Raw genomic sequence first — 57,671 nt, 5'->3', positions numbered from 1 at the left:
TCGCGCTGGCGCGATGGGGTTGCAGCACCACCTGTTCGTTGCCGAACAGCGTCTCTGGAACGCGCGGCTCATCGACGAACACGTCCAGCGCTGCGCCCGCGATCTCTCCGGCCGCCAGTGCCGCGACCAGATCGACCTCGTTGACCAGCTTGCCCCGGGCGACGTTGATCAGATAGCCACCCTTGCCCAGCGCGTGCAGCACATCGGCATTGATGATGGCTTCGGCCTTGTCGGCAGCCGCGGCGAGAATCAGTGCATCGCTTTGGCTGGCCAACTGCTTCAGGTCGGCGACGAAATTGTGGTCCACATCGCTCATCGGTTGCAGGTCGGTGTAGCTGATCGGGCAGCCGAATGCTGCGGCACGAACCGCGACGGCACGACCGACCCGGCCCATGCCGACAATGCCGATGCGCATCCCGGACACCTGACGCGCCAACGGCAAAGGGGCCAATGGCGTCGGACTATGCGGCCATTGGCCCGAACGCACATAACGGTCACTGGTACACAGGCCACGGCACACGGCGATCAACAGGCCGATGGCCAGGTCAGCCACGTCTTCGGTCAACGCACCGATGGTCGCCGTCACGCGAATTCTGCGATCCCTGGCGTAAGCCAGGTCCACGGCATCGGTCCCTACACCGTTGACGGCCACCACCTCCAGTTTCGGCAACTGCGCCATCAGGGCCTGGGTGATCCCGGTGTGACCGCCGGTGATCACACCCCGAATGTTGTTGCCATGCTCTTTGATATAGGCCGCTTTGTCAGCCTGTTCGAAATAGCGCCTGATGGTGAACAATTCGCCCAGGCGGGTGTTTATTTCCGGAATCAGGATCGGGCTGAGCTGCAAGACTTCTGGTTTCATGTGAACCTCGTGGAGCGCAATAAAAAAGCCGGTCAACCGCGACCGGCAAACGGCATGGCAGTGGCCATGACGGTCATGTTCAGGACATTTGCCGACAACGGCAGGGCGGCGATGTAGCGCACGGCATCGGCGACGTGCTGGACGTCCACCATGGGCTCTACGGCGATGCTGCCGTTGGCCTGGCGCACGCCTTTGGTCATGCGCACCGACATCTCGGTCAGGGCGTTGCCAATGTCGATCTGGCTACAGGCAATGTTGAATTCGCGGCCATCCAGGGCCAGGGATTTGGTGAGCCCCAGCACCGCGTGTTTGCTGGCGGTGTAGGCGCTGCTGAAGGGGCGCGGAGTGTGAGCCGAGATCGAGCCGTTGTTGATGATGCGCCCACCCATGGGCTGCTGCCGGCGCATCAGCCCAAAAGCACCGCGGGCGCAGAGGAAAACGCCGTTGAGGTTGGTGTCGATCACGTTTCGCCACTGCTCGAAGGTGAGCTCATCCAGCGGAACGGCGGGGGCATTGACCCCGGCGTTGTTGAACACCACGTCCAGGCGTCCGTACTTCACGGTGATTTCGGCAAACAGCGCATCGACGCTGGCCGGGTCGCGCACATCAGTGGGGACCGCCAAGGCCTCGTGTCCTTCGACGGCGGCCAGTTCCGCCAGTTCCAGCAATGGCTCCGGCCGGCGTCCCGCGAGCACCACGGTGAAGCCGTCGGCCATCAGGCCAAGGGCCACGGCGCGGCCTATTCCGCTGCCGGCACCGGTTACCAGGGCGACTTTCAAAGGATGGGTCATCTTGTTGTTTCCTTTTTTTATTCACTGGGGCGTGTGGTGTGTCAGTGTCAGGGGCGATTGCCGACGCGCATTTCGATCTGACCGATGCCGTCGATACCGGCATTGATGACGTCGCCGGGTTGCAGCACATCGACGCCGGCCGGGCTGCCGGTCATGATCAGGTCGCCGGCACGCAAAGCGACGAAGTGGGAGATGCGGCTGATGACCTCGCTGACAGACCAGATCTGGCTGTCGAGGCTGTCGCGCTGGCGTTCCTCACCGTTGACGTTCAGCCACAGCTCACCCTGTGGATGGCCGGCGCGTGACACCGGCACGATGGCGGTGATGGGGGCCGCGCCGTCGAACACCTTGGCGCCTTCCCACGGCATGCCGTTGCTCTTGGCCGCGATCTGGACATCGCGACGTGTCAGGTCAAGGCCGGCGCCATAACCCCAGACGTAGGCCAGGGCCTGGTCCTCGGGGATATTCGCGCCGCCTTCGCCGATGGCCACCACCAGTTCAATTTCGTGGGCAAACTCTTCGGTCATGGGCGGGTAGGCGATTTCACCCTGTGCATCCACTACGTTGCTCGCTGGCTTCATGAAAAACACCGGAGGCAGGCGGGACTGGCCTTGCGTGCCCGGCCAGGTGTAATTGCGGCCGACGCAAAATACCCGGCCGACGGGGAAGCGCTGCTGGCTGCCGGCGACCGGCAAGGTCACAGGCAGATCGGGGGTAAAAACGTATTCGGTCATGTTCATCCTGGTACGGGTCCTGTAGGAAGCATCAGCGTACGGCGGCAGTCCTGGCTAAAGTTGGACGAATGCCGCCTCGTATTGGAGAAAAAAGCTTTTCTTGAATCAGCGGGCCTTGAGTTCGATGCGATACAGCCGGCCCAGAAGCAACGAGTAGGACAAGGTGCCCATCAGTGCTACACCCCCGATGAACCAGAAGGCCCAAGCGAAAGAGCCCGTCGTCTGGACAATGGCGCCAATCACGATCGGGGTGACGATCCCGCCAATGTTGGCGGCCAGGCTGGTCACCCCTCCCGTCAGGCCGATCAGTTCCTTGGGCGCGACTTCCGATACGGCTGCCCAGGATGAGGAGGCGATTCCCTGGGCGAAAAAGGCGATCGTCAGGATGGCAATGCAGATGACGTTCGAGTCGGTGAAATTCACCAGGACGATCGACATGCCCAGCATCGAACCGACCACCAGCGGCAATTTGCGCGCGAAGGACATAGAGTAGCCGCGGCGTATCAACAGGTCGGAGACGATCCCGGCAAGCAGAATGCCCACTGTGGCGCCAATGAACGGCAGCACGGCGAAGATCCCGGCCTTGATGGTGGTCAGTTGCCGTTCTTCGATCAGGTAGGTCGGGAACCAGGTGAGGAAGAAGTACAGCGCCGAGGTGCTGGCGAACTTGCCGATGCAGATCGCCCAGATTTGCCGGTAGCCGAACAGCTCGGCGATTTGGCGCCAGTTGAACCGGGTGCGCTCCTGGCTGCTCTTGACCAGGCCGCCACCGGATTCGATGTATTTCAGTTCTTCCTTGCTGACTTTCTTGCAGCTCAGTGGGTCGCGGTACAGGAACAACCAGATCACCCCGAACACGATGCCGAGCAATCCAGTGCTGTAGAACACATGGCGCCAGTCGAAGGTGGTTGCCAACCAGAGCAATGCGCCGGTGAACAGGGCGGTGCCGAGGTATTGGCCGCACACGTAAATGCTGCTGGCCATTCCGCGTTCGCGCGCCGGGAACCACACCGTCACCGCCCGGCTATTGGCCGGAAATGCCGGCGCTTCCATTGCACCGACGGCCAGGCGCAAGCCGAACAACGAGGCAAAACCCGTGGCAAAACCCTGGAGCACGGTGACTGTGGACCAACTGATCAGCGACACCCCATAGGTCAGCCGCGAGCCGAAGCGGTCGGCAATGAATCCGGCGGGCACCAGTGCGAGTGCGTAGGTCCAGGCGAACGCGGAAAAAATCAGGCCCATTTCGATCTTGTCCAGGCCCAGGTCCTTGGCCATGAACGGCGCCGCAATCGAGATGTTCACCCGGTCGATGTAGTTGATGATGGTTGCAATCAGCAGCAGCGACAGCATGAACCAGCGTCGACGGGTTGGCAGGCGCTGGGTGGGGGCGGCGTCACTGACGCCGGCCGTCGCCGTGGAGGTGGTGGAGTTGGACATGGATAGGCCTCGTTATTGTTAGAAGAATCGAGATTTCTGCGCGCAGCCGGGCCCAATACCCCAAGGTGGAGCAGTGCAATGCCTGGATGAGCTAAGCGGACAGCCGGGTGTCAGGTCTGCGGCGACACATTGCGCAGGGGGAAATCCGGGGAGGGGGCGGGTGGGTCAGTCAGGGAAAAAAGCAGGTTCATGAGGTGCGCACCAATTGATTGTTTTTGGAGGGGTCGGGCTGCATTGCCTGACACAGTGGTCGTACGACCTTCCAAAATCAACGGCGGCTTTAGATCGTTTTTTCTCTTGGAAACGCTGATCAATGCATCTGTCCAAGAACTTATTTTTGCGTGTTTTGTTTTTTAGTTTTTATAACTACATGTTTTTAAAGAATAAAAAATTGATTTTGTGATTTGTTTTTTTGGACAGGAAATTTTCCACACACCGATACAATTAATTCGTCGATACCCACGTCATCCTATGAGTTGTTGAAATAGGCCCGGTTTCACCGTCACAATCTCCCACGTCGCCGCGTCCCTTGCGGCGTGCCGACAAGCTGTCCAAATACCTGTCGAGGATGCCCAGGAGATGTCGTCACCGAGTCGAGTACCCACCTACGTCATGCAGCAGCGAAGTGAGTTGACGGACTTCTACATCCGCGACAAAAAGGGCCGGCGTGCCGAAACCAGCCCCCATCGCCACGAATACTTTCAGATTCAGATCAACCTGGGGGGCGACACCGTTCAGCACATCGGCAACGTCGAGCGCCCGTTCCCGCGCAACACGCTGGCGTTCATCCTGCCGCACCGCGTGCACGTGATTCCGCACCCTGCGGACAGCAATTTCATCGTGATCAATTTCTCCCAGACCTTCCTGTTGCCGCACTTGCAATGCGATCCGATGGATCTGGAAGAGGTGTCGATTCTGCTTGCGCCGGAGCTGTCGCCGTTCCGCTTCCAGGAGCATCTGGATTTCATTCTGGGTGATGAGGATTTCAGCAAAGTCTGCGCCTTGATCGAACAGATGCGCGTGCTCGATGAAAACCGTCAATTCGGCACCCGCGAAATGCTCAAGGGGTTGCTGCTGCAACTGGTGGGAAGTGTGTGCGCCTTGTATGCCGAGCCGCTCAAGCGGCTGGCCGAGGAGAATGCTGCCGAAGTCAGCCGGCGCGACGCGTTAAGCAGAATGTCCGAGTATTTGCGCAAGAACATTGCCGATCCGGACCTCAATCTGATCAAGGTGGCCGCCGCGACCTACCTTTCACCGACCTACCTGACGCACTGGTTGCGCAAGGAAGTCGGAAAGACCTTTACCGAGTTGGTGCTGGAGCGCAGGATGCATGCCGCTCGTAACTACCTGCTCAATGGCACGCGACCTGTGGGGGAGGTGGCGCGGCTGTGCGGATTTGCCGACGAAGCCTACTTTTCGCGGCGCTTTCGTCAGATCCATGGCCAGCCACCGGGGCAATTTCGACGCCAGCAACTCAATCCTGATACGCCGCAATCACCGTTGAACACGTGATGCGCGTGGCAAAAACGAAAAAACCCGCCATAAGGCGGGTTTTTTGATCTGGCTCCACGACCTGGACTCGAACCAGGGACCCAGTGATTAACAGTCACTTGCTCTACCAACTGAGCTATCGCGGAATGGCGTGTATGTTACTGATTCAAAAAGGGAAGTCAAGCGTCCGTTGGCAATTTGAGGCCGCCGGCGGGACAAACGGTGGTTTGGCAGCGATTGGCGGCCGGCTCAACCACCAAAGGTGATAGTGCCCATCATCAACTTGGCGTACAGCGCCGTGGCGGCCAGTTGCACCAGCCACAGGGCCAGGCCACCGAGGAATACGCCGGTGGCGACCTGCATCACCAGGCTTTTGGTGCGCTTGGCTTGGGGGCGGGGGATGAAGTCATCCAGATCGTCGCGATCATCGCGGTCGGCGCGCAGGTTGTCGTTTTTCATGGAGTCTCCGGGTTCTACACGAATCCCTGTAGGAGCGAGCTTGCTCGCGATTGCGATGTGTCAGTTATCAACAATGTTGAATTAAATACCGCGTCGCGAGCAAGCTCGCTCCTGCAGTTCCTATCTCGGACAAATAAAAAACGGGAAGCGCTCAGGCTTCCCGTTTTTTGTATCAGCGCGAGGTTCAGATCACCGCGACAATCGCCTTGGTGACGACATCGATGTTGCTCTGGTTCAGCGCAGCCACGCAGATGCGGCCGGTGTCCAGGGCGTAGATGCCGAATTCATTGCGCAGGCGGTGAACCTGTTCAACGGTAAGGCCCGAGTAGGAGAACATGCCACGCTGACGACCGACGAAGCTGAAGTCGCGTTGCGGGGCATTCTTGGCCAGCAGGTCAACCATCTGGTTGCGCATGCCTTTGATGCGCAGGCGCATCTCGGCCAGTTCGGCTTCCCACTGGGCGCGCAGTTCCGGGCTGTTCAGCACGGCGGCGACGATGCTCGCGCCATGGGTCGGCGGGTTGGAATAGTTGGTGCGGATCACGCGTTTGACCTGCGACAGCACGCGCGCGCTTTCTTCTTTCGATTCGCTGACGATCGACAGGGCGCCAACGCGCTCGCCGTACAACGAGAAGGATTTGGAGAACGAACTGGACACGAAGAAGGTCAGGCCCGATTCCGCGAACAGGCGCACGGCGGCCGCGTCTTCGTCGATGCCGTCGCCAAAGCCCTGATAGGCCATGTCGAGGAAAGGTACGTGACCTTTGGCCTTGACCACTTCCAGGACGTTTTTCCAGTCCGCCGGACTCAGGTCGACCCCCGTCGGGTTGTGGCAGCAGGCGTGCAGCACAACGATGGAACCGGATGGCAGAGCGTTCAGGTCTTCCAGCAGGCCAGCACGGTTGACGTCGTGGGTGGCCGCGTCGTAGTAGCGATAGTTCTGCACCGGGAAGCCAGCGGTTTCGAACAGCGCACGGTGGTTTTCCCAGCTTGGATCGCTGATCGCCACGACTGCGTTGGGCAGCAGTTGCTTGAGGAAGTCGGCACCGATTTTCAGGGCGCCGGTACCGCCTACGGCTTGGGTGGTGACAACGCGGCCAGCGGCGAGCAGTGGCGAGTCATTACCAAACAGCAGCTTTTGCACGGCCTGGTCATAGGCGGCAATACCGTCGATCGGCAGGTACCCACGAGAAGCGTGTTGAGCGACGCGAATCGTCTCGGCTTCGACAACGGCGCGCAGGAGTGGAATTCGCCCCTCCTCGTTGCAATAAACACCGACCCCCAGATTGACCTTGCTGGTACGGGTATCGGCATTGAATGCTTCGTTGAGGCCCAGGATTGGATCGCGTGGTGCCATTTCGACAGCGGAGAACAGGCTCATTTTTGCGGCGGCTCTGAATGGAGTGTGGAGGGACGTGTCGCGCTCCAGCCGAATGCACTAGAGCGGTGCACAAACGGGGAGCTAGTATAGAGGCCATCGGCGAGTGCTGGCGACAGCCCATTCGGCTTTTAACGTAAGTTTTTCCGATTATTTTTCGACCGTTAGTCGATTGGCCGCGTCAGAGTCTTTATGGGATGTAGGACGTTTGCCTTGAAAGAGCCGGCAATCGACTCCACATTGAGCCCAATCCAGTTTTTTCCTCGGGCGGCTTCGGTCGTTTGCGGTCTTTTTCGTTGCTGTCCGGTTTGCCCGGACCGGCGCGACCCAGGGGTATTTCATGTCTGAATTCCAGCTAGTCACCCGCTTCGAGCCCGCCGGCGACCAGCCGGAAGCCATTCGCCTGATGGTCGAGGGCATCGAGGCAGGTTTGGCGCACCAGACGCTGCTCGGCGTAACCGGTTCCGGCAAGACGTTCAGCATTGCCAACGTGATCGCCCAGGTGCAGCGCCCGACATTGGTCCTGGCGCCGAACAAGACCCTGGCCGCGCAGTTGTACGGCGAATTCAAGGCCTTTTTCCCCAACAACGCTGTCGAGTATTTCGTTTCCTACTACGACTACTACCAGCCCGAAGCCTATGTGCCGTCCTCGGACACCTTCATCGAGAAAGACGCCTCGATCAACGACCACATCGAGCAGATGCGCCTGTCCGCCACCAAGGCGTTGCTGGAGCGCAAGGACGCCATCATCGTCACCACCGTGTCCTGCATCTACGGTCTGGGCAGCCCGGAAACCTACCTGAAAATGGTGCTGCACGTGGATCGTGGCGACAAGCTCGATCAACGCGCCTTGTTGCGCCGTCTTGCCGACTTGCAATACACCCGCAACGACATGGATTTTGCCCAGTGCGACCTTCCGCGTGCGGGGTGATGTGATCGACATTCACCCGGCTGAATCGGATTTCGAAGCGATTCGCATCGAGTTGTTCGACGACGAGGTGGAGAACATTTCGGCGTTCGATCCGCTGACCGGCGAGGTCCTGCGCAAGCTTCCACGTTTCACCTTTTACCCGAAAAGCCACTACGTCACGCCCCGGGAAACCCTGCTCGATGCGGTCGAGGGCATCAAGGTCGAGTTGCAGGAGCGCCTGGAATACCTGCGTTCGAACAACAAGCTGGTGGAAGCCCAGCGCCTTGAGCAGCGCACGCGTTTCGACCTGGAGATGATCCTCGAACTGGGTTACTGCAACGGCATCGAAAACTACTCGCGCTACCTATCCGGACGGCCGGCCGGCGCTGCACCACCGACGCTCTACGACTATTTACCCGCCGACGCCTTGCTGGTGATCGACGAATCCCACGTCAGCGTGCCGCAGGTCGGCGCCATGTATAAGGGCGACCGCTCACGCAAGGAGACGCTGGTGGAGTACGGCTTTCGCCTGCCGTCGGCGCTGGACAACCGGCCAATGCGTTTCGACGAATGGGAAGGGGTGAGCCCGCAGACCATTTTCGTTTCGGCCACACCGGGCAATTACGAGGCAGAACACGCCGGACGCGTCATTGACATGGTGGTGCGCCCCACTGGCCTGGTGGACCCACAGATCGAGATCCGCCCGGCCCTGACCCAGGTCGACGACCTGCTCTCGGAAATCAACAAGCGTGTCGCTGTTGAAGAGCGTGTGCTGGTGACCACGCTGACCAAGCGCATGGCCGAGGACCTGACTGATTACCTGGCCGATCACGGTGTGCGCGTGCGCTACTTGCACTCGGACATCGACACGGTGGAGCGCGTTGAAATTATCCGTGACCTGCGCCTGGGTACCTTCGATGTGCTGGTAGGCATCAACCTGCTGCGCGAAGGTCTGGACATGCCCGAGGTGTCGCTGGTGGCGATCCTCGATGCGGACAAAGAGGGCTTTCTGCGCTCGGAGCGCTCGCTGATCCAGACCATTGGTCGAGCGGCGCGTAACCTCAATGGCCGGGCAATCCTGTATGCCGACCGGATCACCGGTTCCATGGAGCGTGCGATTGGCGAGACCGAGCGTCGGCGGGACAAGCAGATCGCTTTCAACCTGGCCAACGGCATCGTCCCCAAAGGGGTGATAAAAGACGTTGCCGACATCATGGAAGGCGCCACCGTGCCGGGTTCGCGCAGCAAGAAGCGCAAGGGCATGGCCAAGGCGGCCGAAGAGAGCGCCAAGTACGAAGCCGAGCTGCGTTCGCCGGGCGAGATCGCCAAGCGGATCAAGGCGCTGGAAGAGAAGATGTATCAGTTGGCTCGGGACCTTGAGTTCGAAGCAGCGGCGCAGATGCGCGATGAGATTGCCAAATTGCGCGAGCGCCTCATCACCGTCTGAGTTCCAAGTCGTTCCTGCTGGCCTCATCGCGGGCAAGCCCGCTCCTACAAGGATTTTGTGCGCACCACAGAGCCCTGTAGGAGCGAGCTTGCTCGCGATGAGGCCGGTAAAGGCACCTCAAAACTCAATGCGCCTCCCCAGCCTTGAGCCCCACCGGCAACTTCTTCGTCAACAACACCGCCACCATGCTGATTCCCAGCGCAATCCCCACAAAGTGAAACGCATCGTTGTAAGCCATGATCGACGCCTGCTGGTGGGCGATCTCACTTAGCTTGCCCAATGCTGCCGTTTCACTACCAAAGCGGTCGGTCAATGAAGCGAGCCGCTCGGCCACCTGCGGGTTGGTCGGCACGATCGCTTCACGCAGATAATCGAAGTAGGTCTTGGTCCGCGCATCCAGCAAGGTGGCGAGGAGGGCAATGCCGATGGCGCCTCCGAGGTTGCGCAGGATGTTGAACAGGCTCGACGCCGACCCCGCGTCCTGCGGCAGGATGTAGGCAGTGGCGATCAGCGAGATGGTCACCATGATCAGCGGCTGGCCAAGGGCGCGGATGATCTGGATCTGATTGAACTGCGGCCCGGCGAAGTCGGGGTTCAGCACGCCCGAGGAAAAACTCGCCAGTCCGAACAGGCCGAAACCCACGGTGCACAGCCATTTTGGCGACACGTATTTCATCAGTTTGGGCACCAGCGGGATCAGGAACAACTGCGGCACGCCCATCCACATGATCACCTCGCCGATCTGCAGGGCGTTGTAGTTCTGGATCTGCGCCAGGTACAGCGGTAGCAAATAGATCGATCCGTACAGCCCCACGCCCATGCCAACGCTGGAAATGCTCGACAATCCAAAGTTGCGATTGCCGAGGATGCCCAGATTGATCAGCGGATTGGGTTTGGAAAACTGTACGATCACAAAGGTGATCAGGCTGACCAGGGCGATGCTGCCGAGAGTGACGATCAGGGTCGATTCGAGCCAGTCCTTGCGATGACCCTCCTCGAGAAATACCTGCAAACAGCCAAGGCCGACGCCAAGGGTGACGATACCGGCGTAATCGGTACTTTTCAGTAATTCCCAATGTGCCTCTTTCTTCTCCAGTCCATACATCAGGCCGGCAATCATGATCAGCCCCGGGGGTATGTTGATATAGAAGATGTACTCCCAACCCCAGTTTTCCGTGAGCCAGCCACCGAGTGTCGGGCCGATGGAGGGGGCGAACGTGGCGGTCATGGCAAACATCGCCATGCCTTTGGCTCGGTGATGTTCAGGCAGTTTGATCAGCGTCAGGGTGAACGCCAGCGGGATCAGTGCACCGCCGGTGAAACCTTGCAGGGCGCGGAACACGATCATGCTCTCCAGGCTCCAGGCCAGGGAGCAAAGCAGCGAAGCGACGAGAAACCCCAGCGACACCCAAACGGCCAGGCGCCGTGCCGATAGCAACTGCACCAGCCACGCCGTCAGCGGAATCATGATGATTTCCGCCACCAGGTAAGACGTGGAAATCCACGAGCCTTCTTCCAGAGTCGCCGACAGCGCGCCCTGGATGTCCTTGAGCGACGAATTGGTGATCTGGATATCGAGCACTGCCATGAACGCGCCGAGCATCACGCTCATGACCGCAATCCAGTCCCGCCGAGTCGGTTCGCCGACCGGGCGGATCAGTTGATCACCGGCCATCGATCGGGGCGTCTTTGATATTCACTGTCGCGGTAACCGACATGCCCGGGCGGATCTTGCCGCGCAGCGGGTTATCGGCGGCGAAGGTCAGTTTTACCGGAATTCGTTGTACGACTTTGGTGAAGTTGCCCGTGGCATTATCCGGCGGCAACAGGCTGAACTGCGCGCCCGAGGCCGCGAACAGGCTGTCGACCCGTGCCTGGATGGGCGTGTCGCTGTAAGCATCGAAAGTCAGCTCGGCTTTCTGGCCAGGCTGCATGTGACCGATCTGGGTTTCCTTGAAGTTGGCTTGAATCCAGATGTCCTGGTCCGGGACGATTGACAATAAATAAGCGCCGGCCTGCACGAATTGGCCATTACGTGCAGCGCGCTGGCCGATCAGGCCACTGATCGGTGCGTGGATTTCGCTGCGCGTCAGGTTCAGTTCGGCCTGGGCCAGGTCGGTCCGGGCATTGGCGATCATGGCGTCGAGGCGCTTGATTTCGGCCGTCAGCGAATCGACCTGCTGGCGCTGGCTTTGCGCATCGGCCTGGGCCTTGCTCACCTGCGAGCGAGCGATGTGGTTGTCGGCGGAAAGGGTGGTGACCCGTTCTTCGGAGACATAACCCGGTTTACGCAGGGCCTGGGCGCGAGACAGGTCGATTTGCGAGCGGCCAAGGCTGGCCTGGCTGGACGCCACCTGCGCATCGCTGGCGGCGATCAGGCTGGCCTGCTGGGTCAGCTTGCTTTGCGCTTGCAGGCGTTCGGCCTGGCGCGTGGCGAGCGCGGCGTTGGCGCGGTCGACGGCGAGCTGGAAGTCATCGCTCTCGAGCTTGATCAGCAGTTGCCCTTTTTCGACGTGCTGGTTGTCCTGCACCAGCACCTGTTCGATGCGCGCACCCAATTGACTTGAGACACGGGTGATCTCGCCCTGGACATAGGCGTTGTCGGTGCTTTCATAAAAACGTCCCTTGAAAAACCAATGAGCAAAAAAGCCCCCGGCAATCAGCAGGACGATCAACAGGAAACTGAACAGGCGACGCTTGAGTTGGGCAGGCATGGGGCAAACTGTAGTCGAGTAATTGTAAGGAAATTTATCAGCAGGCGAATTTGGCATACAGCCAATAGTGGGTAAATGCCATCGGGTGATAATCGGTCATTCATCGAGGCCAAGACCCCTTGCAGACGCAAACTTGGCTTAAATGCCCTGCTCACTGGAGCCGGGCGGGCAACGCCTGTTAACATTCGCCCTTTGTTTCATCTTCATTTCGAGACTTGCCATGACCACCGTCCGCACGCGCATCGCGCCATCGCCTACCGGGGACCCCCACGTAGGTACCGCTTACATTGCTCTGTTCAACTACTGCTTTGCCAAGCAGCATGGCGGCGAGTTCATCCTGCGGATCGAGGACACCGATCAGTTACGTTCGACCCGCGAGTCCGAACAGCAGATCTTTGACGCCCTGCGATGGCTGGGTATCGACTGGAGCGAAGGCCCGGACGTTGGCGGCCCGCACGGCCCATACCGGCAGAGCGAGCGTGGCGATATCTACCAGAAGTATTGCCAGCAACTGGTCGACATGGGTCACGCGTTCCCGTGCTTCTGCACCGCCGAAGAACTGGACCAGATGCGTGCCGAACAAATGGCTCGCGGCGAAACCCCGCGTTACGATGGTCGTGCGCTGCTGCTGTCCAAGGAAGAAGTCGTCCGTCGCCTGGCGGCCGGCGAGCCGCACGTGATCCGCATGAAGGTGCCGAGCGAAGGCGTGTGTGTGGTGCCGGACATGCTGCGTGGCGATGTCGAGATCCCGTGGGATCGCATGGACATGCAAGTGCTGATGAAGACCGACGGTCTGCCGACGTATTTCCTGGCCAACGTGGTCGACGACCATCTGATGGGCATTACCCATGTGCTGCGTGGTGAGGAATGGCTGCCATCGGCGCCGAAACTGATTTTGCTGTACGAATACTTCGGCTGGGAACAACCGCAGTTGTGCTACATGCCGCTGCTGCGTAACCCGGACAAGAGCAAGCTGTCCAAGCGCAAGAATCCGACGTCGGTGACATTCTACGAGCGCATGGGGTTCATGCCTGAAGCCATGCTCAACTACCTGGGACGCATGGGTTGGTCGATGCCGGACGAGCGCGAGAAGTTCTCGTTGCAGGAAATGGTCGACCACTTCGACCTGAGTCGGGTGTCCCTGGGCGGGCCGATCTTCGACATCGAGAAACTGTCATGGCTCAACGGCCAGTGGTTGCGCGACCTGCCGGTGGAAGAGTTCGCCAGTCGCCTGCAGACCTGGGCGCTGAACCCCGAATACATGATGAAAATCGCGCCCCACGTCCAGGGGCGTGTGGAAACTTTCAGCCAGGTTGCACCGCTGGCCGGCTTCTTCTTTGCCGGTGGCGTCAATCCGGATGCCAAGCTGTTCGAGTCCAAGAAATTGTCGGGCGATCAGGTCCGTCAGTTGATGCAGTTGATCCTGTGGAAACTGGAAAGCCTGCGTCAGTGGGAGAAGGACAGCATCACCGCGACGATCCAGGCGGTGGTCGAATCCCTGGAATTGAAGTTGCGCGACGCCATGCCGCTGATGTTTGCCGCCATTACGGGGCAAGCGAGCTCGGTGTCGGTGCTCGATGCCATGGAGATCCTGGGTCCGGATCTCACGCGTTTCCGCCTGCGTCAGGCCATCGATCTGCTCGGTGGCGTGTCGAAAAAGGAAAACAAGGAGTGGGAAAAACTGCTGGGTAACATCGCCTGATCCAGGGCGTGCTTCTGTAGCTGCTGCCGGAGGCGGTGGCTACAGGAGCGCAAATGCCCCGCATTTACGGGGCAGGGCGGTAAGTGATTGTTATGGCGGAAAATTTTTTTGAAAATTGTTGAAAATAAGTTTGACAGGTTTCCGAAGCGCCATTAAGATTCGCCCCGTCCTCAGCGATGAGGGGCTATAGCTCAGCTGGGAGAGCGCCTGCATGGCATGCAGGAGGTCAGCGGTTCGATCCCGCTTAGCTCCACCAATTTACACTTCAAGGTCTGGCCACACCGGCCTTGAAGCGATCAGCACTCAGCACTGATCAGTTGTAAAGAAGGGTTTGCGTCCCCTTCGTCTAGTGGCCTAGGACACCGCCCTTTCACGGCGGTAACAGGGGTTCGAGTCCCCTAGGGGACGCCAGTTTTACACAAGCGATGTTGCAAGATGTCGCTGCGCCGCGAGGCGAAAAATCCGGGGCTATAGCTCAGCTGGGAGAGCGCCTGCATGGCATGCAGGAGGTCAGCGGTTCGATCCCGCTTAGCTCCACCAATTTTACACTTCAAGGTCTGGCCACACCGGCCTCGAAGCGATCAGCACTCAGCACTGATCAGTTGTATAGAAGGTTTTGCGTCCCCTTCGTCTAGTGGCCTAGGACACCGCCCTTTCACGGCGGTAACAGGGGTTCGAGTCCCCTAGGGGACGCCACGATTACCCGCTCTGCGGGATTTATAAGGGTCATTCAATTATTGAATGGCCCTTTTGTTTGTCTGGCGTTTGGCCAAATTCCCTTATTTTCTTCAAACTGTGCATCTGACCGGCGGTCACATTCTTGACTTGCAGAATATTATTATGAGAATAATATTCTAGTCGTAATATTTGGAGGCAGCGATGAACGACAAGAAAGCTCAAACCCGCGAACGCATTCTCAAGGCCGCCAGTGCAGCGCTGATCCAGCGTGGCCCGGCCGAACCGAGCGTGGGCGAAGTGATGGGGGCGGCCGGCCTGACGGTGGGTGGCTTCTATGCGCACTTCGAAAGCAAGGACGCCATGATGCTGGAAGCGTTCAAGCAACTGCTCGGCCACCGCCGTGGACTGATCGCCGACATGGATGCGGATTTGACCGGCGAAGAGCGTCGCGCACTGGTGGCGGCCTTCTACCTGTCACGCAAACATCGCGACTCCTCGGACTCAGCCTGCCCGATCCCGGCCTCGGTCGGCGAGTTGGGGCGCTTGCCCGAGTCGTTTCGTGTGGCGCTGAACGAGCACGTGGAGCTGATGGTCGCGCAACTGGCGGCCAGCCCGGAAGACACCGACAAGGCGTTGGCCGATATGGCGCTGATGGTCGGTGGTCTGGCCCTGGCAAGGGCGCTGGGGCCAGGAGAATTGTCCGATCGATTGCTGCGTGCCGCCAAGTCGGCGGTGCTATGACCTGAAGGCATTGGCCTGGGGAGTGAGAGCGATGAGCGCGTTAAAGTGGGTTCGTGGCGTTAATGGCACCTTGGGCTGGTTTGCACCGAAGCTGGTTGCGGCGAAAATGCGACTGGCATTCATGACACCGCGGGAACTGCCGCCGCGCGATTGGGAATTGCCGATGTTGGCGAAATCCGAACGCATCACCTTGCGGTTCGGCCTCTCCGCCTTGCGCTGGGGTCAAGGTCCGGCGGTGTTGCTGATGCATGGGTGGGAAGGGCGGCCGACGCAGTTTGCCAGCCTCATCAGTGCTCTGGTCGACGCCGGCTACAGTGTCGTGGCGCTGGATGGTCCTGGTCACGGTCGCTCACCTGGTCGTGAAGCCAACGTCATGCTGTTCGCCCGCGCCATGCTCGAGGCGGCCGCCGAGTTACCACCCCTGCAAGCCGTCATCGGCCATTCCATGGGCGGCGCGAGTGCCATGCTGGCGGTCCAGTTGGGGTTGCGCACCGAGACCCTGGTCACCATTGCCGCGCCGGCGCGAATTCTTGGCGTGCTGCGCGGTTTTGCCCGTTGCGTGCGGCTGCCGCCGAAAGCCCGCTCTGCGTTCATTCGTCAGGTTGAAAAGGACGTGGGGATGCGCGCGGCGGCGCTGGATGTCGCACGCTATCAGCTCGACATGCCTGGCCTGATCGTTCACGCCGAAGACGACCGCCTGGTCTCGGTCAAGGAATCCCAACTGATCCACGATGCCTGGTTCGACAGCCGTTTGTTGCGGCTGGCCGAAGGAGGGCACCAGCGAGTGCTGGCCGACCCGCGTGTGATTGATGGTGTGTTATCACTGCTGGCCGGTCGCAGCCTGCAATCACGCCAATCGGCCTGAGCATCCGTTACACTGCCCCGGTCGCATTAATCTGACCGGGAGTGGGCATGGGCTGGGATCGGGCAACGCCATTTATCATCGATCTGGAAGTGGGTGCCGAGGACATCGATGGCCTGGGGCACGCCAATAACGCGGTGTACGTGACCTGGCTCGAACGCTGTGCCTGGCGTCACTCCCAGCGGCTGGGGCTGGATCTGGTTGAATACCGGCGGCTGGACAGGGCGATGGCCGTGGTGCGCCACGAGATCGATTACCTGGCGGCGGCCTACGAGGGCGATCAGTTGCAATTGGCGACCTGGATCGTCGATTGGGACCAGCGCCTGAAAATGACCCGGCACTTCCAGCTCAAGCGTCCAAGCGACAACGCCACGCTGCTGCGTGCGCAGACCACCTTTGTGTGCATCGAGCTCTCCACGGGGCGACCCAAGCGCATGCCGGCCGAGTTCATCGAAGGTTATGGCCCGGCCTTGATCCTACCGCCGCCACACCCCCTGTAGGAGCGAGCTTGCTCGCGATGGCGGTGTGTCAGCCAGCATGATTCCAACTGACACACCACCATCGCGAGCAAGCTCGCTCATACAGGTTCAAGTGCAGTTTTTGGATGTAATCCAGTAAACTGCCGCACGTTTTTCCTCGAGTGTGTTTTCCATGCAAATTGCCTTGGCACCCATGGAGGGGTTGGTCGACAACATCCTGCGTGACGTGCTGACCCGCGTCGGCGGTATCGACTGGTGCGTGACTGAGTTCATCCGCATCAACGACCAGTTGCTGACCCCGGCCTATTTCCACAAGTTTGGCCCCGAGCTGCTGACCGGTGCGCGTACCGCCGCTGGCGTGCCTCTGCGTGTGCAACTGCTGGGATCGGACCCTGTGTGCCTGGCGGAAAACGCAGCACTGGCTTGTGAGTTGGGCTCTGAAGTCATCGACCTGAACTTCGGCTGCCCCGCCAAGACCGTCAACAAGTCCCGGGGCGGGGCCGTGCTGCTCAAGGAGCCCGAGTTGCTCAATCGGATTGTCGAGCATGTCCGTCGGGCGGTACCGGCGCACATTCCGGTCACCGCGAAAATGCGCCTGGGTTTCGACAGCCCGGACGGTTCGCTGGTCTGTGCCACGGCGCTGGCCGAAGGCGGCGCAGAACACATCGTCGTGCACGCCCGGACCAAGACCGATGGTTACAAGCCCCCGGCACACTGGGAATGGATCCCGCGGGTGCAGGACGTGGTCAAGGTGCCAGTGTTCGCCAATGGCGACATCTGGAGCGTCGAAGACTGGCGCCGTTGCCGGGAAATCAGCGGTGTGGAAGACATCATGCTCGGTCGCGGTCTGGTTTCGCGCCCCGACCTGGGCCGGCAGATCATGGCCGCCCGCGCAGGCGAGGAGGTGGTCGAAATGACCTGGGCCGAGCTGCTGCCGCTGATCCAGGACTTCTGGCTGCAAGCCAAGGCGCAGATGACACCCCGTCAGTCGCCGGGTCGCCTGAAGCAATGGCTGGCCATGCTGACGCGCAATTACCCTGAAGCGGTGGAGCTATTCACGGTGCTGCGCCGCGAAACGGAGCCGGATCAGGTTTCGCGTTTGCTCGGGGTGCCTGAGGCTGCCTGAAAAATTTTGCAAAAAATTCTGAAAAACCTCTCTTGAAATGCAATCAGCGGTCCCTATCTAAGGGGTACGCGATGCCGAATTCGGGTCGCGGAGACACAAAAACTTGCTGATTGTTTTCAGGAGATTTGAATCATGACTACTGCATTTTCTCTCGCGCCTCTGTTCCGTTCCTCGGTTGGTTTCGACCGTTTCAACGACCTGTTCGAAACCGCCCTGCGCAACGAGCCAGGCAGCTCTTACCCTCCCTACAACGTGGAAAAACGCGGTGACGATCAGTACCGCATCGTCGTGGCGGCGGCCGGATTCCAGGAAGAAGACCTGGACCTGCAAGTCGAGAAGGGTGTGCTGACCATCAGTGGCGGCAAACGCGATGCAACCGAGGGCGTGACCTTCCTGCATCAGGGCATCGCCCAACGTGCTTTCAAGCTGTCCTTCCGCCTGGCCGACCACATCGAAATCAAGGCTGCGGACCTGCGTAACGGTCTGCTCAGCATTGACCTGCTGCGCGTCGTTCCGGAAGAGGCGAAAGCCAAACGCATCCCGATCAACGGGGAGCAAAAACCGGCTTTGCAACACTAAGGCCGAGCAGTGAAAAAGGGCGCCGAATGGCGCCCTTTTTTGTGCACAGGTGGTTAACGCTGGCCGATCGTCTGCGCGTTCACGGCGCGCGGATGGCGAGACGAAAACAGCAGCCCGCCGGCGATTTGCCAGATCACCGCAAACGCGCCGATCAGGAACACGATGTCGCCGAAGGTGCGGATCCAGCGCAAGGTTTGCAGCAGATCCTGTTGCATGAACTCCTCGCTGCGGGCGTACCACAGGCCTTGGCTGGCACTGGCGTAGAACTGCAGGATGCCGACTGGCAGCAGGCTGGTGAAAATCATCAGCGCCAGGCCGCCGTTAAGCCACCAGAAGCCCGTGCGCATCAGGCGATCATTGAACTCGAGGTTTGGCCGCAGGTAACGCAGGATCAACAGGCAGAAGCCCAGTGCCAGCGAGCCGTAAACTCCGAACAACGCGGCGTGCGCATGCAGTGGCGTGGTGTTCAGGCCCTGGATGTAATAGAGCGAGATCGGTGGGTTGATCAGGAAGCCAAACACGCCGGCACCCAACATGTTCCAGAACGCCGTGGCGATGAAGAACTGCAATGGCCAGCGAATCCGCGCCATCCATTGCGCACGCTCTTTCAGGCGCCAGTTTTCCCAGGCTTCATAACCCAGCAGGATCAGGGGGACCACTTCCAGTGCGCTGAAGGTCGCGCCCACCGCCATCACCGGTGTGGTGGTGCCGGCAAAATAAATGTGGTGGAAGGTGCCGGGAACGCCGCCAAGCATGAACAGCGAAGCCGAGCCCAGGGTCGCGGTAGTTGCCAGCCGTTTCGATACCAGACCCATGCTGGTAAAGATGAAGGCCAGCGCAGTAGTGGCGAACACTTCGAAGAAGCCTTCAACCCACAGGTGGACCACCCACCAGCGCCAGTATTCCATGACCGACAGGTTGGTGCGCTCGCCGTAGAACAGGCCCGCGCCATAGAACAGCCCAATGGCGATCACCGAGCAGGCCAGTAACGCCAGCAGGTTTTTATCGCCCGGTTGGCGCAGGGCAGGCACCATCGCGCGCAACATCAGCACCAGCCAGAACACGATGCCGGCGAACTTGGCGATCTGCCACAGACGCCCCAGGTCCACGTATTCGTAACCCTGATGGCCGAGCCAGAAACTCCACTCGGCGGGCATCAGTTGCGCGATGGCGAGGAAGTTGCCGGTGTACGAGCCGACCACCACCAGCACCAGTGCCCAGAACAGCACATCGACCCCGAGCTTCTGGTATTTGGGGTCTTTGCCGCCATTGATGAAGGGTGCCAGGAACAGCCCCGCCGCGAGGAAGCCCGTGGCGATCCAGAACATCGCGCTCTGCAGGTGCCAGGTCCGGGTCAGCGAGTAAGGGAACCACTTCGACAAGGGCAGGCCGTAGAAATCCTGGCCCTCGACCGTGTAGTGCGCGGTCACGCCACCCATCAGCACCTGGAAGCCGAACAGCGCGCCCACCAGCAACAAATATTTGCCCAGGGCCTTTTGCGATGGCGTCAGTTTGATCAGGCTCAACGGGTCCTGCGCAGGAACCGTGGGTTCGCCTTCTTCGTGCTTGCGCAGGAATGCCCAGCCCCAGACCAGGAAACCGATGCCGGCCAGCAGTACGACGATGCTCACAATCGACCAGACCATGTTCTCGGCTGTGGGATTGTTGTCGATCAACGGCTCGTGCGGCCAGTTGTTGGTGTAGGTCGCGGCCTGGCCGTCACGCTCGGTGGCGGCCGCCCAGGCGGTCCAGAAGAAGAACTGCGTCAATTGCTCGCGCCGGGCGGCGTCCGGCAGGGTGTTCTCTTTCATCGCGAAGCTTTCACGGCTGCCATGCAACGATGGATCGTTGCTGAACAGGGCGTGGTAGTAGGCAGCGGTTTTCGCGATGGCCTGGATGCGTCGCTCACTGAGCACAAGCGTGCCATTCACCAACCGGTTGCCGCGATACTCGCGCTTGAGTTGGTGGCGCAACAGCGCCTGCTGGTCATCATCGATCTGGCTGTAGGCCTTGCCGAAACGCTGTTGCGCCCCCAGGTCCAGCCAGGCGAGCAATTCGCGATGCAGCCAGTCGGCGGTCCAGTCGGGCGCCTGGTAGGCACCGTGACCCCAGATCGAGCCCACCTGCATGCCGCCGATACTCTGCCAGGCGGTCTGGCCGTCGAGGATGTCGTCGGCGCGAAACAGCGTGGTGCCATCGACGCTCTGCACCTGTTCGGGGATCGGTGGAGCCTGTCGGTAGATCTCGCGACCGAACCAGCCCAGCAGGCAGAACGTCACGCCAAGGACGCCTATCAGCGACCACCATAATTTGCGGTATTCACCCATGGAGCACCTCCATCTGAACGGGGTTGTGTGGGGGTCGCGGCAGCGTCATCGCTGTCGGATCGGTGTCGCGGTGCATATCAGCTCCTTGATGTTGACGTTCGGCATTTGGGCGTAGCCCTATCAAGACTCGTGCCGAACGCAATGACCAGGTTTTACGGGCCGGACTGCCAGTCTGTAGTCCAAATGACTCGTTACGGTTGCGGTCACATTGACTGCATCGTGGTCGTTATGACCTACAAAAAAAGCGCCCGCATAACCGGTATGCGGGCGCAAAAAACCGGCCCTGTGATCGGGAAGGGTGGGCCGGGGTATTGCAGGGAGGGCGATCGACTGTTGGCGATCAGTCAGTGGCGGTGCGGGGGAGGCACGCCGCCGACGTGGGATTAAATCTACGGGGTGGGCGGTGCGGCGTCATTTGTACGCAGGGTCAGTGGCGTCATGTGTAGGTTTGAGGGATTCATACGCAGGTATGGGCGCAGGCCAAACTTTCCTGTAGGAGCGAGCTTGCTCGCGATGGTGGTGTGTCAGTTGGAATCATGCTGGCTGACACACCGCCATCGCGAGCAAGCTCGCTTCTACAGGGTTTAGCGCAACAACCGCTCGAACGCCTCCACCGGCAACGGCTGGCTATGCAGGTAGCCTTGATACAGGTGGCAACCCAGCCCCTGTAAAAACTGCAGCTGCTCCGGCGTTTCGACACCTTCTGCAATGACCTTCAATTCCAGGCTGCGGGCCATGGCGACGATGGCGCGGATGATCTCGGCGTCGTTGGGGTCGGTGGTGGCGTCGCGGATGAACGACTGGTCGATTTTCAGGGTGTCCACCGGCAGGCGCTTGAGGTAGGTCAGCGAGGAGTAACCGGTGCCGAAGTCATCCATGGCAAAGCTGACGCCGAGTTTTTTCAGTCGGCGCATTTTGCTGATGGTGTCTTCCAGGTTCTGGATGACGATGCCTTCAGTGATTTCCAGTTTCAGCATCGAGTAGGGCAGGTTGTGACTGGTCAGGCTGTGCTCGATACGCTCGACGAAGTCATTCTGGCGGAACTGCCGTGGGCTGATATTCACGCACAGGCTGAACTGCAAGGGGTTGACCAGGCCCTTGGCAATCAATTGCCGGAAGGCATTGCACGCTTCGTCGACGATCCAGGTGCCGACTTCGAGGATCAGGCCGCTGTCTTCCAGCACCTTGATGAATTCGGCGGGGGACTGCGCACCCAGTTCCGGGTGATTCCAGCGCACCAGTGCTTCTGCACCGACGATGCGATTGTCACGCGCGTCGACCTGGGGCTGGAAATGCACATCGAATTCGCCCCGGGAAAGGGCCAGGCGCAAGTCGGTTTCCATGCGCAGGCGTTCACTGGCAGCCTTCTGCATGGTGTTGTGATACATCTGCGCGGTGTTGCGCCCTGAATCCTTGGCCCGATACAACGCGATGTCCGCGCGCTTGAGCAGATCGGTCGGGGTCGAGCCGTGATCGGGGATCAGCGCGATGCCGATGCTTGGCGTGACTTGCAGTCGCTGGCCGTCGAGGAACATCGGTTCCGACAGCAGTTCGCGCATGGTATCGGCCAGCTCGCGGACCTGGGCCGAGACTTCATTGCGCGTGCCTTCGAGGCCACTGAGCAGCACCACGAATTCATCGCCACCCAGGCGCGCAACGGTGTCCTCCATGCGCACGCTGGCTTCCAGGCGCGCGGTGATAATTTTCAGTACCGTATCGCCAACCGGATGACCCAGTGAGTCGTTGATGTGCTTGAAGTGGTCAAGGTCGAGGAACATCAGCGCCCCGCGCAGGTTGTGGCGCTTGAGCAGGGCGATCTGTTGGCTCAGGCGGTCCATCAGCAACGCGCGGTTCGGCAGGTTGGTCAACGGGTCGTGATAGGCCAGGTGCCGGATCTGCGCCTCGGCATTTTTCAGCAGGCTGACGTCGCGAGCGGTCAGCAGCAGGCAGGCCGTTTCGTTGAGGGTGATCGGTTCCACCGAAACCTCGACCGTGAGCAGTTCGCCGCGCTTGTTGCGCCCGAGCATTTCCTGGTGGTGTACCCGGCCCTTGATCTGCAATTCGGCGAGCAGCGCCGAGCGTTGTTTTTCTTCGGCCCAGATACCGACCTGGTACACCGTGCGGCCGACCACCTCATCGGAGCGGTAGCCGGTCAGGCGACAGAAACCGTCGTTGACCTCCAGATAACGCCCGGTATCGCGTTCGGTAATGGTGATGGCATCAGGGCTGGAATGAAACGCCTTGGCGAATTTCTCTTCGCTGGCCTTGAGCGCCGCTTCCGAGCGTTGCTGCTGGGTGATGTCGCGCAACGTGGTGACGATGCAGGGCTGGTCGCCGACACTGATCTGGCGGCTGGAAATCACGCACGTCAATGACTGGCCGTTTTTATGCCTGACCAGGATGGCCACGTTGTTCAGGCCCTGTTCGCGGACCACTTGTTCGATCCGTCGCTGACTCTGGCTCGAGGCGTCCCACAGGCCGATTTCGTCGGCGCTGCGCCCAATCACCTCGGCCGTGCTCCAGCCAAAGGTCTGGGTGAAACTGGAGTTGATCTCGATGAATTGGCCGGTGTCCTGGCGGGTGACGCAGATCGGGTCCGGGCTGACCTGAAACAGGGTGGCGAACTTCTCTTCAGAGGTGATGAGCTTCTGTTCGCGCTCAACCTGATCGGTGATGTCCAGCAAGGTGCCTGCCATGCGCAGAGGCGCGCCGTTTTCATCGCGGTAGAGGCGGGCGCGGCTTTCCAGGTAGCGCGATGAACCGTCCTCGAGTTGCACGCGGTAGGTCAGTTGATAGTTGCCGGCCGGGCCTTCGCGCAGGCTGCGATAGGCGTCGCGCATGCTGTCACGTTCCTCGCCGGGCACGCCTTCGAAAAAATCCTCGAACGATTCATGGAAGGGTTTGGCTTCCAGTCCGTGCAATTGCGCGGCCCGCGCCGAGCCGTAAAGCATGCCGCTGGGAATGTGCCAGTCCCAGGTGCCCAGTTGCGCCGAATCCAGCGCCAGGTCAAGGCGTTCCTGGCTGTCTTTCAAGGCGAGTTCGGCCGCCTTGCGCTCGGTGGTGTCGAGGAAGGTGCTGAGCAGATAGGGCTGGCCTTCGAGTTCGACTTTCTGCGCGCTGAGGATGCCGTCGTGGATCTGACCGTTGCTCGCGCGAAACTGCACTTCCATGCTGATCAGTTCGCCCTTGGCCTTGGTTGCCTTGACCAGTTTTTCCCGCTGCTCCGGGTGCACCCACAGGCCCAGTTCGACCGTCGTGCGGCCAATCGCGTTTTGCACCGGCCAACCGAACAGGCTTTCGAAATACTGGTTGGCCTCGGTGATCAGGCCGTCGTCCTGGCGCGTCAGCAAAACCATGTTCGGGCACAGGTGGAAGAGTGTCGCGAAGCGTTTTTCCGAGCTGCTCAGCGCCTGCTCGCGCTGGCGCTGGTGAGTGATTTCGCGAATCACTCCGATCATTCGGGGCCTGCCATGTTTGTCCGGTAGCAGGCTGCCGTTGATCTCCAGCCAGTGCAGGCTGCCGTCGGGCCAGCGGATGCGGTGGTGCATCGCCTGCTCCAGCGGTGCGCCGGCAATTACGGCATGGAATGCGCGGATGGTCTTGGCGCGGTCTTCCAGCGGCAGCAGGTCGAGGTATTCCAGATCGTCGGGCAGGGGCTGGTGGGGGTCGAAGCCGAACAAAGCCTGGGTCCCCCGTGACCAACTGATCTGTCCGCGCTCGATGTCCCAGTACCAGGCGCCCAGGCGTGCACCGTTGAGGGCGGCGAGCAACTGCGGTGCGCTCTCCCAGCTTTGCTCCGACTGTTTGGGGTCAAGCGCCTGGATACGTGGCATGGGTGGAATACGGTCAACAGATTTGGGCATTGGCAAGCCTTAGGCTGAATTGGCGTTGGGCACAGGCTCTCGCGGCTCTATAGGAGTAGCACAAGTCAGCCTTGAGTCCCTGGCAGATCGATTTGTGCATCCAGCAGGGCCATGAAGGCCCGCGCTGCGTTCGAGAGCGTCCGTTCGGTGTGCAAGATATAGCCTAGCTGGCGAGTGAGTTGTATGCCCGGCAAAGGAATGCGCGCCACCTGCTCGTCGAGCATGGTGCGCGGCAAGACGCTCCAGGCCAGGCCGATCGAGACCATCATCTTGATGGTTTCCAGGTAGTTGGTGCTCATGGCGATGTTGGGTGTCAGGCCCTGGGCTTCGAACAGCCGCTGGACGATGTGATGGGTAAAGGTGTTGCCGCCGGGGAATACCGCCGGGTGCAGGGCGATATCCGCCAGGCTCACGGCGCCGTTGCTGATCAGTGAATGTTCCGGGGCGACCACGAAATCCAGCGGGTCATCCCAGACCGGCGTGGCCTTGACCAATGTGTGGGGTTCCGGCGCCAGCGTGATGACCGCCAGTTCGGCGCGGCCATGCAGAATTTCTTCGTAGGCCACTTCCGAATCGAGGAACTGAATATCCAGCGCCACTTGCGGGTAACGCCGGGTGAACTCCCTCAGCAGGGGTGGCAAGCGGTGCAGGCCGATGTGGTGACTGGTGGCCAGGGTCAGGCGACCGGTCACTTCGCCAGTCAGGTTGGTCAGGGCGCGGCGGGTGTCGTCCAGCACATTGAGGATCTGATAAGCGCGCGGCAGCAACGCCCTGCCAGCCTCGGTCAAACCGACCTCCCGGCCCAGTCGGTCGAACAGACGCACGTTCAATTGCTGCTCCAGGCCGGCAATACGTTTACTCACCGCCGGTTGCGTCAGGTGCAGCCGTTCACCAGCGCCGGAGAAACTGCCAGTCTCGGCAATTGCAATAAATGCATTCAGGTTGGCGAGATCCATGGGTGTATTCCAGTTGGTTATCCAAAGCATAAAAAATATGAATTTGAGTTATTTAATCTAACCCCATAGCATCAGCCTCACAAGCCAAAGGGTTATTGAAATCAAATAAACCCAGGGCATAGAAACAAGCTGATGAGGAAACCGTCTGATGGCCGGCAAAACGCTCTACGACAAGCTCTGGGAATCGCACCTGGTCAAACAGCGCGACGATGGCTCTGCGCTGATTTATATCGATCGTCACATCATCCATGAAGTGACCTCACCGCAAGCGTTCGAAGGCCTGCGTCTGGCCGGGCGCAAGCCTTGGCGCATCGATGCCAACATCGCGACCCCGGACCACAACGTACCGACCACGCCGGAGCGCAAGGGCGGCATCGAAGCGATTGCCGACCAGGTGTCGCGTCTGCAGGTCCAGACCCTCGACGATAACTGCGATGAATACGGCATTGTCGAATTCAAGATGAACGACGTCCGCCAGGGCATCGTCCACGTCATCGGTCCGGAGCAGGGCGCGACCTTGCCGGGCATGACCGTGGTCTGCGGCGACTCCCACACCTCGACCCACGGCGCTTTTGGTGCCCTGGCTCACGGTATCGGCACTTCCGAGGTCGAGCACGTGCTCGCCACCCAGTGCCTGGTCGCCAAGAAAATGAAAAACATGCTGGTGTCGGTCGAAGGCACTTTGCCGTTCGGCGTCACGGCCAAGGACATCGTCCTTGCCGTGATCGGCAAGATTGGTACCGCCGGGGGTAACGGCCATGCCATCGAATTCGCGGGCAGCGCCATTCGCGATCTGTCGGTCGAAGGCCGTATGACCATCTGCAACATGTCCATCGAAGCCGGCGCACGCGTTGGCCTGGTCGCCGCCGATGAAAAAACCGTGGCCTACGTGAAGGGCCGTCCATTCGCCCCGAAAGGCGCGGAGTGGGATTTGGCCGTCGAGGCCTGGAAAGACCTGGTGTCCGATGCCGATGCCGTGTTCGACACCGTCGTCAAGCTCGACGCCGCCCAGATCAAGCCGCAAGTCAGCTGGGGCACTTCGCCGGAAATGGTCCTGGCTGTTGATCAGAACGTGCCGGACCCGGCCAAGGAAGCTGACCTGGTTAAACGTGGTTCCATCGAGCGCGCATTGAAGTACATGGGGCTGACCGCCAATCAGGCGATCACCGACATTCAGCTCGACCGTGTGTTCATCGGTTCGTGCACCAACTCGCGGATCGAGGACCTGCGTGCTGCGGCGGTGATCGCCAAGGGCCGCAAAGTAGCCTCCACCATCAAGCAGGCCATCGTCGTGCCGGGCTCTGGGCTGGTGAAAGCGCAGGCCGAATCCGAAGGCCTGGACAAGATTTTCCTTGAAGCCGGTTTCGAATGGCGTGAGCCGGGTTGCTCGATGTGTTTGGCGATGAACCCGGACCGTTTGGAGTCTGGCGAGCACTGCGCCTCGACCTCCAACCGTAACTTCGAAGGCCGTCAGGGCGCGGGTGGCCGTACCCACCTCGTGAGCCCGGCCATGGCCGCTGCGGCGGCGGTGAACGGTCGTTTCGTTGACGTCCGTGAATTGATCTGAGGAGCGCAGCATGAAAGCCTTTACCCAGCACACTGGTCTTGTCGCGCCTTTGGATCGTGCCAACGTCGATACCGACCAGATCATCCCGAAACAATTCTTGAAGTCGATCAAGCGCACCGGCTTCGGTCCTAACCTGTTCGACGAATGGCGTTACCTGGATGTCGGCCAGCCGTACCAGGACAACTCCAAGCGCCCACTCAACAAGGACTTCGTCCTCAACGCCGAGCGCTACCAGGGCGCCAGCGTATTGCTGGCCCGCGAGAACTTCGGTTGCGGTTCCAGCCGTGAACACGCGCCATGGGCCCTGGAAGAGTACGGTTTCCGCAGCATCATTGCGCCGAGCTACGCCGACATCTTCTTCAATAACAGCTTCAAGAACGGCTTGCTGCCGATCATCCTGAGCGACGAGGAAGTCGATGAGCTGTTCAAGCAGGTCGAAGCCGATCCGGGTTACCAGTTGCAGATCGACCTGCAAACCCAGACCGTGACCCGTCCGGATGGCAAGGTGCTGAGTTTTGAAATCGATGCGTTTCGCAAGCACTGCCTGCTCAACGGTCTGGACGATATCGGCCTGACCTTGCAGGACGGCGATGCGATTGCGGCGTTCGAAGCCAAGCACCGGGCGAGCCAGCCTTGGTTGTTTCGTGATGCGTAACTGATGTAGTCAGGTCCGGCCCCATCGCGGGCAAGCCCGCTCCTACAGGTTTTATGAGCACCACAAACCCTGTGGGAGCGGGCTTGCCCGCGAAGGGGCCGGTACAGGCAACACAAGACTCACCCCAGAAAGGAAGTCCCCATGACCAGCACCCCCCAGCACAGCCAGGTAGTCCAGAAACAATTCGGTGAGCAAGCTGCGGCTTACCTGAGCAGCGCCGTCCACGCTCAGGGCACCGAATTCGCACTGCTACAGGCTGAACTGGCGGGGAAGGGCGCGGCCCGGGTCCTGGACCTGGGTTGCGGCGCTGGCCACGTGAGTTTTCACGTGGCACCGCTGGCCGGGGACGTGGTGGCCTACGACCTGTCGCAACAAATGCTCGACGTGGTCGCCGCTGCGGCGGTCGATCGTGGTTTGGGCAATATTTCCACGGTGCGTGGCGCCGCTGAGCACCTGCCGTTCGCCGATGGCGAATTCGATTTCGTGTTCAGCCGTTATTCGGCGCACCATTGGAGCGATCTGGGCCTGGCCCTGCGCGAAGTGCGCCGGGTATTGAAGCCGGGTGGCGTGGCGGCGTTCATCGATGTGTTGTCACCGGGCAGCCCGTTGTTCGACACTTACCTGCAAAGCGTCGAAGTACTGCGCGACACCAGCCATGTGCGTGATTACTCCGCCGGTGAGTGGTTGCGCCAGGTCAGTGAGGCGGGGTTGCACACCCGCAGCACCACGCGTCAGCGCCTGCGCCTGGAATACAGCTCCTGGGTGGAGCGCATGCGCACACCGCAAGTGATGCGCGCGGCGATCCGCGAACTGCAGCAGTCGATGGGCACTGAAGTGCGCGAGTATTTCGAAATTGACGCCGATGGCTCTTTCAGCACCGATGTCCTGGTACTGATGGCCGAACGATAGAATTTTTCCGGGCGCGCCTGCGGGCGCACCGACTGATGACATGAGGAAAGCATGAGCAAGCAGATTCTGATTCTCCCAGGCGATGGTATTGGTCCGGAAATCATGGCCGAAGCGGTCAAGGTGCTGGAACTGGCCAACGACAAGTACAGCCTGGACTTCGAACTGAGCCACGATGTGATCGGCGGCGCCGCCATCGACAAGCACGGCGTTCCGCTGGCCGATGAAACCCTGGAGCGTGCCCGTGCGGCCGACGCGGTGTTGCTGGGCGCCGTGGGTGGACCGAAATGGGACACCATCGAGCGAGACATCCGCCCTGAACGCGGCCTGCTGAAAATCCGTGCGCAACTGGGCCTGTTCGGCAACCTGCGTCCGGCGATCCTGTACCCGCAACTGGCAGAGGCTTCCAGCCTGAAGCCGGAAATTGTCTCGGGCCTGGACATCCTGATCGTTCGCGAGCTGACCGGCGGCATCTACTTCGGCGCGCCACGCGGTACCCGCACGCTGGAAAACGGCGAGCGTCAGTCCTATGACACCCTGCCTTACAGCGAAAGCGAAATCCGCCGCATTGCCCGTGTCGGTTTCGACATGGCCATGGTGCGCAACAAGAAGCTGTGCTCGGTGGACAAGGCCAACGTCCTGGCGTCCAGCCAGTTGTGGCGTGAAATTGTCGAGCAGGTGGCCAAGGATTATCCTGAAGTCGAGTTGAGCCACATGTACGTCGACAACGCGGCCATGCAACTGGTGCGGGCGCCGAAGCAATTCGACGTAATCGTCACCGACAACATGTTTGGCGACATCCTGTCCGACCAGGCCTCGATGCTCACCGGCTCCATCGGCATGCTGCCCTCGGCGTCCCTGGACACCGAGAACAAGGGCATGTACGAGCCGTGCCACGGTTCGGCGCCGGATATCGCGGGGCAGGGCATTGCCAACCCGCTGGCAACCATTCTGTCGGTGTCGATGATGCTGCGTTACAGCTTCAATCAGTCGGCCGCCGCCGATGCCATCGAAAAAGCCGTCAGCTTGGTCCTGGACCAGGGCCTGCGCACGGGCGACATCTGGTCGGCCGGTTGTACCAAAGTCGGTACGCAGCAAATGGGTGACGCAGTAGTCGCCGCGCTGCGGAATCTGTAATCTCTCGGGCCCGCTGCCACTTTCACCCCCGAAAGCAGCGGTCCACTTTTCAAGAAGGTGTAGTTGCGATGAAACGTGTAGGTCTGATCGGTTGGCGCGGTATGGTCGGTTCCGTGCTCATGCAGCGGATGCTGGAAGAGCAGGATTTCGATCTTATCGAGCCGGTGTTTTTCACCACTTCCAATGTCGGCGGCCAAGGCCCGTCCGTGGGCAAGGACATTGCTCCGCTCAAGGACGCTTACAGCATTGAAGAGCTGAAAACCCTCGACGTGATTCTGACCTGCCAGGGTGGCGACTACACCAGCGAAGTATTCCCCAAGCTGCGCGAAGCCGGCTGGCAGGGTTACTGGATCGACGCTGCTTCCAGCCTGCGCATGCAGGATGACGCGGTGATCGTGCTGGACCCGGTGAACCGCAAGGTCATCGACCAGCAGCTCGACGCAGGCACCAAGAACTACATCGGCGGCAACTGCACCGTCAGCCTGATGCTGATGGGCCTGGGCGGCCTGTTCGAGGCCGGTCTGGTCGAGTGGATGAGCGCCATGACCTATCAGGCGGCGTCCGGTGCCGGCGCGCAGAACATGCGTGAACTGATCAAGCAGATGGGCGCGACCCACGCGTCCGTCGCCGATCAACTGGCCGATCCGGCCAGCGCAATCCTCGACATCGATCGTCGTGTCGCCGAAACCATGCGCAGCGACGCGTACCCGACCGAAAACTTCGGTGTACCGCTGGCGGGCAGCCTGATCCCGTGGATCGACAAGGAACTGCCAAACGGCCAGAGCCGAGAAGAGTGGAAGGCCCAGGCCGAGACCAACAAGATCCTCGGTCGCTTCAAGAGCCCGATCCCGGTGGACGGCATCTGTGTACGGATCGGCGCCATGCGCTGCCACAGCCAGGCGCTGACCATCAAACTGAACAAAGACGTACCGATGGCCGACATCGAGGGCCTGATCAGCCAGCACAACCCTTGGGTCAAGCTGGTGCCGAATAATCGCGATGTCAGCATCCAGGAACTGAGCCCGAACAAGGTTACCGGCACCCTGAACATCCCGGTTGGGCGTCTGCGCAAGCTGAACATGGGGTCGCAGTTCCTGGGCGCCTTCACCGTCGGCGACCAGCTGTTGTGGGGCGCTGCCGAGCCGCTGCGTCGCATGCTGCGGATCCTGCTCGAGCGTTGATCGGTTGATGCAATGAAAGAACCCGTGCCTTGTGAGAGGTGCGGGTTTTTTATTTTGGGTTGTCCGTAACGGCCCATCGCTCTCACAAGTGCACCGCCGTACCTGTAGGAGCGGGCTTGCCCGCGATGGGGCCAGTACAATCAACACAGGTCTCAGCAGAAATTGCCTGCCCGCCACCCACCCGGTAAAGTGCCGCTCCCCCCCGTTTCGCCAGAGGCAGACCATGACCCAGACCCTTGATATCGCCGTGATCGGCGCCACCGGTACCGTCGGCGAAACGCTGGTACAGATTCTCGAAGAGCGCGACTTCCCCGTCGGCAACCTGCACCTGCTGGCCAGTAGTGAATCCGCCGGCAGTTCGGTGATGTTTCGTAGCAAGAACGTGCGGGTGCGGGAAGTCGATGAATTCGACTTCAGCAAGGTGCAACTGGTGTTCTTTGCGGCCGGCCCGGCAGTCAGCCTGAGTTTTGCCTCGCGGGCGGTGGCGGCCGGTTGCTCGGTCATCGATCTGTCCGGCGCCTTGCCGGCTGATCAGGCGCCACAAGTGGTACCCGAAGCCAATGCCGAGGTGTTGGCTGGTTTGAAAAAGCCTTTCCTGGTCAGTAGCCCGAGCCCATCGGCCACCATCTTGTCCGTGGTGCTGGCGCCATTGCTCAACGTGCTCGACCTGCAACGGGTCCACGTGACGGGCAGTCTGGCGGTCTCCGATCAGGGGCGCGAAGCGGTCACTGAGCTGGCCCGGCAAACCGCCGAGCTGCTGAACATGCGCCCGCTGGAGCCGAAATTCTTCGATCGGCAGATGGCGTTCAACCTGCTGGCGCAGGTCGGCAAGCCGGATGATTCGGGCCATACGTTGCTGGAAAAACGCCTGGTGCGCGAGCTGCGCCAGGTCATGGCGCTGCCTTTATTAAAGATTTCCGCCACTTGCATTCAAGCCCCGGTGTTTTTTGGCGATAGCTTTAGCGTGACCTTGCAGTCAGCCAGCGCTGTGGACCTGGTGAAAGTCAACCAAGCACTGGAAGACGCTCCGGGGATCGAGCTGGTGGAAGCCGGCGACTACCCGACACCGGTCGGCGACGCGGTAGGGCAGGATGTGGTCTACGTGGGTCGTGTCCGGGCAGGAATCGACGACCCGTCGGAACTTAATGTGTGGCTGACGTCAGATAACGTACGCAAAGGCGCGGCGCTCAATGCTGTGCAGGTGGCTGAATTGTTGATAAAAGACCTGCTGTAAAAGATACTTGGCGACAATTTGCAAAATGATTCCTGGCGAGCACATGGCTTCGCCGGATTGCTGAAGGCGAGTCACCCTGCGGGGCTTTCCGGGGCATGAAAGAAATGATCGCGCGCGGCGACCCTTCGCCGCCGCGCGCAATGCCTTACGGCAGCGACAATCAACACCTTCTCGCTGGCCGAGGAATGTTCAGACAAAGGATGAGGCTATGGTTCAAGTTCGCAAACTGGTGTTAGCAATAGCGGCCGCCTCGGCGCTGTCCTCCGGTATGGCGCATGCGCTCGGGCTCGGGGAGTTGACCCTGAAGTCGTCGCTGAACCAGCCGCTGGTGGCGGAAATCGAGTTGCTCGACGTCAAGGAACTCACCGCTGCCGAAGTGGTGCCAAGCCTGGCCTCGCCGGAAGATTTCGCCAAGGCCGGTGTCGACCGCCAGGCGTTCCTCAATGATCTGAGCTTCACGCCAGTCATCAACGCCAGTGGCAAGAGTGTCCTGCGCGTGACCTCCAGCAAGCCGCTTTCCGAACCGATGGTGAAGTTCCTGGTTCAGGTGATGTGGCCCAATGGTCGCCTGCTGCGCGATTACAGCGTCTTGCTCGATCCGTCCAAGTTCTCCCCGCAAGCCGCTGATGCGGCTGCGCAGCCAGCTCCCGCCCAGTCCGTCACGGCCCCCGTGACCGGTGCCAGCAAACCGGGCGAGTACACGACCACGCCGCGCGATACCCTGTGGGAAATTGCAGCGAAGGCCCGCAATGGCGGCTCGATCCAGCAAACCATGCTGGCCATCCAGGCGCTGAACCCCGACGCTTTCATCAATGGCAACATCAACCTGCTGAAAACCGGCCAGGTGTTGCGTCTGCCCGACCAGACCCAGAGCACCAGCGTGGCGCAACCCAAGGCCGTCGCTGAGGTTGCTGCCCAGAACGCCGCATGGCGTCAGGGGCGTCGTTATGTCGCCAAGCCTGGCACCGGCCAGCAGCAGCTCGATGCAACCAATCGCGGTCGTCGTGACGGCGCTCCCGCGCAAGCGGCCAAGGACAATCTGAGCCTGGTCTCCGCCGAGACCGGAAAAGCCAACGGCAAGGGTCGTGCGGGTGATGCGAAGGCCATTGGCAACAAGCTGGCCGTGACCCAGGAAAGCCTGGATACGACCCGTCGTGACAATGCCGAGTTGAAGAGCCGCATCACAGACCTGCAAAGTCAGATGGACAAGTTGCAGCGCCTGATCGAATTGAAGAACAACCAGTTGGCCAAGCTGGAAGCAGGGGGGCGGCAGCGCCTGAAGCCGCACCTGCTGCCCCCGCAGGCGCAATCGCCACGGCGCCGGTCATTTCGGCCGAGCTGACCCCGAGCCCGACGCCTGCACCAGCCGCACCGGCAACGCCAGCCCCGCCAGCCGCCGAAACCGCTCCGGCGCAGCCACCGGTCGAGCCAGCGCCTGCGGCGTCGGACGACCAGGCATTCAACGACTTGCTGACCAATCCGGTGCTGTTGGGCCTGATCGGTGGCGGTGCGGTGATTTTGGCCCTGTTGTTGCTGTTGCTGGCGCGTCGTCGCAAGGCCCAGCAGGAAGCCGAGAAACACCTGCGCATGGCCCGGGCGTTGTCTGAAGAACAGGACATGAATTTCGATCAGGACCTGCCGGAAAGCAGCTTCGAAGGCCTGGAAGTGCCTGCAGCCAGCGTCAAGCTCGCCACTGCGCCAGCTCCGGCGCCTGTTGTAACCCCTGCGCCGGTCCCTGCTCCTGCTCCGGTGATCGCGCCGGTCGTGGTGACGCCGCCGATTGCTGCGCCGTTGGTGGCGCCGGCTGGCGAACACGATGACGATGTACTCAACAAGGCTGAGTCGCACATGGCTGCTGGCCGTTTGAATCAGGCTGCAGCGTTGCTTGAAGACGGCATCAAGCAGGAACCTCAGCGCAGTGACCTGCGCCTGAAGTTGATGGAAGTCTATGGCCAGCAGGGCGATCGTGATGCATTCGTCGGCCAGGAGCGTCAGTTGGTGGCCAACGGTGAGAACTTCGCCCGTGTCGAAGAGCTGAAAAACCGCTTCCCGGCAATGGCAGTGGTGGCGGCCGGTGGCCTGGCGGCTGCCGCCGTCGCGGCCGAGCTGGATGCGCAGTACGTCAAGGACCTCCTGATGGACGAGCCGGCGGCCGAAGAGCCGGCGCTTGGCGATGACGACCTCGACAGCGCGTTCGATCTGAGCCTGGACGATCTGGACATCCCGGCAGCGGCGGCGCCAGCGCTGGAGCCAGAACCGCAAGTGCTGGGGGAACTGGATGAGTTCCCGGCGGAAGACGACCTGAGCTTCGAATCGGTCTTGCAGCAGCAGACCGAAATCAAGGAAAACCTCGATGACCTGTCAGACTTCGATCTGGACATGGATCTGGGTGCCGAGCCTTCGCCTGCCACGCTGGCCGAAGACGATTTCCTGCTGAGCCTGGATGATGACCTCAAGGACCTGCCTGTCGTTGACGCGCTGGCCGCGCCTGAAGTGCTGCTGGACGATCTGGAGCTGCCGTCTGATTTCGATCTGTCGCTGGCCGATGAAATGGACGCGCCGGACGCCTTTGCTGCTGAGCTGGATGATGTCAACGCCGAGCTCGATCGCCTGTCCCAAAGCATGAGCGAACCGACCTTCACCGCAGAGGATGCCATGGCTTCCGCAGCAGACGAGCCGGAATTCGACTTCCTTTCCGGCACCGATGAAGTTGCCACCAAGCTCGATCTGGCACAGGCCTACATCGACATGGGCGACGCCGACGGTGCCCGGGACATCCTCAACGAAGTCGTGACCGAAGGAAACGACGGTCAGAAGAGCGAAGCCAGGGAAATGCTTTCACGTCTGGCTTGAGTGATTGCGTAGCATCGAAAACGGCAGCCCATTGAGGCTGCCGTTTTTGTTTGTGCCCCTCACCGCTGCGCTCATCCTGCCGCCATCGCGGGCAAGCCCGCTCCTACAGGGGGCGCATTCTAAATGTGGGAGCGGGCTTGCCCGCGATGGCGATTGAACAGTCACCGCATAAAAAACAGACCAGCCAATCCGACCGCCTTATAATGCCCGCCTTTGCGTACATCAGCAGGCTTCACTTCTTGGCAAATATAGATAACCCAGCGGCCGAAATGGCGGCCGAGGGCTTTTTTCGCGTGGCCCTGGGCGTTGAATACAAGGGTTCGCGTTTTCGTGGCTGGCAACGCCAGGCCTCCGGTGTGCTCACCGTGCAGGAAACCCTGGAAAACGCGCTGTCCAAAGTCGCCGACTCACCGGTGTCACTGCTCTGCGCAGGACGTACGGATGCCGGTGTGCATGCCTGCGGTCAGGTGGTGCACTTCGACACGCAGGTCGAGCGGTCGATGAAAGCCTGGGTCATGGGCGCCAACATCAATTTGCCCCATGACGTCAGCGTTTCCTGGGCCAAAGTCATGCCAGCGCATTTTCATGCGCGGTTCAAGGCCATTGCCCGGCGTTATCGTTATGTGATCTACAACGATCAGATTCGCCCGGCACACCTGAACGAAGAGATCACCTGGAATCATCGCCCGCTCGACGTCGAGCGCATGGCCGAGGCCGCACAATACCTGGTCGGCACCCACGACTTCAGCGCCTTCCGCGCCGGACAGTGCCAGGCCAAGTCGCCGATCAAGGAACTGCATCACCTGCGTGTCACGCGTCACGGCAAAATGATCGTGCTGGACATCCGTGCCAGTGCTTTCCTGCATCACATGGTGCGCAACATCGCTGGCGTGCTGATGACCATTGGTGCTGGCGAGCGTCCTGTGGAGTGGATGAAAGAGGTGCTGGACAGCCGCATCCGCCGTTCGGGTGGGGTAACAGCCCATCCGTTCGGGCTGTACCTGGTGCAGGTCGAGTACCGGGACGAGTTTGAATTGCCCGAGCGTTACATCGGCCCACACTTCCTGACCGGTTTCACCGAACTTGACGGCTGACGCCCTCGAATGCATTTGCTACCATCCGGGACTTTCCCGGATTTGCCCTGAGGTTTTATCGACATGTCAGCCGTTCGCAGCAAGATTTGCGGGATTACCCGCATAGAAGATGCGTTGGCGGCGGTCGAGGCCGGGGCGGATGCGATCGGATTCGTGTTTTACCCAGGTAGCCCCCGCGCCGTGACGTTTCAGCAGGCACGCGACATCATCAAGGCACTGCCGCCGTTCGTGACCACCGTGGGGTTGTTCGTCAACGTCAGCCACTGCGAGTTGGGCGAGTTGCTCGATGCGGTGCCGCTGGACGTGCTGCAGTTCCATGGCGACGAACCCGCCGCCGACTGTGAGTGCTGGCATCGACCCTACATCAAGGCGCTGCGGGTCAAGGCCGGTGATGACATCGCCGCAGCCTGTCGGGCCTTTCCGAACGCCAGCGGCATTCTCCTCGATGCGTATGTCGAGGGCGTTCCTGGTGGAACCGGTGAAGCGTTCGACTGGTCTTTGATACCTAAAGGCTTGAACAAGCCGATCATCCTGGCAGGTGGCCTGACGCCGGATAACGTCGCCGAAGCGATTGCACGGGTTCAGCCATATGCCGTGGATGTCAGCGGTGGGGTAGAGGCCAGCAGGGGCATCAAGGATCACGCAAAGATCCGGGCATTCATTGAAGCGGTACGCGGCAGCAGGTAGTGGATGTGACGGCTGGCAGACTGCCGCCGTCCCAAAATGCACTGCGCCACGCTGCATGCAGCAGACAGGCAGGCAGGCAAGGCTGAGGATTGATGGGTTGCACGCTGGTCTCTTCACTGACCCGGCCACTCGATGATCATCGCCACACACATGAATTTAGCTTAAAGGCATACGCGGGACCGCGAACCAGAGCGTTCGGGCCGTCGGTACTGGAGAAAGAAAGCATGAGCAACTGGTTAGTAGACAAACTGATCCCTTCGATCATGCGTTCCGAGGTCAAGAAGAGCTCGGTGCCTGAGGGTCTGTGGCACAAATGCCCCTCTTGCGAGGCGGTGCTGTATCGGCCGGAGTTGGAAAAACCCTGGATGTTTGCCCCAAGTGCAACCACCACATGCGTATTGGCGCCCGCGCCCGCATCGACATTTTCCTTGATCCGGAAGGCCGTAACGAGTTGGGTGCGGACCTGGAGCCGGTCGATCGCCTGAAGTTCCGCGACGGCAAGAAGTACAAGGACCGCCTGACTGCGGCGCAGAAGCAGACCGGCGAGAAAGACGCACTGGTCTCCATGAGCGGCACCTTGCTGGGCATGCCAGTCGTGGTTTCGGCGTTCGAGTTCTCCTTCATGGGTGGTTCGATGGGGGCCATTGTCGGCGAGCGCTTTGTTCGCGCCGCCAACTACGCCCTTGAAAACAAATGCCCGATGATCTGCTTCGCCGCCTCCGGTGGTGCGCGGATGCAGGAAGCCCTGATTTCCCTGATGCAAATGGCCAAGACCTCTGCGGTGCTGGCGCGTCTGCGTGAAGAGGGCATCCCGTTCATCTCCGTCTTGACCGACCCGGTCTACGGCGGCGTTTCCGCCAGCCTGGCGATGCTCGGCGACGTGATCGTCGGTGAGCCCAAAGCTCTGATCGGCTTCGCCGGTCCGCGCGTGATCGAGCAAACGGTTCGCGAAAAACTGCCGGAAGGCTTCCAGCGCAGCGAGTTCCTGCTGGAACACGGCGCAATCGACATGATCGTTCACCGTCAGGAGCTGCGTCCACGTCTGGGCAACCTGCTGGCGCAACTGACCGGCAAACCGACGCCGAAATTCGTCGCCGCGCCCGTTGAGCCGATTGTCGTTCCGCCGGTACCTGCCAACCTATGACCCAGCGCACCCTTGGCGAATGGCTCGCCTACCTTGAGCAGTTGCACCCTTCGGCCATCGACATGGGCCTTGAGCGCTCGCAACAGGTAGAGTCCCGCATGGGGCTGGGCAAGCCGGCGCCTCGGGTGATCACGGTGACCGGCACCAACGGCAAGGGTTCTACCTGTGCGTTCGTGGCTTCGTTGCTGCGGGCGCAGGGGTTGAAAGTCGGCGTCTACAATTCTCCGCATCTGCTGCGTTACAACGAGCGGGTGCAGGTCAACGGTGTCGAAGCCAGTGACGCCGAGCTGTGCGAAGCCTTTGCAGCCGTGGAGGCGGGGCGTGGCGACACTTCCCTGACCTATTTCGAAATGGGTACGCTGGCCGCCTTCTGGCTGTTCCAGCGATCCGGCCTCGATGCTGTCGTGCTCGAAGTTGGCCTGGGCGGGCGTCTGGACACGGTCAACGTGGTGGATGCGGACATGGCGCTGGTGACCAGCATCGGCGTGGATCACGCCGATTACCTGGGCAACACCCGCGAATCCGTGGCGTTCGAAAAAGCCGGCATCTTCCGCCAGGGCGCGCCTGCGCTCTGCGGCGACCTGAATCCTCCTCAACCTTTGCTGGATAAAGCGCGCGAGCTGGCTTGCCCGTTTTTCCTGCGAGGGCGTGATTTTGACCTCGGTGTGACCGATAACGGCTGGCAATGGCGCGGCGTTGACGCTCGGGGGCAGGTGGTCGAGCTGCATGACCTGCCGCTGCTCGACTTGCCGATGGAAAATGCCGCGCTGGCGTTGCAGGCCTATCAGCTGCTCGGCTTGCCATGGGAGCGGGGGCAGATTGTCGATGCCCTGAGCGCTACGCGGGTGGTCGGTCGCCTGGATCGCCGCTCGTTCAATTGGCAAGGCAGGCGCCTGAACCTGCTGCTGGATGTGGGACATAACCCGCATGCCGCCGAGTATCTGGCCAGGCGGCTGGCAAGTCGGCCACCGCTCGGCAAGCGCCTGGCGGTGTTCGGGTTGCTGGCGGACAAGGATCTGGATGGTGTTATTGGCGAGTTGGGTGCTAGTGTCCAGCATTGGGCCGTCGCGCCGCTGGATTCGACCCGGACGCGGCCGGTTGCCGATTTGCACGAGGCCTTGCTCGCGCGGGGTGCCTCGGTGACATCCTTCGACAGCGTGTCGGCGGCGCTGGAAGGCCAATGTGCACTGGCAACGAGCGACGATGAGATTTTGTTGTTCGGATCATTTTATTGTGTCGCCGAGGCCCTTGAGTGGCTGACTCGGCGCTCCACGGAGGAAGCGGCAAATGGCATTGCTGGATAAGGCCTACAAACAGCGCATGGTTGGCGCTTTGGTGCTGGTGGCCCTGGCGGTGATTTTCCTGCCAATGCTGTTTTCTCGGCAGGATGAACAGCGCCAGGTGACGGTCGAAGCCCCGGCTGCGCCGCAGGCGCCTTCAGTGCCACCGGTGCAGGTTGAGCCCGTCGTGGTGCCGGAGCCGCAAGCCTTGCCGCAAGAGCCGGTGCCAGGTGATGACGAAATCGCCCAGACCGAAGAATCCTCGACGCCGGTGGCGCCGACTGCACCGGTCTCGCCTGCACCCGCCGCAAAGCCCGTCGCGCCTGCTGCGCCTGCGCCCGTGCCGGTCAACAAGCCAACCACAGCGCCGAGCCAGCCGATTGGTGCCGTACCCAAGCCCGACACCACGCAAAGCCGTGTTGATGCCAATGGCCTGTCGGTGAGCTGGTCGGTACAACTGGCCAGCCTGTCGAACCGTGCCAGCGCGGAAAATCTGCAAAAGACCCTGCGCAGCCAGGGCTACAACGCCTATATCCGCTCCTCTGATGGCAAAAATCGCGTGTTTGTCGGACCGCTGATCGAGCGTGCCGAAGCCGATCGTCTGCGTGACTTGTTGAATCGCCAGCAGAACCTCAAGGGTTTTGTTGTGCGCTTCCAGCCTGAACGCGGGTAAAAACTATCAGCCCGATTTGAAATGCACTGACAATCGCAGCTTACCGACACGCATGGGCTCTGCTAAAATGCGCCGCCTTATCCGTCTGTAGGCTGCACTGTGCCATTTACCTGGGTTGACTGGGCGATCGTTGCAATCATCGCCATCTCCGCTTTGATCAGTTTGAGCCGCGGCTTCGTCAAGGAAGCATTATCGCTGGTGACCTGGATCATCGCAGGGGTCGTCGCCTGGATGTTCGGTGGTGCATTGTCCGAGTACCTCGCCGGATACATCGAAACGCCATCGGCTCGCGTGATCGCGGGCTGCGCAATCATGTTTGTCGCCACGCTGATCGTAGGCGCAATGATCAATTATCTTATCGGCGAATTGGTTCGCGTCACCGGCCTGTCCGGGACCGATCGATTTCTCGGCATGGCCTTCGGCGCCGCGCGTGGCGTGTTGCTGGTGGTCGTGGCGGTCGGGCTGTTGAGCCTGGGGCCGGTACAGCAGGACGGGTGGTGGCAGCAGTCCCAGCTCGTGCCAAAATTTCTATTGGTTGCAGACTGGTCCAAAAACCTGATTCTCGGGTGGAGCAGTCAGTGGCTTGCCAGCGGTATCAGCGTACCCGCTGAAATACCGTTCAAGGAGCACCTCTTGCCGACGGCCAAAACGCCCCAGTGAGTTGTGTTCAATCCAGTTCCATAAAGTAGGGGTTGCTTCGCATGTGTGGCATCGTCGGTATCGTCGGTAAGTCGAACGTCAATCAGGCGCTGTATGACGCGCTAACCGTGCTCCAGCACCGCGGCCAGGACGCTGCCGGTATCGTGACCAGCCATGACGGCCGGTTATTCCTGCGCAAGGACAACGGCCTGGTGCGTGACGTGTTCCAGCAGCGTCACATGCAGCGCCTGGTGGGCCACATGGGTATTGGCCATGTGCGTTACCCCACCGCGGGCAGCTCGACGTCGGCCGAAGCCCAGCCGTTCTACGTCAACTCGCCTTACGGGATCACCCTGGCGCACAACGGTAACCTGACCAACGTTGAACAGTTGGCCAAGGAGATCTACGAATCGGACCTGCGCCACGTCAACACCAGTTCCGACTCGGAAGTGCTGCTTAACGTGTTCGCCCACGAACTGGCCCAGCGCGGCAAGTTGCAGCCGACCGAAGAAGACGTGTTCGCCGCCGTGACCGACGTGCACAACCGTTGCGTGGGTGGTTATGCCGTTGTGGCGATGATCACCGGCTACGGTATTGTCGGTTTCCGTGACCCGCACGGCATCCGCCCGATCGTGTTCGGCCAGCGTCACACCGACGAAGGCGTCGAGTACATGATCGCTTCCGAAAGCGTGTCCCTGGACGTGCTCGGTTTCACCCTGATTCGCGACCTGGCCCCGGGCGAAGCGGTTTACATCACTGAAGATGGCAAGCTGCACACCCGTCAGTGCGCGACCAACCCATCCCTGACTCCGTGCATCTTCGAACACGTCTACCTGGCGCGTCCGGACTCGATCATCGACGGCGTGTCGGTGTACAAGGCCCGTCTGCGCATGGGTGAGAAGCTCGCCGAGAAAATCCTGCGCGAGCGTCCTGAGCACGACATCGATGTCGTCATCCCGATCCCGGACACCAGCCGCACCGCGGCGCTGGAGCTGGCGAACCACTTGGGTGTGAAGTTCCGCGAAGGTTTCGTGAAGAACCGCTACATCGGTCGCACGTTCATCATGCCTGGCCAGGCTGCGCGGAAAAATCCGTACGCCAGAAGCTCAACGCCATCGAGCTGGAATTCCGCGGCAAGAACGTAATGCTGGTGGACGACTCCATCGTTCGCGGCACCACCTGCAAGCAGATCATCCAGATGGCCCGTGAAGCCGGCGCGAAAAACGTCTACTTCTGCTCCGCGGCCCCGGCTGTGCGCTTCCCTAATGTGTACGGCATCGACATGCCGAGCGCCCACGAGCTGATCGCCCATAATCGTTCGACTCAGGACGTGGCCGACCTGATCGGTGCCGACTGGCTGATCTATCAGGACTTGCCTGACTTGATCGAAGCGGTCGGTGGCGGCAAGATCAAGATCGACAAGTTCGATTGCGCGGTGTTTGATGGCCAGTACGTCACAGGCGATGTGGACGAGGCTTACCTGGACAAGATCGAGCAGGCACGTAACGATGCCTCCAAGGTCAAGACCCAGGCGGTCAGCGCGATCATCGACCTGTACAACAACTGAGTTTCAACCGGCCCTGAGGGGCCGGTTTTGTATCTACTGAAGAGCAAGGCAAGGAGTGACAGCATGAGTCAGGATTGGGATGCCGGTCGGTTGGACAGCGACCTCGAAGGCGTAGCGTTCGATACCCTGGCGGTACGTGCCGGTCAGCACCGCACGCCGGAAGGCGAACACGGTGATCCGATGTTTTTCACTTCCAGCTATGTATTTCGTACGGCCGCCGACGCGGCCGCACGCTTTGCCGGGGAAGTGCCGGGCAACGTCTACTCGCGTTACACCAACCCGACCGTGCGTGCGTTCGAAGAGCGCATTGCCGCCCTGGAAAGCGCCGAGCAGGCCGTGGCGACTTCTACCGGCATGGCCGCGATCATGGCGGTGGTGATGAGTCTGTGCAGCGCGGGCGACCATGTACTGGTATCGCGCAGCGTGTTCGGCTCGACCATCAGCCTGTTCGAGAAATACTTCAAGCGTTTTGGCATCGAGGTTGATTACGTGCCCTTGGCGGACCTGTCCGGTTGGGACGCGGCGATCAAGGCCAACACCCGGTTGCTGTTCGTCGAGTCGCCGTCCAATCCGCTGGCCGAACTGGTGGATATTGCCGAGCTGGCGAAAGTCGCCCACGCCAAAGGCGCGATGCTGGTGGTCGACAACTGCTTCTGCACGCCGGCCTTGCAGCAACCGCTGAAGCTCGGTGCAGACATCGTCGTGCACTCGGCGACCAAGTTCATCGATGGCCAGGGCCGTTGCATGGGCGGCGTCGTGGCCGGTCGCAGCGAACAGATGAAGGAAGTGGTGGGTTTCCTGCGTACCGCCGGTCCTTCGTTGAGCCCGTTCAACGCCTGGATTTTCCTCAAGGGCCTGGAGACCTTGGGCCTGCGCATGAAGGCGCATTGTGCCAATGCCCAGGCGCTGGCCGAATGGCTGGAGCAGCAGGACGGCATTGAGAAGGTTCATTACGCGGGCCTCAAAAGCCACCCGCAACACGAACTGGCCCGGCGTCAGCAGAAGGGGTTCGGCGCCGTGGTGAGTTTCGAGGTCAAGGGCGGTAAAGAGGGCGCATGGCGGTTTATCGATGCGACCCGTTTGATTTCCATCACCGCCAACCTTGGCGACAGCAAGACCACCATCACCCACCCGAGCACCACCTCCCATGGTCGCCTGGCGCCTCAGGAGCGTGAGGCGGCGGGTATTCGTGACAGCCTGATCCGCGTGGCGGTGGGGCTGGAAGACGTGGCTGACCTGCAAGCCGACCTGGCTCGTGGGTTGGCTGCCTTGTGATCGAGTTGCCTTCGTTGACCATGGCATCCATGGGGCGCGTAGCACTGGTGACCGGTGCTGCGCGGGGGATTGGCCTGGGAATCGCCGCCTGGTTGATCAGTGAGGGCTGGCAGGTAGTGCTGACGGACCTGGACCGCGATCGCGGGACGAAAGTGGCGAAGGTGCTCGGCGAAAACGCCTGCTTCATCGCCATGGACGTCGCGAACGAATCTCAGGTGGCTTTGGGTGTGGCCGAAGTGTTGGGGCAGTTCGGACGCCTGGATGCGCTGGTGTGCAATGCGGCGGTGGCCGATCCGCACAACATTACGCTGGAAAGTCTCGATCTGGCGCATTGGAATCGAGTGCTTGCGGTGAACTTGAGCGGGCCGATGCTGCTGGCCAAGCACTGTGCGCCCTACCTGCGTGCCCACGGTGGTGCGATCGTCAACCTGGCCTCGACCCGTGCACGGCAGTCGGAGCCTGACACCGAAGCCTATGCGGCCAGCAAGGGCGGCCTGCTCGCGCTGACGCATGCGCTGGCGATCAGCCTGGGGCCGGAGATTCGCGTCAATGCCGTCAGCCCTGGCTGGATCGATACCCGTGACGCTGCGGTGCGCCGGGCTGAACCGCTGACGGATGCCGACCATGCGCAGCATCCGGCGGGCAGGGTGGGGACAGTGGAAGACGTGGCGGCGATGGTGGCCTGGCTGCTGTCCAGAAATGCCGGTTTCGTCACGGGCCAGGAGTTTGTGGTGGATGGCGGGATGAGCAAGAAGATGGTCTATGAGCAATGAGGGGCAGCTTCAAGCTTCAAGCTTCAAGCTGCAAGTTCAAGCACGATCGACATCGCCAACTTCACCTCGCACTGGCTTTTGCTTGCAGCTTGTAGCTTGGCGCTTTTAGCTGTTTTTGAAAAAAACTCCAATCCTGCTATTGACTTAGGTTCGCCACCTGCGTAAATTTCGCGGCCTCGGAGATGCAAACGGGTGATTAGCTCAGCTGGGAGAGCGTCTGCCTTACAAGCAGAATGTCGGCGGTTCGATCCCGTCATCACCCACCACTCCCGAGAGTCTTGCGAAAGCAAGATGGAAGCTGAAAAGCCTCCACCGACGCGCAGCGGTAGTTCAGTCGGTTAGAATACCGGCCTGTCACGCCGGGGGTCGCGGGTTCGAGTCCCGTCCGCTGCGCCATATTTTACGAATCGGATTTTTCCGGTTCGCGGTTGAAAAGCACCGAAGCTTTCAATCAAACGAGTTTGATGGACGCAAGTCCACAGCGATACGCAGCGGTAGTTCAGTCGGTTAGAATACCGGCCTGTCACGCCGGGGGTCGCGGGTTCGAGTCCCGTCCGCTGCGCCATATCTGCTTCAAGGACCACTGAACGCCTTGATGCTACGAAGGCCGCTGATTCATCAGCGTTTACTTCGGACCGATAGCAAAGACCCTGGTCGAAAGACCGGGGTTTTTTGTGTCTGAAATTCGACTTTTATGCCCCTTTTTCCTTCTCCGTGCGATTTTATGCGTATCCGCTGCATAAAGGGCTTGGTACGGCGCACTGACATTAATTAGAATCACTCTCATTTGCGAAACCCCCGGGGCTTCTTGAGATGAGTGATGTGCTGCAGGAGCAAACCCTTCACGACCTGTACCGCGATCATCGCGGCTGGCTGGAAAGCTGGCTGAGCAGGCGCCTGGGTAACGGTTGTGATGCGGCCGACCTGAGCCAGGATACCTTCCTGCGCGTGCTCGCCAGCTCGCAGCGCATCGCCGACCTGCAGGAGCCCAGGGCCTATCTGCTGACCGTGGGCAAACGCCTGCTGAGCAATTTCTACCAGCGTCGCAGCCTCGAGCAGGCCTATTTGGCCGCACTGGCATCGCTCCCTGAAGAGTGCGCACCATCCCCCGAGCAGCGCTGGCTGCTGCTGGAAACCTTGCAAGCGCTGGATGAATTGCTTGATGGCTTGCCGAGGGCGGTGCGCCGGGCATTTCTGTGGAGCCAGCTCGAAGGCTTGAGCTATCAGCAGATCGCCGAGCGTTTGCAGGTGTCCGAGCGCACCATCAAGCGCTACATGGCGCAAGCCTATGAACATTGCCTGCTGGTGGACCTGTGAACAGCCAGGCGGTGGATCCGCGTCAGGCCGTGCGAGCTGCCGCACAATGGCTCGCGTTGTTGGAATCGGGCGGGGCCAATGAGCAGGACCGGGCGAACCTGCAGCGCTGGCGCGATGCTCATTCCACTCACGAGCACGCCTGGCAGAAGGCTCAAGCGTTGCGCCAGCGTTTCGCCGACTTGCCGCCCGCGCTGGCGATGAGCAGCCTGGATCGTCCTGACCCCGGACGACGTGTGGTGCTCAAGCGCGCGCTGGGTGCAGTGGCCTTGGTGCCGGCGGCCTGGCTGATCAGTCGGCAACTGCCGCTGGACGTCTGGCGTGCCGACCTGCACACCGCCACCGGTGAGCGCAGGAAAGTGCAATTGGCCGATGGCAGTTCCCTGCAACTCAATACCGCCAGCGCCGTCGACGTGGATGTGCAGGCGCGCCGGGTGAAATTGATCGAAAGTGAGATGTCGCTGAAGGTGCCGGGTTCGGCGCCAATGACGATCCAGACTCGATTTGGCAGCGTGATCGTCAGTCAGGGCGAGGTCTGTGTGCGTCAGGACGTGCGCGGATGCAGGGTCTCGGTATTCGACGGTTCTGTGCAGTTGCAGCCTTTGCAAGGGCCGCTGCTGGCCTTGCGCGCCGGTCAACAGGTCAGCCTGCAAGCGGCGGGCGCCGGAGCGATTGCGCCATTCGACGCGCTGGCGCCGGGCTGGCGCGAAGGCGTGCTACTGGCGAACAACCAGCCGCTGGGGGATTTCCTTCGCGAACTCGGCCTGTATCGGCCCGGCATCCTGCGTTGGGAGCCGGAGCTGGAAAAGCTGCGGGTGACCGGCAGTTTCCTGTTGGACGATACCGATCGTGTCCTCGCGTTGCTCGCCGCCAGCCTGCCGTTGGAGGTGCATTCGCGTACCCGTTATTGGGTCACCTTGCTGCCGCGTAAAAATAGTGTGTAAAGCCTGTCCCCTTTTGCAGGCTCGCTGGTCATTCAAGGCATGTGAATGATCAAGAGAGCAATTGCGATGCCTGCAACCTGTTATCCGCGCCCGGTTTCTCCCCGTCTGCGTCCGTTGTTGCACCTGAGCCTGATGCTGGGCTTGAGTGCCAGTCCATTGTTTGTTGCTCCAAGCTGGGCTGAAGACGGCGCCCGCCGTCAATATCAGGTGCCGGCCGGGAGCCTGGGCAATGCGCTGACCCGTTTCGCCGGCTTGGCGGGCGTCAACCTTTCGGTAGACCCGGCGCTGGTGAGTGGTCGCAACAGCACCGGCCTTTCGGGTGAATACGCTGTAGAGGAGGGCTTCGCCCGGCTGTTGCAGGGTTCCGGCCTGCAACTGCAACCGGTGGGTGAGCAAGCCTACATTCTCACGCCCGCACCCGACGGCAGCAGCCTGCAACTGGCGCCGACCTCGATTCTCGGGGCCGCGGATGGCGCGCAGGGCGAGGTGTTCGCCGGTGGCCAGGTCGCGCGTCGCGGGTCGCAAGGTTTGCTGGGCTCCAGGGACTTCATGGAAACGCCCTTCAGCATGACCACTTACACCAGTGAGGTGGTCAAGAATACCCAGGCGCGGACCTTGGGTGACCTGATTTCCACTGATCCTTCAGTGCGCGCCACCAACCCGGCGGGCGGGCGTTACGAGCAGTTCACCATTCGCGGCTTCAGCCTGTTCAACAGCGATGTTGCCTACAACGGGCTTTATGGCGTGCTGCCGACCTATTCGATCGACATGGAGATGGCGGATCGCGTCGACATCATCAAAGGCCCGAGCCAGCTTATCAATGGTATCTCGCCGCGCGGTGCTGTGGGGGGAGGGATCAACGTCGAGCCCAAGCGTGCGACTGACAAACCCATCACGTCATTCACCGGCAACTATGCGTCCGACAGCCAGGTCGGTGGTGCTGTGGATATCGGCCGGCGCTTCGGCGAGGACAACAAGTTCGGCCTGCGTTTCAACGGCGTGAAGCAATCGGGCGACACCGAATGGGACAACCAGAATGTCGATCGCGAAATGGCCGTGCTGGGCCTGGATTTTCGCGGTGAGCGCCTGCGACTGGCGACCGACATCGGGCGTACCGAGCGTGATACCGATGCACCGCAGGAGCGGGTGCAGATCGGGGCCAATGCGCAGGTCCCGAGTGCCAACGATGTGCGCCACAACTATGCGCAGCCCTGGAGCAAGGCCAGCACCAATGACACCTTTGGTACGGTGACCGGCGAATTCGATGTCAGCGATTCCGTGATGCTCTATGGCGCTGTCGGGGCACGCGAGAGTCACCATGATTTCCTCCGGCATGCGGTTTCGGTGACCAACAACCGGGGCGATTTTGCCGTTCAGCCGCGTGACTTCACCCGTGACGAAAATGTCCGCACTGCCACCGCCGGAGTGCGTAACTGGTTCCACACCGGTTCCGTGAGCCATGAGGTCAACCTGGCAGCCAGCTATTTCTATATGGACTTCGAAAACGGCGGTGCTCGCTATGCCTCGGGCAACAGCAATCTCTATAACCCGGTGGTGACGTCGACGCCTGTGCGGCCGACGCGGCTCGATTCGAAGGTCTACACCGAGAACCGCTTCAGCGGCGTGGCGTTGTCCGACACGCTGGGCTTTTTCGATGATCGTTTGTTGCTGACCCTGGGGGCCCGGTGGCAGCGGGTGAAAGTTGACGACTGGTCTGACGATGTCAAAGGTGACACCGCCTATGACGAGGAAAAGGTTTCACCGTCAGGCGGGATTCTGTTCAAGGCCACCGACAAGCTGTCCTTGTACGCCAACTACATGGAAGGCCTGAGTCAGGGCAAGATCGCACCGTCGACTTCGATCAACGAAGACGAGATTTTCCCGCCATTTGTCAGCCGGCAGGTCGAGGTCGGCGCCAAATACGATGCCGGCCCGTTTGCGGTCACCGCTGCGGTATTCCGCATCAAGCAACCGGCCTACGAGACCAATGCCACCACTCGGGTCTTCGGGCCCAACGGCAAGCGCCAGAACGATGGTGTGGAGTTGAGTGTGTTCGGTGAGCCGCTCAAGGGATTCCGCCTGCTCGGCGGGGTGATGTACATCGACAGCGAGTTGACCCACACCACCAACGGCACCTTCGACGGTAACCGTGCGCCGGCCACGCCCAAATACAACGTCAATCTGGGGGCCGAATGGGATGTACCCAACCTCGAGGGCCTGACGCTGACCAGCCGTGGCATCTATTCCAGCTCGCAGTACCTGGACCAGTCCAACGTCAAGGAAATCGATTCCTGGGAGCGGTTCGACGTCGGCGCGCGGTATGCCTTCAAGGTTGAAGACAAGCACATCACCCTGCGGGCCAACATCGAGAACGTGGCGGACAAACGGTATTGGAGTTCGGCAGGGGCTTCGGATGACAGCGAGCCGGGGTTGACCTTGTCTACGCCTCGGACTTATTTGCTGTCGGCGACCGTAGATTTCTGATGGATTTGTATCGTTAGAGCTGACGTTATCGCGGACAAGTCCGCTCCTACAGGGGGCGTAGTCGATCACAAAATGTGTGGATGACACAAAACCCTGTAGGAGCGGACTTAAATTCCCCACCGTCCTCAAAACACTCCCCCTCAGCAAATTTCTGATTCTTTGGTCAGATTTTTCGTATCAAGCTGTTTTCTAAAAGTGCATAAGCCTATAAAGTTAACCTTTCGGTCAGCTTTGCACTGTCTATCGACCCTCTGCTTCGTCAGGAGGGCGCCTGCACGACCCGAGATTCCCAGAACATAACCAAAAGGGCGGATCCACAACCGCCCAGAGGATGATCCATGTCCAACCGTGATATTTCCCGGCGCTCGTTCCTTCAGGGCGGGCTGGTGGCGGGCGTGAGCGTCACGCTTACGCCTCTCAGCAGTAAGGCACTGGCGGCCCTGATGGAAAACAGCGTGACCGTGCCGTCCGAGCAATGGCTCGGCAGCAACGGCAAGGCGCGCGCCCGAAATGATGCCTTGTCCAAGGTCTGCGGCAGTAAAGTGTTTGCCCGTGATATCCGCGCCAAGGACATGCCGGGCTGGCCGCAGCAGCAAGGCCACGCCATGCTTCTGAAAACCATCAAGGCCGATCGCATCTACGACGGTTACGACCTGTCGTGGCTCGGCACCGAGTTGCAGCCTGACCGTATTGTCACTGCCGACGACCTCGCCAAGGACGGCATCGTCTTTCCGGAAGAGCACGCGCCTGATCCACTGCTGCCGACGGGCAAGGTGCCGATGTTCATCGGTCACCCGGTGGCGATCCTGATCTGGAACGATTTCGAACGTTTCCGCCAGGCCAAGGCCAAGCTCAAGTTCAACGACAAGGCCATCCGTTACGGCGCCCAGGTGCCGTTCTACGAAGGCGATCCGTACGGCAGCTTCCGTTACGTGCGTGTGGGCGGTGCAACGTCAGCGGACGAAGACGAATTCGCCAGCCTCAAGGATTCGATCCTGTTCCCGATGCTGCGCAATCGCCGCCCGGTGTGGAATTCCCAACCGAACCTGCATGGCGACCTGACCGAGCGCGGACTGTTTTACGCCGAACGCATGAAGCAGCAGATCGACACGCCACCGGACAACTGGCTGGTGTTCGACGAGCGCTACAAGACCCCATCGATCGAACCTGCCGCGATGGAGCCGGACAACGGCAACGGTTGGTACGACCCGGCCACCAAGACCCTGCATTTTGTGGTCGCCACCCAATGCCCGCTGGAAACCGCCACCGAGACCGCGAAAATGATCGCGCCGTCGCGTTTCGGCCTGGCCAACCTGAACATGCACCCTGGCTACACGGTCGGCTACGGCTCCAAGGACCACAACATTTTCGTCTACTACGCGGCCCTCGCCGCGCTGTATGGCGCGGGTGTGCCGGTGCGCCTGGCCAACGATCGCTACGAGCAGTTCCAGAGCGGCATCAAGCGCCACCCGTTCGACATCCGCTATCAGTTGGCGGTGGACAAGACCGATCACAGCTTCAAGATTTTCCGCGCCGAGATGAGCGTCGACGGCGGTGGCCGGGTCAACTACAGCCCATCGGTGGCGGCGGTTGGCGCCACCGCAGCGCAGTCGATCTACTACATGCCGCAGAACGACCTGCAGGTCACTGCCTACCATTCCCGCGCCGTCGAGGCCGGGTCGATGCGTGGCTATGGCACGCTGCAAAGCATGGCGTCCACCGAAATGATGGTTGACGAAATTGCCGGCCGTCTCGGCATTGACGCCATTGAACTGCGCCGCAAGAACGCTTTGCGCTCGGGCATGAAGAACACCCAGGGCGCGGTTCCTGCGGGGGCCTTGCGCTTGCACGAAATCCTCGACAAGGCTGCCGCCCACGAGGTCTGGAAAAACCGCGACGCGATCAAGCAACAGCGCGAAGCCGCCGACCCGGATAACTGGTACGGCGTCGGTTTTGCGATCTGCCAGAAAGACTTCGGCACAGGTTCCGAAGCGCCGATGGCCAGTATCGAGTTCACCGCTGAGGGACGCATCAGCCTGCGCCACATCGGCATCGAGATCGGTACCGGCATGTCCACTTCACAAGCCATGGTGGTCGCCGACTTCCTCGGTAACCCGGCGCACGAAGTGAAGACCGGCGAAACCGAGTGGAAGGAGATGCAACTGGTCACCGGCGGCAACCCTTACATCATGAGCCAGGCCGAGCAGGACAGTCTGCTGCGCAATCCACGCTGGGTCGGCAAGCTCGCCTCGGCCTCATCGGCGACCAACTCCGCCTACTACTTCAGTCACGCCACCCGTGAAGCGGCGCGTGTGCTGTTCAACCACGGCTTGTGGCCGGCTGCGCTGGAAATCTGGCGACAAGGTCCTTACGGCGGCCAGGCCAACCCGTATGTCGTGCGTCGCGAGGACGCCCATTGGGTCGACGGCAAACTCACCGCCAACGGTATGGAACCGCTGCCGTTCGAGGTACTGGCCAAACGTGCCCACGAGCGCGGACTGGTGACGGGCGCCACGGTGCACGGTTTCAACCGCTGGAGTTGGGCCGAGGCGGAGTTCAGCATTGACGGCGTTCGCGAGCGCCTGCCGCTCGACGGTATGGCGGTCAAGTACGGCGACGGCGCGCCGGCAGCGAAGAAGGCGCAGATGAATAGCGCCGGTTTCCACTTGCTCGACCGCCAGAACGTGCACTACCCGGACACGCAACTGAACAACGCGGCGGTGACTTACTACAGCCCGGTTGCCACGCTGGTGGAGTTGAAAGTGAACAAGGGGTCAGCCGAAGTCCAGGTGCTAAACCACCATTCGTGGGTCGAGTGTGGTCGTGTGCTGGTGCCGGAGCTGGTCAAGGGGCAGATCGAAGGCGGTACGGCCATGGGCATCGGCCATGCGCTGATGGAAGAGATGCCGTTGTACGAAGGCGGGCCGGGGGAGGGGGACTGGAACTTCAACCGCTACCGTCTGCCGATGGCACGCCACGTCGCGGTATGGAAGCAGACGGCGGAGATCCTGCCACCGCTGTCGCCAAGCGATCCGTCCAAGGGTATCGCCGAGGTCGTCATGATCCCGGTGGTCGGTGCCATCGGTAACGCCGTTGCCCACGCCATCGGCAAGCGGGTTCGCGACCTGCCTATCACTTCTGCACGCATCAAGGAGGCCCTCAATGGCTAACCGTCCGCTTCAACTGACCCTCAACGGTCAATCCGTCGGCCCGGTGGACATCCCTGATGACCTGCCGATGATCGATTACCTGCACGAATACAAGAACCTCACCGGCTCGCGCCTGGGCTGTGGCCAGGGCATCTGCCACGCCTGCGTGGTGATCGTCGACAACCCCGACGGCACCAGCGAGGAAGTGCGCACCTGCATCACCGGCGCGCATTATTTCGAAGGCAAGAAGGTGCGGACCATCGAAGGCCACGCCAGCCGCGACGAGCAGGGCAAGGTCACCGAGCTGAACCCTGTCCAGCAGCGTTTCGTGGACGAATTCGCCTTCCAGTGCAGTTATTGCGCTCCCGGTTTCGTCAACGCGGCGACAGTGCTGGTGGAGAAGCTGCAGCGCCAGCCAACGGTCAAGAGCCAACTGGAGAAAGTCATCGAGGACAGCCTCGGTCATCACATCTGCCGTTGCACCGGGTACGTGCGTTACTACAACGCGACGCGCAACGTTTTAACCGATCTCGGTCTGGTCAAGGAGGGTTAAGCATGAACCATTTACTGACCCGCCTGGCATTGGCGGTCGGTCTGGCTGCGCCTGTGTTGCTGGCGCAGGCGGGCGATCAAGTGAAGCGCGGCGAATACCTGGCCCGCGCCGCTGACTGCATGGCCTGTCATACCGCGCCGGGTGGGGCACCGTATGCCGGGGGGCTGCCGATCGTCTCGCCATTCGGCACCATCTACGGTACCAACATCACCCCAAGCAAGGAGCACGGCATCGGCCTCTACAGCGATGACGAATTCTTCGCCGCGCTCACTGAAGGCAAGCGGCGTGACGGGGCGAACCTGTATCCGGCCATGCCCTACACCTCGTATCACCTGATGCCCCGTGAAGATTCGGACGCGATCCACGCCTACCTGAAAACCGTCGAGCCGATCGAGCGTGCCGCGCCGGTCACCCGCCTGAGTTTTCCGTTCAACGTCCGTCCGGGCCTGATTGCCTGGAACCTGATGTACGGCAAGGACGTGAAGCTCTCGCCTGGCGAAGGCAAGAGCGAAGCGTTCAAGCGCGGCCAGTACATGGTCGACGTGCTCGGTCACTGCGGTGAATGCCACACTCCACGCGGGTTGTCCGGTGCGATGCAGCAGGACAAACGCCTGTCGGGCGGCGTCCTCAACGGCTACCTGGCGCCGAGCCTGCTGGCCACTGATCTGGCGGCGCGTGGTTGGAATCATCAGGACCTGAGCACGTTCCTCAAGCACGGCATGAGCGCCCAGGGCACGATGTTTAACGAGATGTTCCCGGTGTTCCACAACAGCACCCAGGGCCTCAATGATGCGGACCTGTCGGCCATGGCCACCTTCCTGCTGGGTGATCAGCCACCGGCAGCGAAGATGCTCACCGATGTGCCACTGGACAAGCTGGGTGCGAGTGCCCGGCGCGGCCGTCAGGAATATTTGAACGTCTGTGCCGGATGTCATGCGCCTGAAGGTGAAGGCAAGCCGCACATTGCCGTGGCCATGCGGGGCAACACCACGTTGCGCCTGGACGACCCGCGCAACCTGGTGCGGGTGATCGACGATGGCATCGGCGAGCAGAAGTTTTCCGGTTTCGAACATATGCAGCCGATGCCTGGGTTCGCTGAAAAACTCAGCCACGAGCAGCTTACCGATCTGCTCAACTACCTGCGTCAGGGCTGGGGCGGGCAGATGAGTGACCTGGCCGTGAGCGATGTGCAGAAGCTGCGCGCCGACGCGCCAGCGCTCGAGCATAAGGCTCACTGATATGCAGCACCTGGATCTGCAAGTGGTGCGCCGGGCGCTGGAGTGGTCGACGGCTGGCCAACGGCTGTGGCTGTGCACGGTGCTCGCCACCTATGGCTCGGCGCCACGCGCGCCTGGCTCGTTGCTGGCGGTGAACGCTGCAGGGCAGTGGATCGGATCGTTGTCCGGCGGTTGTGTGGAAGAGGATTTCCTTGAGCGCGTGGCCGAAGGCGCCTTCGAGCAGGCGGTCAGTGTCGTGCGCTACGGCGAAGGTGATGACCCGCGCTCGCGGGTCAGCCTGCCCTGTGGCGGCGTGCTGGACGTGCTGGTCGAAAAGCTCGAGCCGGATTGCGACGTGCAGGGCCATTTGCGCGAGCTGGAATTGGCACTGTTGGGCCGGCGTCGTTTGATCCGTGAAGTTGACCTGGCGAGCGGCGCCCGCAGCCTGTTCGATGATCGTGAACAGGGCGTGCGTGTCGAACGGGAAATCGACCGCGTGCGCTTGCGAATCGGTGCCGCCCAGCGCTTGTTGCTGGCGGGGTATTCCAGCGTGGCGCAAGCCTGTGCGGAGTTTGCCGTGGGGCTGGGCTTCGAGGTGATCCTGTGTGATCCACGCAATGAAGTACTTGAAGGTGTGGTGCTGGACAACGTCGAGATTCGCCGCCAATTGCCATCGGTGTTCATTGCCGACGGTGGCTGTCATCGTGATACGGCGGTGGTCGCCCTGACCCATGATCCGCGCATCGATGACCTGGCGATGATGGAAGCGGTGCGTACCGAAGCCTTTTACATCGGTGTGATGGGGTCCCTGCAAACCTCGCAAAAGCGCTTCGAACGCCTGCGCCGGATCGGCGGGCTGGGAGAGACCGACCTGGCGCGCATCCACGCGCCCATCGGCTTGAACCTGGGCAGCAAGACCCCGGCGGAAATCGCCCTGGCCGTGCTGGCCGACATTCTGCGTATCCGCAGCGGCATCCCGCGCGATCGCCTCTGATCTCCTACAGGGGTGGGTGGTGTTGGTTAATAGCCGAATTTATCCCGCAACCCGTAATACCACGCCCCCAGCGCTGCAAACGGCGTGCGCAACAATTGCCCGCCCGGGAACGGGTAGTGCGGCAAGTCGGCAAACGCATCAAAACGCTCAGCCTGACCACGCAATGCTTCGGCCAGCACCTTGCCTGCAAGATGCGTGTAGGTCACCCCATGGCCGCTGCAACCCTGGGAGTAGTAGATGTTGTCACCCAGGCGTCCGACCTGCGGCAGACGCGACAAAGTCAGCAGGAAATTACCCGTCCAGGCGTAATCGATCTTCACGTCCTTGAGCTGCGGGAATGCCTTGAGCATCTTCGGCCGGATGATTGCCTCGATGTTTGCCGGGTCTCGCGCGCCATACACCACACCACCACCGAAGATCAGGCGCTTGTCGCCGCTCAGGCGGTAGTAATCGAGCAGGTAATTACAGTCCTCGACGCAATAGTCCTGAGGCAGCAGGTTGTGCGCCAGCTCATCGCTCAAGGGTTCGGTCGTGATCACCTGGGTGCCGCAAGGCATCGACTTGGCGGCCAGCTCCGGCACCAGGTTGCCGAGATAGGCATTGCCCGCGACGATGATGAATTTGGCGCGCACCTTGCCTTGGGGCGTGTGCACCACCGGGTTGGCACCGCGCTCGATGCGCACCGCCGGCGATTGTTCATAAACCGTACCCCCCAGCGACTCGACGGCCGCCGCTTCGCCCAGCGCCAGGTTCAGCGGGTGAATGTGGCCACCGCTCATGTCGAGCATGCCGCCCACGTACTGCTCGCAATTGACCACTTCGCGGATGCGACTTTGATCCATGAGCTCGAGCTGCGTGTGACCGTAGCGCTCCCACAGACGCTTCTGCGACTCCAGGTGGCCCATCTGCTTGGGCGTCATCGCGGCAAACACCCCGCCGTCCTTCAAATCACACCGGATATCGTATTTGGCGACCCGCTCCCGAATGATGCGGCCGCCCTCGAAGGCCATCTGCCCCAGCAACTGCGCCTGCTTGGGTCCGACTGAGCGCTCGATCACATCGATGTCGCGGCTGTAGCTGTTGACGATCTGGCCGCCGTTGCGACCCGAGGCACCAAAACCGACCTTGGCCGCTTCCAGCACTGTGACCTTGAAGCCACTCTCCAGGAGAAACAGGGCAGAGGACAACCCCGTGTAGCCAGCGCCGATCACGCAGACATCAGTCTCGATTTCACCCTGCAGTACCGGACGCGGGGGAACTGCATTGGCCGACGCAGCGTAATAGGACTCGGGGTAGGGGGTGTTCGCCATCCTGCAGCCTCTGTTTAATAAATTTAACGAGTGCGACGATCCTACCCGAGTTGAAAATCCACCGCCAGCCACCTCAAATGCTTCCGCGCCGCAACGAAATTAAAAATTTTGCATATTCATAGGGTTAGCGCGAAAAAAGGTGTTGACACCCCTCCGGATTTCCGTAGAATGCCGCCTCACAGCAGGCACGTAGCTCAGTTGGTTAGAGCACCACCTTGACATGGTGGGGGTCGTTGGTTCGAGTCCAATCGCGCCTACCAAACAAAATCCGCTCTGCTGGGCGGTCTAGAGGGGTCACCGGAAACGGTGACCCCTTTTTGCTTTTGCGATTTGCAAAAAACTGCCCCCCTCAGTCGGATCACACCTCTTGGTTTTGTTTCCTCATCTTCAAAAGTGCATCTCTCGTCATTTGCTCATGAGCAGTGCTTGTGATTGCTGCTGGGGGAGGATTGGATTTGCGACTGTCGTCGCTTGACTTACACAAAAAAGCCCGCTCAGTGGCGGGCTTCTTTTTAGTTGTCGGCTTGGACGGGCGGATAGCCTAGTTGAATCTTGAGCTCATGCTCTATTTTTCGACATTCCCGACTGAGCACGCTTTTTTCTTCAGCTGAGCCTGTGAATTGGCGTTCTTTGCGATGGCACAGTTCAATCGCGTCGCGTGTACGGGCTTTCGAGTTTCCTTCCACGATAGCGCCATATACCAGAAATAAAACGACAGCGGCACATACGCCGCCTACTGCTCTACCAATCATTTCGCCCCCATCAACATGCCTCAATGTTATCATTTAATGGCAAACAGCTACTATTTTTTCCTGCGGAGTGTAGGAAAAATCGCATCCGGTAGTAGGCTTTATGTCGAGTGGGAACGTCAGGAGGAAATACGAGCGATGCGTCTGCACTGGGTTTGATCGCTGCTACCAGGATGGAGGCCTGAGTAAAGCCGTCCTCGGCCGGTTTATTCTCACTCGACCGCTTACTGGGGTGCCGGAAGGGCTGCTCGCTTCAGTTGCGGGCACTAGTCAATAATTGTCAACCCACCATGCTCCGCGCGTTCACTCCAAGCGATGGTGTGGCTCGTCTTGTTCCGGCGCACTTTTTTTATTCCGCAATCTCCAGTGCGTTCGAAGGTCTCCGAGACATCGTCGGGTGTTGAACATCGCCCCTGCGATGGCTTGCTTGCAGTCGCTAGTCCCAAAAATGGATCTCTTAACGTCCCCTCATTAACCCAGTTTTGAGAGAAATTACAATTTGCGACGAGGGACAAGGCATGCAGATTTGGCAGCAGGCCTGGCCAATTCGTTGAATGCAGGATGCCGGTTGATGAGCTACTACTGACAAGTCTTATCTTGGGCACACTGGCAGGAGTTTATCGATGGCTCACTGGCTTCTTGCAGCGCTTCATCTCTTGGCGTTTGGCGTGGGATTCTGGGCGGTGCTGACGCGTGGTACCCACTTTCGGCGTTTGGCGGCAGGCACTGGCGAGGCTCGCAGTGTTTTGATCG

Annotated in this window: 40 protein-coding genes, 9 tRNA genes and 4 pseudogenes (2 of these 53 running past the window's edge); 40 read left to right on the top strand and 13 right to left on the bottom strand. The window is 60.7% G+C overall.

Going from position 1 to position 57,671, the window contains the following annotated elements; all coding sequences use genetic code 11:
- The 4 genes from AB4N33_RS12370 to AB4N33_RS12355 all read right to left on the bottom strand — a co-directional run.
- Nucleotides 1-862, bottom strand: the 5' portion of a protein-coding gene (locus tag AB4N33_RS12370) for a 2-hydroxyacid dehydrogenase (RefSeq protein WP_476457439.1). Its footprint begins 95 nt before the window's first position; the window shows 862 of its 957 coding nt (coding positions 1-862); it begins with the start codon at nucleotides 860-862; the stop codon falls past the left edge of the window.
- A 32-nt stretch (nucleotides 863-894) separates the two neighbouring features.
- Nucleotides 895-1,653 carry an SDR family oxidoreductase gene (locus tag AB4N33_RS12365; RefSeq protein WP_460116780.1) on the bottom strand — a complete coding sequence of 253 codons (759 nt, stop codon included), beginning with the start codon at nucleotides 1,651-1,653 and terminating at the stop codon, nucleotides 895-897.
- Nucleotides 1,654-1,700: 47 nt separating this feature from the next.
- On the bottom strand, nucleotides 1,701-2,393 hold the full coding sequence (locus AB4N33_RS12360; RefSeq protein WP_460116779.1) for a fumarylacetoacetate hydrolase family protein: 693 nt from the start codon (nucleotides 2,391-2,393) through the stop codon (nucleotides 1,701-1,703).
- 99 nt (nucleotides 2,394-2,492) lie between these two features.
- Entirely contained in the window at nucleotides 2,493-3,827 is a 1,335-nt protein-coding gene (locus AB4N33_RS12355; RefSeq protein WP_460116777.1) for an MFS transporter, read from the bottom strand.
- 579 nt (nucleotides 3,828-4,406) lie between these two features.
- Between AB4N33_RS12355 and AB4N33_RS12350 the strand changes: the two genes are divergently transcribed.
- The gene (locus AB4N33_RS12350) at nucleotides 4,407-5,339 is read left to right on the top strand and encodes a helix-turn-helix transcriptional regulator (protein ID WP_460116775.1); all 933 of its coding nucleotides are present in this window, start codon (nucleotides 4,407-4,409) and stop codon (nucleotides 5,337-5,339) included.
- A gap of 49 nt (nucleotides 5,340-5,388) precedes the next feature.
- On the opposite strand, the gene AB4N33_RS12345 is transcribed toward AB4N33_RS12350, so the two are convergent.
- From AB4N33_RS12345 to AB4N33_RS12335, 3 genes are all read right to left on the bottom strand, one after another.
- Nucleotides 5,389-5,464: transfer RNA gene (locus AB4N33_RS12345), tRNA-Asn, on the bottom strand.
- 103 nt (nucleotides 5,465-5,567) lie between these two features.
- Entirely contained in the window at nucleotides 5,568-5,777 is a 210-nt protein-coding gene (locus tag AB4N33_RS12340; protein ID WP_476457438.1) for a hypothetical protein, read from the bottom strand.
- Nucleotides 5,778-5,961: 184 nt separating this feature from the next.
- Nucleotides 5,962-7,158, bottom strand: a complete 1,197-nt coding sequence (locus AB4N33_RS12335) for an amino acid aminotransferase (RefSeq protein WP_476457437.1) — start codon at nucleotides 7,156-7,158, stop codon at nucleotides 5,962-5,964.
- A 337-nt stretch (nucleotides 7,159-7,495) separates the two neighbouring features.
- Between AB4N33_RS12335 and uvrB the strand changes: the two are divergent.
- Nucleotides 7,496-9,512 (top strand): annotated as a pseudogene (gene uvrB / locus AB4N33_RS12330) (excinuclease ABC subunit UvrB).
- Between the two features lie 124 nt (nucleotides 9,513-9,636).
- Here the strand turns inward: uvrB and AB4N33_RS12325 are convergent.
- Complete coding sequence (locus tag AB4N33_RS12325; RefSeq protein ID WP_476457436.1) at nucleotides 9,637-11,187, bottom strand: MDR family MFS transporter; 1,551 nt, start codon at nucleotides 11,185-11,187, stop codon at nucleotides 9,637-9,639.
- Entirely contained in the window at nucleotides 11,177-12,226 is a 1,050-nt protein-coding gene (locus AB4N33_RS12320) for an HlyD family secretion protein (RefSeq protein ID WP_460116768.1), read from the bottom strand. The genes AB4N33_RS12325 and AB4N33_RS12320 overlap by 11 nt, the downstream gene beginning before the upstream one ends.
- A gap of 220 nt (nucleotides 12,227-12,446) precedes the next feature.
- Here AB4N33_RS12320 and gltX point away from each other — a divergent pair, with 220 nt between their 5' ends.
- From gltX to AB4N33_RS12270, 10 genes are all read left to right on the top strand, one after another.
- Nucleotides 12,447-13,928: a glutamate--tRNA ligase gene (gene gltX, locus AB4N33_RS12315; RefSeq protein WP_476457435.1), complete on the top strand. Its 1,482-nt coding sequence runs from the start codon at nucleotides 12,447-12,449 to the stop codon at nucleotides 13,926-13,928.
- A 180-nt stretch (nucleotides 13,929-14,108) separates the two neighbouring features.
- Nucleotides 14,109-14,184, top strand: a tRNA-Ala gene (locus AB4N33_RS12310).
- A gap of 79 nt (nucleotides 14,185-14,263) precedes the next feature.
- Nucleotides 14,264-14,339: transfer RNA gene (locus AB4N33_RS12305), tRNA-Glu, on the top strand.
- Between the two features lie 53 nt (nucleotides 14,340-14,392).
- Nucleotides 14,393-14,468: transfer RNA gene (locus AB4N33_RS12300), tRNA-Ala, on the top strand.
- An 80-nt stretch (nucleotides 14,469-14,548) separates the two neighbouring features.
- Nucleotides 14,549-14,624, top strand: a tRNA-Glu gene (locus AB4N33_RS12295).
- A 183-nt stretch (nucleotides 14,625-14,807) separates the two neighbouring features.
- A complete protein-coding gene (locus tag AB4N33_RS12290) occupies nucleotides 14,808-15,347 on the top strand; it encodes a TetR/AcrR family transcriptional regulator (protein WP_460116765.1) in 540 nt (179 codons plus the stop codon).
- Between the two features lie 31 nt (nucleotides 15,348-15,378).
- Nucleotides 15,379-16,212, top strand: coding sequence for an alpha/beta fold hydrolase (locus AB4N33_RS12285; RefSeq protein ID WP_460116763.1), 834 nt, complete (start codon nucleotides 15,379-15,381; stop codon nucleotides 16,210-16,212).
- 47 nt (nucleotides 16,213-16,259) lie between these two features.
- Entirely contained in the window at nucleotides 16,260-16,709 is a 450-nt protein-coding gene (locus AB4N33_RS12280; RefSeq protein ID WP_460116762.1) for an acyl-CoA thioesterase, read from the top strand.
- Nucleotides 16,710-16,860: 151 nt separating this feature from the next.
- A complete protein-coding gene (locus AB4N33_RS12275; RefSeq protein WP_460116760.1) occupies nucleotides 16,861-17,814 on the top strand; it encodes a tRNA dihydrouridine synthase in 954 nt (317 codons plus the stop codon).
- 132 nt (nucleotides 17,815-17,946) lie between these two features.
- A complete protein-coding gene (locus tag AB4N33_RS12270; RefSeq protein ID WP_460116758.1) occupies nucleotides 17,947-18,393 on the top strand; it encodes an Hsp20 family protein in 447 nt (148 codons plus the stop codon).
- A gap of 53 nt (nucleotides 18,394-18,446) precedes the next feature.
- Here the strand turns inward: AB4N33_RS12270 and AB4N33_RS12265 are convergent, their stop codons facing one another.
- From AB4N33_RS12265 to AB4N33_RS12255, 3 genes are all read right to left on the bottom strand, one after another.
- Nucleotides 18,447-20,720: a nitric-oxide reductase large subunit gene (locus tag AB4N33_RS12265; RefSeq protein WP_476457434.1), complete on the bottom strand. Its 2,274-nt coding sequence runs from the start codon at nucleotides 20,718-20,720 to the stop codon at nucleotides 18,447-18,449.
- Nucleotides 20,721-21,304: 584 nt separating this feature from the next.
- On the bottom strand, nucleotides 21,305-24,583 hold the full coding sequence (locus AB4N33_RS12260; protein WP_460116754.1) for an EAL domain-containing protein: 3,279 nt from the start codon (nucleotides 24,581-24,583) through the stop codon (nucleotides 21,305-21,307).
- Between the two features lie 65 nt (nucleotides 24,584-24,648).
- Complete coding sequence (locus tag AB4N33_RS12255; RefSeq protein WP_460139749.1) at nucleotides 24,649-25,539, bottom strand: LysR family transcriptional regulator; 891 nt, start codon at nucleotides 25,537-25,539, stop codon at nucleotides 24,649-24,651.
- 148 nt (nucleotides 25,540-25,687) lie between these two features.
- Here AB4N33_RS12255 and leuC point away from each other — a divergent pair, with 148 nt between their 5' ends.
- The 26 genes and pseudogenes from leuC to AB4N33_RS12125 all read left to right on the top strand — a co-directional run bounded on the left by leuC (nucleotide 25,688) and on the right by AB4N33_RS12125 (nucleotide 54,859).
- Nucleotides 25,688-27,106 (top strand): 3-isopropylmalate dehydratase large subunit, encoded by a 1,419-nt coding sequence (gene leuC / locus AB4N33_RS12250; protein WP_460116750.1) that lies wholly within the window; start codon nucleotides 25,688-25,690, stop codon nucleotides 27,104-27,106.
- Nucleotides 27,107-27,116: 10 nt separating this feature from the next.
- Nucleotides 27,117-27,761, top strand: coding sequence for a 3-isopropylmalate dehydratase small subunit (gene leuD, locus AB4N33_RS12245; protein WP_460116748.1), 645 nt, complete (start codon nucleotides 27,117-27,119; stop codon nucleotides 27,759-27,761).
- 141 nt (nucleotides 27,762-27,902) lie between these two features.
- On the top strand, nucleotides 27,903-28,670 hold the full coding sequence (locus AB4N33_RS12240; RefSeq protein WP_476457433.1) for a class I SAM-dependent methyltransferase: 768 nt from the start codon (nucleotides 27,903-27,905) through the stop codon (nucleotides 28,668-28,670).
- A gap of 51 nt (nucleotides 28,671-28,721) precedes the next feature.
- Complete coding sequence (leuB, locus tag AB4N33_RS12235; RefSeq protein WP_460116745.1) at nucleotides 28,722-29,804, top strand: 3-isopropylmalate dehydrogenase; 1,083 nt, start codon at nucleotides 28,722-28,724, stop codon at nucleotides 29,802-29,804.
- A gap of 68 nt (nucleotides 29,805-29,872) precedes the next feature.
- Nucleotides 29,873-30,985, top strand: a complete 1,113-nt coding sequence (asd, locus tag AB4N33_RS12230) for an aspartate-semialdehyde dehydrogenase (protein WP_175377544.1) — start codon at nucleotides 29,873-29,875, stop codon at nucleotides 30,983-30,985.
- A gap of 223 nt (nucleotides 30,986-31,208) precedes the next feature.
- Complete coding sequence (locus tag AB4N33_RS12225) at nucleotides 31,209-32,219, top strand: aspartate-semialdehyde dehydrogenase (RefSeq protein WP_460116744.1); 1,011 nt, start codon at nucleotides 31,209-31,211, stop codon at nucleotides 32,217-32,219.
- Between the two features lie 208 nt (nucleotides 32,220-32,427).
- Nucleotides 32,428-35,072: pseudogene (locus tag AB4N33_RS12220) on the top strand (motility hub landmark protein FimV).
- Nucleotides 35,073-35,341: 269 nt separating this feature from the next.
- Nucleotides 35,342-36,166: a tRNA pseudouridine(38-40) synthase TruA gene (truA, locus tag AB4N33_RS12215; RefSeq protein ID WP_460126765.1), complete on the top strand. Its 825-nt coding sequence runs from the start codon at nucleotides 35,342-35,344 to the stop codon at nucleotides 36,164-36,166.
- Between the two features lie 63 nt (nucleotides 36,167-36,229).
- Entirely contained in the window at nucleotides 36,230-36,853 is a 624-nt protein-coding gene (locus AB4N33_RS12210) for a phosphoribosylanthranilate isomerase (protein ID WP_460116740.1), read from the top strand.
- Between the two features lie 224 nt (nucleotides 36,854-37,077).
- Nucleotides 37,078-37,997 (top strand): annotated as a pseudogene (accD, locus tag AB4N33_RS12205) (acetyl-CoA carboxylase, carboxyltransferase subunit beta).
- The gene (gene folC, locus AB4N33_RS12200) at nucleotides 37,994-39,301 is read left to right on the top strand and encodes a bifunctional tetrahydrofolate synthase/dihydrofolate synthase (RefSeq protein ID WP_476457432.1); all 1,308 of its coding nucleotides are present in this window, start codon (nucleotides 37,994-37,996) and stop codon (nucleotides 39,299-39,301) included. Before accD ends, folC begins: the two are co-directional and overlap by 4 nt.
- Nucleotides 39,285-39,950 carry an SPOR domain-containing protein gene (locus AB4N33_RS12195; RefSeq protein WP_460139744.1) on the top strand — a complete coding sequence of 222 codons (666 nt, stop codon included), beginning with the start codon at nucleotides 39,285-39,287 and terminating at the stop codon, nucleotides 39,948-39,950. The genes folC and AB4N33_RS12195 overlap by 17 nt, the downstream gene beginning before the upstream one ends.
- 99 nt (nucleotides 39,951-40,049) lie before the next feature.
- Entirely contained in the window at nucleotides 40,050-40,610 is a 561-nt protein-coding gene (locus AB4N33_RS12190; RefSeq protein WP_017337640.1) for a CvpA family protein, read from the top strand.
- Nucleotides 40,611-40,651: 41 nt separating this feature from the next.
- Nucleotides 40,652-42,156 (top strand): annotated as a pseudogene (purF, locus tag AB4N33_RS12185) (amidophosphoribosyltransferase).
- A gap of 63 nt (nucleotides 42,157-42,219) precedes the next feature.
- Nucleotides 42,220-43,431, top strand: a complete 1,212-nt coding sequence (locus AB4N33_RS12180; RefSeq protein WP_460139743.1) for an O-succinylhomoserine sulfhydrylase — start codon at nucleotides 42,220-42,222, stop codon at nucleotides 43,429-43,431.
- 20 nt (nucleotides 43,432-43,451) lie between these two features.
- Nucleotides 43,452-44,204, top strand: a complete 753-nt coding sequence (locus AB4N33_RS12175) for an SDR family oxidoreductase (RefSeq protein WP_476458814.1) — start codon at nucleotides 43,452-43,454, stop codon at nucleotides 44,202-44,204.
- A gap of 190 nt (nucleotides 44,205-44,394) precedes the next feature.
- Nucleotides 44,395-44,470, top strand: a tRNA-Val gene (locus tag AB4N33_RS12170).
- A gap of 53 nt (nucleotides 44,471-44,523) precedes the next feature.
- Nucleotides 44,524-44,600: transfer RNA gene (locus AB4N33_RS12165), tRNA-Asp, on the top strand.
- A 92-nt stretch (nucleotides 44,601-44,692) separates the two neighbouring features.
- A tRNA-Asp gene (locus tag AB4N33_RS12160) sits at nucleotides 44,693-44,769 on the top strand.
- Between the two features lie 248 nt (nucleotides 44,770-45,017).
- Nucleotides 45,018-45,521: a sigma-70 family RNA polymerase sigma factor gene (locus AB4N33_RS12155; RefSeq protein WP_476457431.1), complete on the top strand. Its 504-nt coding sequence runs from the start codon at nucleotides 45,018-45,020 to the stop codon at nucleotides 45,519-45,521.
- The gene (locus AB4N33_RS12150; protein ID WP_476457430.1) at nucleotides 45,518-46,462 is read left to right on the top strand and encodes a FecR domain-containing protein; all 945 of its coding nucleotides are present in this window, start codon (nucleotides 45,518-45,520) and stop codon (nucleotides 46,460-46,462) included. Before AB4N33_RS12155 ends, AB4N33_RS12150 begins: the two co-directional genes overlap by 4 nt.
- Before the next feature lie 66 nt (nucleotides 46,463-46,528).
- On the top strand, nucleotides 46,529-48,946 hold the full coding sequence (locus tag AB4N33_RS12145) for a TonB-dependent siderophore receptor (RefSeq protein WP_476457429.1): 2,418 nt from the start codon (nucleotides 46,529-46,531) through the stop codon (nucleotides 48,944-48,946).
- A gap of 338 nt (nucleotides 48,947-49,284) precedes the next feature.
- Nucleotides 49,285-52,116 carry a xanthine dehydrogenase family protein molybdopterin-binding subunit gene (locus tag AB4N33_RS12140; RefSeq protein ID WP_476457428.1) on the top strand — a complete coding sequence of 944 codons (2,832 nt, stop codon included), beginning with the start codon at nucleotides 49,285-49,287 and terminating at the stop codon, nucleotides 52,114-52,116.
- Entirely contained in the window at nucleotides 52,109-52,648 is a 540-nt protein-coding gene (locus tag AB4N33_RS12135; protein WP_476457427.1) for a (2Fe-2S)-binding protein, read from the top strand. Before AB4N33_RS12140 ends, AB4N33_RS12135 begins: the two co-directional genes overlap by 8 nt.
- A gap of 2 nt (nucleotides 52,649-52,650) precedes the next feature.
- A complete protein-coding gene (locus tag AB4N33_RS12130) occupies nucleotides 52,651-53,886 on the top strand; it encodes a c-type cytochrome (protein ID WP_476457426.1) in 1,236 nt (411 codons plus the stop codon).
- A gap of 1 nt (nucleotide 53,887) precedes the next feature.
- The gene (locus tag AB4N33_RS12125; RefSeq protein WP_476457425.1) at nucleotides 53,888-54,859 is read left to right on the top strand and encodes an XdhC family protein; all 972 of its coding nucleotides are present in this window, start codon (nucleotides 53,888-53,890) and stop codon (nucleotides 54,857-54,859) included.
- 26 nt (nucleotides 54,860-54,885) lie between these two features.
- On the opposite strand, the gene AB4N33_RS12120 is transcribed toward AB4N33_RS12125, so the two are convergent.
- Nucleotides 54,886-56,169 (bottom strand): NAD(P)/FAD-dependent oxidoreductase, encoded by a 1,284-nt coding sequence (locus AB4N33_RS12120; protein ID WP_476457424.1) that lies wholly within the window; start codon nucleotides 56,167-56,169, stop codon nucleotides 54,886-54,888.
- Nucleotides 56,170-56,352: 183 nt separating this feature from the next.
- Between AB4N33_RS12120 and AB4N33_RS12115 the strand changes: the two genes are divergently transcribed.
- Both AB4N33_RS12115 and AB4N33_RS12110 read left to right on the top strand, forming a co-directional pair.
- Nucleotides 56,353-56,429 (top strand) — tRNA-Val (locus tag AB4N33_RS12115).
- Between the two features lie 1,112 nt (nucleotides 56,430-57,541).
- On the top strand, nucleotides 57,542-57,671 hold the start of the coding sequence (locus AB4N33_RS12110) for a DUF2214 family protein (protein ID WP_476457423.1). Its footprint extends 323 nt past the window's final position; 130 of the gene's 453 nt are visible here — the first part of the coding sequence; its start codon is at nucleotides 57,542-57,544; its stop codon lies beyond the right edge, outside the window.

The sequence above is a fragment of the Pseudomonas sp. S1_E05 genome, from assembly GCF_056337105.1.
Note: the sequence above shows the minus strand (reverse complement) of the source record. Positions and strands in the feature narration are given on the sequence as shown.

Excerpts from the sequence above, each read along its gene's own strand:
- AB4N33_RS12365 (WP_460116780.1), bottom strand. The coding sequence starts at position 1,653 with ATGACCCATCCTTTGAAAGTCGCCCTGGTAACCGGTGCCGGCAGCGGA.
- AB4N33_RS12360 (WP_460116779.1), bottom strand. The coding sequence starts at position 2,393 with ATGAACATGACCGAATACGTTTTTACCCCCGATCTGCCTGTGACCTTG.
- AB4N33_RS12355 (WP_460116777.1), bottom strand. The coding sequence starts at position 3,827 with ATGTCCAACTCCACCACCTCCACGGCGACGGCCGGCGTCAGTGACGCC.
- AB4N33_RS12350 (WP_460116775.1), top strand. The coding sequence starts at position 4,407 with ATGTCGTCACCGAGTCGAGTACCCACCTACGTCATGCAGCAGCGAAGT.
- AB4N33_RS12340 (WP_476457438.1), bottom strand. The coding sequence starts at position 5,777 with ATGAAAAACGACAACCTGCGCGCCGACCGCGATGATCGCGACGATCTG.
- AB4N33_RS12335 (WP_476457437.1), bottom strand. The coding sequence starts at position 7,158 with ATGAGCCTGTTCTCCGCTGTCGAAATGGCACCACGCGATCCAATCCTG.
- AB4N33_RS12325 (WP_476457436.1), bottom strand. The coding sequence starts at position 11,187 with ATGGCCGGTGATCAACTGATCCGCCCGGTCGGCGAACCGACTCGGCGG.
- AB4N33_RS12320 (WP_460116768.1), bottom strand. The coding sequence starts at position 12,226 with ATGCCTGCCCAACTCAAGCGTCGCCTGTTCAGTTTCCTGTTGATCGTC.
- gltX (WP_476457435.1), top strand. The coding sequence starts at position 12,447 with ATGACCACCGTCCGCACGCGCATCGCGCCATCGCCTACCGGGGACCCC.
- AB4N33_RS12290 (WP_460116765.1), top strand. The coding sequence starts at position 14,808 with ATGAACGACAAGAAAGCTCAAACCCGCGAACGCATTCTCAAGGCCGCC.
- AB4N33_RS12285 (WP_460116763.1), top strand. The coding sequence starts at position 15,379 with ATGAGCGCGTTAAAGTGGGTTCGTGGCGTTAATGGCACCTTGGGCTGG.
- AB4N33_RS12280 (WP_460116762.1), top strand. The coding sequence starts at position 16,260 with ATGGGCTGGGATCGGGCAACGCCATTTATCATCGATCTGGAAGTGGGT.
- AB4N33_RS12275 (WP_460116760.1), top strand. The coding sequence starts at position 16,861 with ATGCAAATTGCCTTGGCACCCATGGAGGGGTTGGTCGACAACATCCTG.
- AB4N33_RS12270 (WP_460116758.1), top strand. The coding sequence starts at position 17,947 with ATGACTACTGCATTTTCTCTCGCGCCTCTGTTCCGTTCCTCGGTTGGT.
- AB4N33_RS12265 (WP_476457434.1), bottom strand. The coding sequence starts at position 20,720 with ATGGGTGAATACCGCAAATTATGGTGGTCGCTGATAGGCGTCCTTGGC.
- AB4N33_RS12260 (WP_460116754.1), bottom strand. The coding sequence starts at position 24,583 with ATGCCCAAATCTGTTGACCGTATTCCACCCATGCCACGTATCCAGGCG.
- AB4N33_RS12255 (WP_460139749.1), bottom strand. The coding sequence starts at position 25,539 with ATGGATCTCGCCAACCTGAATGCATTTATTGCAATTGCCGAGACTGGC.
- leuC (WP_460116750.1), top strand. The coding sequence starts at position 25,688 with ATGGCCGGCAAAACGCTCTACGACAAGCTCTGGGAATCGCACCTGGTC.
- leuD (WP_460116748.1), top strand. The coding sequence starts at position 27,117 with ATGAAAGCCTTTACCCAGCACACTGGTCTTGTCGCGCCTTTGGATCGT.
- AB4N33_RS12240 (WP_476457433.1), top strand. The coding sequence starts at position 27,903 with ATGACCAGCACCCCCCAGCACAGCCAGGTAGTCCAGAAACAATTCGGT.
- leuB (WP_460116745.1), top strand. The coding sequence starts at position 28,722 with ATGAGCAAGCAGATTCTGATTCTCCCAGGCGATGGTATTGGTCCGGAA.
- asd (WP_175377544.1), top strand. The coding sequence starts at position 29,873 with ATGAAACGTGTAGGTCTGATCGGTTGGCGCGGTATGGTCGGTTCCGTG.
- AB4N33_RS12225 (WP_460116744.1), top strand. The coding sequence starts at position 31,209 with ATGACCCAGACCCTTGATATCGCCGTGATCGGCGCCACCGGTACCGTC.
- truA (WP_460126765.1), top strand. The coding sequence starts at position 35,342 with ATGGCGGCCGAGGGCTTTTTTCGCGTGGCCCTGGGCGTTGAATACAAG.
- AB4N33_RS12210 (WP_460116740.1), top strand. The coding sequence starts at position 36,230 with ATGTCAGCCGTTCGCAGCAAGATTTGCGGGATTACCCGCATAGAAGAT.
- folC (WP_476457432.1), top strand. The coding sequence starts at position 37,994 with ATGACCCAGCGCACCCTTGGCGAATGGCTCGCCTACCTTGAGCAGTTG.
- AB4N33_RS12195 (WP_460139744.1), top strand. The coding sequence starts at position 39,285 with ATGGCATTGCTGGATAAGGCCTACAAACAGCGCATGGTTGGCGCTTTG.
- AB4N33_RS12180 (WP_460139743.1), top strand. The coding sequence starts at position 42,220 with ATGAGTCAGGATTGGGATGCCGGTCGGTTGGACAGCGACCTCGAAGGC.
- AB4N33_RS12175 (WP_476458814.1), top strand. The coding sequence starts at position 43,452 with ATGGCATCCATGGGGCGCGTAGCACTGGTGACCGGTGCTGCGCGGGGG.
- AB4N33_RS12155 (WP_476457431.1), top strand. The coding sequence starts at position 45,018 with ATGAGTGATGTGCTGCAGGAGCAAACCCTTCACGACCTGTACCGCGAT.
- AB4N33_RS12145 (WP_476457429.1), top strand. The coding sequence starts at position 46,529 with ATGCCTGCAACCTGTTATCCGCGCCCGGTTTCTCCCCGTCTGCGTCCG.
- AB4N33_RS12140 (WP_476457428.1), top strand. The coding sequence starts at position 49,285 with ATGTCCAACCGTGATATTTCCCGGCGCTCGTTCCTTCAGGGCGGGCTG.
- AB4N33_RS12135 (WP_476457427.1), top strand. The coding sequence starts at position 52,109 with ATGGCTAACCGTCCGCTTCAACTGACCCTCAACGGTCAATCCGTCGGC.
- AB4N33_RS12130 (WP_476457426.1), top strand. The coding sequence starts at position 52,651 with ATGAACCATTTACTGACCCGCCTGGCATTGGCGGTCGGTCTGGCTGCG.
- AB4N33_RS12125 (WP_476457425.1), top strand. The coding sequence starts at position 53,888 with ATGCAGCACCTGGATCTGCAAGTGGTGCGCCGGGCGCTGGAGTGGTCG.
- AB4N33_RS12120 (WP_476457424.1), bottom strand. The coding sequence starts at position 56,169 with ATGGCGAACACCCCCTACCCCGAGTCCTATTACGCTGCGTCGGCCAAT.